Here is a 57671-nt window from a genome sequence, read left to right as displayed (position 1 = left end):
CGTCCGCCGCACCGAACGGTAGCCTTTCAGCGTGCGGTAGGCGCTCGTTCTCATCATAATTGTCCCGTGGCAAAACGGGGTCCCTTTTGCCATGATGCCCGGCTCAGGAACAGATGGCAGAATGCGTTTGCCTCTTACACCATATTCATCAAACACAAGCATGCCTGTGCCAACCACCTGATAGTGGCGGTGCTTTTCTAAAAACGCGACCTGCTTTTCCAGACGGCGCGGAAATGAAAGGTCGTCTCCGTCCTGGCGTGCGATATACTCTCCTTCCGCATGCGAAAGACAATGATTTAATGATGCGGCAAGCCGCTTGTTTGTTTTGTTTTGAATCAGCTTGATGCGGTCGCTGTAATGAGCCGCATACTGCTTCGCGATGCGGAGCGTGCCGTCTGTGGACGCATCATCGCACATAATCAGCTCCCAATTTTTATAGGACTGGCTGAGAATGGATTCAATGCTTTCCGCCAAAGTGCGTTCACAATTATATATGCCCATAATGACAGAAACTTTTGGTCCTGAGTTCATATGCTTTTCTCCTTTGTATCCATATCCATGTAGACGGAATAAATATCTGCCATTTCTTCTACCGTTCGCGCCTCAGAAAAGCGCAAGGCTGTTTTTCGGCCTTTCTGTCCCAGCTTTCTGCGGAGTTCCGGCTTATGATACAACTGTTCAATCCGGCCGGCAAACTCGGCACTGTCACCAGTTTTGGCTAGAAAACCGTTTTCTCCGTCTCTGATGATTTCCCGATGCCCGCGGTTATCCGTGGCAATTGCCGGTTTTTCCGCCGCCATCCCCTCAAGCACATTCATGCCGAGACCCTCTCTGATGCTGGATGCGACAGACACATCCGCAAGCTGAATCAACTCATGTATGTCTCGGCAAAAGCCGTAAAAGCGGACATTCCGGGAAACGCCAAGCTTTTCAGCTAATGTTCGATACGTTTGTTCCATCGCTCCTTCTCCGGCAAAAACAAGGCGGAGCGACGGAATTTTGTCTTTCAGCAAGGCTGCGGCCTCGATTAACAGCTTCTGATTTTTGTTCAGATTGAGCTCAGCGGGATAAACCAAGATAAAATCATCCTCGCGAAATCCGTGTTTTTCTCTGAGTCTTTGCTGCTCTTTCAGGCTGACAGGCCGGAAGCGCTCGGTATTGACGCCGATGCCGTGAATTTTCCGCGTCAGGCCGCCGCGCCTTTGAAGTCCCTTCGCCCGTGTGTAATCCTCCTCATTGATTGTAATCAGACAATCTGTATAGGCCGAAAGCCATTTTTCAACCGGATAGTAAAGAAGCCAATTTTTTATCGGCGCTCCTTTGCAGAAGTGAAATCCGTGCGCGGTGTACAGCACCTTTGTTCCTTGCCGTCGCGCCTTTCGCGCCGCTAGTCTGGCCAGCACGCCGCCGACCGGCGTATGGCAATGGACGATGTCGTATTGATGGGTATCGATCACTTCCTTCAACTGTCTGTAAACGGACAGATTGCGAGGATGAAAAGGCGATCTGCGAATGGGTATGGAGAATTTCTCATCCACATACGGGAGCTTGGTTTGTCCGCTCGCGGCGACATGAACCTCCCAGCCCATTCGTTTAAACCATTTAAAGTAAGGGAGGTGAAAGGCTTTAAAATGATAATCGACAGTCGCGCAAAACAATATCTTTTTCGTCATCTTTACTCCCCCTAATGAACACTGGCAGCCGTCATTTTGTCTGTATCGATCGCCGCAAACAGCCTCGCTCTCAGATCGGCTTCCGGCAGCTCATGAAAGTCCTCGATAAAGCGCATCAGCACCGGCCAATCGCCGTCCACCGCTTTACCGATATGTATTTTCGGAAAGATTTGTTCAGTGTGCACTTCATTTTTGTTGAGCAATTCCTCATACATTTTTTCACCGGGACGAATGCCTGTGAATTCGATTGGAACTTGCTCAGTCGTGTAGCCGGACAAATGAATGAGGTTTTTGGCAAGGTCCACAATCTTTACGGGCTCTCCCATATCGAGAACGAAAATTTGGCGCCCTTTCGCCAGTGCCCCGGCTTGGATGACAAGTCTTGATGCCTCGGGAATCGTCATGAAATAGCGGGTCATTGCCGGATGTGTGACCGTCACCGGTCCGCCTTTTTCAATCTGTTTTTTGAAAATCGGAATGACGCTGCCGCGGCTCCCGAGTACATTGCCGAAACGGACAGCAACAAATTTGGTTCTGCTGACTTTTCCGAGATTCATAATAACCATCTCAGCGAATCGTTTTGTCGCCCCCATGATGTTGGCCGGGTTCACCGCTTTGTCCGATGAAATCAGCACAAACGTTTCTGTCCCCGCCATATCGGCTGCTTCCGCGACATTTTTTGTTCCAATGATGTTGTTTTTGACAGCCTCTTCAGGGTTGTGTTCCATTAACGGCACATGCTTATGGGCGGCTGCATGGTAGACAACGTGCGGTTCGTACTTTTTCATCAAGGTAAACATTTTATCGCGGTCCTGCACATCCGCGATTTCCGTACGGAATACGATATGTTTGCCGAAACGTCCGTTCAGCTCTGTATAAATTGAATGAATGCTGTTTTCCCCATGGCCGAGCAGGATAATTTCCTCAGGCTGAAACGCGCTGATCTGCCGGCAGATTTCCGAGCCGATTGACCCGCCCGCTCCCGTAACGAGAACTGTTTTTCCTTTGATGCGGTTCGAAATTTCACTTGTGTCGAGAGTGATCGGTTTTCTGCCGAGCAAATCCTCGGCTTTTACATCTCTGATTTGCCCGGCAGTTCGTGTGCCTAATAGCATTTCATCAAAATGAGGCATAATTTTAATGTTTACTCCCGTTCGCACACATTCTTTATATAACATCTGAAGCTCATGGGTGCGGAGTGAAGGAATGGCAATAATAATATAGTTAATTTTGAGCTTTTGCACCGCAGGCATGATCTTTTCTTTACCGCCGATCACGGGCAGCCCCATAATTTCTAATTTATGCTTTGTTTGGTCGTCATCAATAAAAGCGACTGGCAGGATGTCAGGATCATCTTTTGAAAGCAGCTGCCTGACCATCAGTGTTCCGCCTGAACCCGCCCCGATAATCAATGCGCGGGACGAGGCGCTGCGTTTTTTTCTAATACTTTCTTTTACCACTCTGGATAAAACACGGGTTCCTCCGATGGACAAAAGCTGAAGCACCCAGCACGCGGTTAACAGACGGAAAAACATCGTATGATACACAGCATACTGAATGACGCCGGTCACAGCGGCTGATAGCGTAATGCCCTTAAGCAGGACGAGCAGCTCGCCGAGTCCTGTGTATGTCCACACCTGTTTATACTGATGAAACAGGAAAGCACATACATGATAACTGAGGAGCAAGCTGACAGCGGTAAGCAATAATGCTCCGGAGTCATAAAACTGATAGGAATCTTCTAAAAATTGATATCCTGCAATAACTGAATGTAAAACAAGATAAGTATCCAATGCAATAATCATGGACAGTCTTCTCCGGTAACTCAACCTTTTCCCCCCTAATTCTTTTATCGGTTTAGCTGCGGCGGTTTTCGTCTTCGAAACATTGTCAGCAGCTAAACCGACAACACATCCTATGTATATATCAGATAAGTGGGCATTTAACCCGTCCTCACACCCCGCCAGCGACGACCAGCATCTAAGGCAGCAAATCAGCTGCCCACAGCAGAGCCGAGTGCCTCCATTGATATAGGTCAGGAGACATCACCTTTACAATCTATTAGTAGGAATAGTGTTCTGATTTTTTCATTTTCTTTTTGTTTAAAAGAGCGCCTAACAGCTTCGCATTGGATTGTTCCAGTGCATCCTTCGCTTTCAGGACGGTATCGTTTTTTGTTTTTCCGCTTAAAACGATGAGCACGCTGCCGTCTGTCTGATTTGCTAAAATCTGAGCATCCGCGACTGCCAAAAGCGGAGGAGAATCAAAGATGACAAGGCTGAATTGTTCATAAATGTCAGCGATTAAATCTCCCATCGTTTTTGAAGACAGCAGTTCAGCCGGATTCGGCGGTGTCGGCCCGCTTGTCAGCACATATAAGTTATCGATTGGTGTCTTTTGCACCGTCTCACTGAGTGAAGCATTACCGACCAGGACATTTGTCAGCCCGGTTATATTTTCAACTTGGAATGTCTGATGGATGGTCGGTTTTCTTAAATCGGCATCCACCAGCAGCACCTTCTTTTCCTCCTGCTGTGCAAAGACAGCCGCAAGATTCGCAGCACTAAACGATTTACCTTCACCAGGCACAGAGGAGGTGACGAGGATAGACCGCAAGTTGGTCTGGACAGATGAGAACTCAATGTTTGTCCGAATGGTGCGATATTGTTCTGCAACAATTGATTTATTGTGTAAAACGGATATTTGGTCCAATCCCCGCCTTGCTTTCTTTTTTCTAAAAACCACTCGCTTCACTCCCCAAAATGTGTTATCCCTCGGTTCCGCCTTTTTTGGACATCTGGAACGGAGCCTAAGCATGATAATCCGGTTCTCTCGCTGAGCTGCCGTGCGCTTTTGCACGTATCATCGAGAAAATGCAGAAAAAATGCCAGTGTTATGCCGCCCATGACTGCAGCGCCAAAAGCCATGATCATATTTCGCATCCTGGCCGGCTTGATCATCGGGCTTTCAGAAGCCTTCGCCTCTGATAAAATATGCACGCCTTGCACATTCATTCGTTTATCTATTTCTTTTTCAAACTTGCTTACTAATGTGTTCGCAATCTCAGCCGCTTTTGCCGGATCGTGATCCTGGACGGCAACGGTAATAATTTCTGATTCATTTTCACTGCTTGTCATCACTTTTCCTTTCAGCGAGGAAGCTGATTCAGAAAGGTGCAATTCTCCCTTGACCTCTTCCATCAAGGCAGTGCTTTTCATAATCGATTGGAACGTGCTGCTGTATTGAAGATTTCGCTGGATGTCACTGAGATGCGAGTTTTCTTCACCGTCTGATTGATGAATCAGCACTTGTGTCGATGCCTGATAGGTCGGTGAAATAACCTTATATAGCACATAACCCGTAATCAGAGTGACGCTGATTGTAATGAGCAAAATCAGCACGAATCTGTGTCTGACAATCGCATATAATTCTTTAAAACTCATATTCTCATTCATGTATTCATAGCCATTAGCCTTCCCGCGTCTGGCTTCCCGCGCCCCTTTCTGTTAATGATTGGATTATAAAAGAAAAGAGTATTATTTAAAAATTTCAAAATAAGCCAATAAGTTCTCTTTAGAGAACAAAATCGTGATTTTCCTCTAATTTACTGCACTTCCCTTACTATTTTAAATTTTATAAAGAACAATTAATTCCTTATAATGAACAAAATAACGACAGGAATAGAGGAGAATTTCACATTATGATTGGAAGAATTATCCGTTTATACCGTAAAAGAAAAGGCTATTCTATTAATCAGCTGGCTATTGAATCAGGTGTATCTAAATCCTATTTAAGCAAGATTGAAAGAGGCGTTCATACGAATCCGTCCGTTCAATTTTTAAAGAAAATTTCCGCTACCTTGGAGGTTGAATTAACAGAATTATTCGACGCAGAAACAATGATGTATGAAAAAATCAGCGGCGGTGAAGAGGAATGGCGTGTGCATCTTGTGCAAGCTGTCCAAGCCGGAATGGAAAAGGAGGAACTGTTCACTTTTACGAACAAACTGAGGAAAGAACCGTCTGAAACGGCCTCCTACCGCAACCGTAAACTGACAGAATCCAATATAGAAGAATGGAAGGCGCTGATGGCGGAAGCAAGAGAAATCGGCTTGACCGTTCAGGAAGTCAAATCCTTTTTCAAAACGATGGGCAGATGAATATCGGCTAAGGGCTGACGTTCGCATCTTCAGGACAAATCTGTTTATAATGGGGGAAAAAGGGAGAGAACACGATGACTCATCAAACAGTAACGACTCAATACGGCAAAGTAAAAGGCACAACAGAAAATGGCGTACATATATGGAAAGGCATCCCCTATGCAGAGCCGCCTGTCGGACAATTGCGTTACAAAGCACCGGAGCCGCCTAAAGCGTGGGAGAACGAACTGGACGCAACAGCGTACGGCCCGATTTGCCCTCAGCCGTCTGATTTGCTGTCACTTTCGTATACTGAGCTGCCCCGCCAGTCCGAGGATTGCCTGTATCTCAATGTGTTCGCGCCTGACACTCCAAGTCAAAACCTGCCTGTTATGGTGTGGATTCACGGCGGCGCTTTTTATCTTGGGTCAGGCAGTGAGCCATTGTATGACGGATCAAAACTTGCCGCGCAAGGAGAGGTCATTGTCGTTACACTGAACTACCGGCTGGGACCGTTTGGATTTTTACATCTGTCTTCATTTGATGAGGCGTATTCCGACAACCTTGGGCTTTTGGACCAGGCCGCCGCACTGAAATGGGTGCGGGACAATATCTCAGCGTTTGGCGGTGATCCGGATAACGTAACGGTATTTGGAGAATCCGCAGGCAGCATGAGCATTGCGGCGCTGCTCGCTATGCCTGCGGCAAAAGGCCTGTTCCAGAAAGCGATCATGGAAAGCGGCGCTTCCCGAACGATGACAAAAGAAAAAGCGGCTAGCACCGCTGCCGCCTTTTTACAGGTCCTTGGGATTGACGAAAGCCGATTAGACAGATTGCACACTATACCTGCGGAAGATTTGCTTAAAGCGGCCGATCAGCTTCGGAAAGAAGAAAATGAAAATATCTTTCAGTTATTCTTCCAGCCCGCCCTTGATCCGAAAACGCTGCCTGTGGAACCGGAAAAAGCGATCGCAGAAGGTGCTGCTGACGGCATTCCGCTGATCATCGGTACAAACCGAGATGAAGGATATTTATTTTTCACCCCGGACTCAGAGGTTCTTCCACAGGAAACACTTGATGCCGCGCTCGAGTATTTATTAGGGCAGCCGCTGGCCGAGAAAGTTGCCGATCTTTATCCACGTTCGCTGGAAAGCCAAATTCATATGATGACTGATTTATTGTTTTGGCGTCCGTCGGTTGCCTATGCATCCGCCCAGTCCCATTACGCGCCTGTCTGGATGTACCGCTTTGATTGGCACTCGGATCATCCGCCGTTTCATAAAGCGGTTCACGCCTTAGAGATTCCTTTTGTTTTCGGAAATCTGGACGGGTTAGAACGAATGGCAAAAGCGGAGATTACCGAAGATGTAAAACAGCTGTCTCACACTATACAATCAGCATGGATCACGTTCGCAAAAACGGGAAACCCAAGCACTAAAGATGTAAAATGGCCATCGTATGATGAAGAAACAAGAAAGACGCTGATTTTAGATTCAGAGATTGCCATCGAAAGCGATCCTGACGCTGAAAAAAGGCAAAAACTATTCCCTTCACAAGGAGAATAAACATGGGGAAAACAGGATATATTGGCGCTGTCATTGTGGTGGCCGCTTGTATCATCATTTTGTCAGCAGTGATTTTTTTACGGGACACAGCCTATTATCAGCCCATGCGCTGGACTGGAATCATACTGTTTTTCGCGGGGATTGTGATGGTTCCCTCATATTCAGCAAAAAGAAAACCCGGGAAAGAGAAGTAATTCTCTTGATCCCGGGTTTTTCTGTTTCTTATAATTTTCCTGCGCGAATATCGTCTGTCATTCCTTCATAAGGAGCTTTCGAAATCACTTCTTCATTATCGGCTCCCTCGTTTTTCAGAAATGTAATCTCTGCAAACTCAGGTACAACATATTTCGGATACGTTTCATATTTCTCGCGGGATTCTTTCATCAGATCAATGTGGTCATTTTGATAGCAGACCGTAATTTCAGGATGTTCATGCACCCATTTCGGGAAGAAAATAATGCCGTGCATGCGTTTTTCATTCGGCATAAAGTTTAATGAAACATCTGTGCCTGTAGGTTCTGTCCAAGACACTTTATATACGCCTTCTGTCAGTTTGACAATATTGACTTCCTGATCCCGTACCCAGCGTCCGGCAACCATTCCGCTATGAATTCTATAATCGATTGTATGGTCGTTTTTAATATAAATCTCGTATTCCCATCCATTTTCATAAGTATAAATCATGTGGCTTCCGATAAAGTTTTCCATCTTTCACACTCTCCTTAGTCTTTTACTGTACTGCATAAATGTCTAGTCGAACGTAATCAGGGGTTCTTTCTGCGGAACCGATAAACAAGTGGTCATGCAGCCGTTGATAGGCTTCACTGCCTGTTTCAAATGTCGGCACCATACGGAAATAAACATGCGCCGGATCAATCATTTCCCCGGCCGCGTCCTGTTTTCAAAACAGATCGCTGACTTGCCGTATTCCATTGTTTTCAATGTAAATCAGTTCATGATCGGCTGTTTCGATCCATATCTGGCAGATCAATCTGTACTGCCGTCAGCGTGAATGATTTGTGAACCGGCACCGCCCGGCAAAATACGCTCCTTTATTTCTCCAGTTATTGTTCCCGAACGAATCGGAATGAAACATCTCAATCCCAGGCCTGTCCCACAAATAGGAATAGGCGGATCAACCTTGGTTTCCAAAGAGGCGAATCATTTAAAAACCGGATTCATCACAAGCGCTGCCTCGCCTTAAAAATCATGTAACTATTTACATGTTTACTTTAACACTATTACATATAGCTGTCAAACCAATAGGAATATAAAAAACAAGGACTGTTTGATACAGTCCTTGTTAGCTTTGATAGGCAAGATATGTGCTAACGGTGCTTTTTGCAAGACAGTCTGAGGAATCGATAATCGGAATCTCACTTTGAATATTGTCTAACACCGCATTTAAATCCGTGCAGGCTGAAATAATGCTGTCTGCATGCTGACTGATTTCTTCATATAGCGTTTGCCACAATGCTTGTGGATCCTGCATATGATTTGGCTTTTTGATTGCGGTGATGAGCTGATTTACAGCCTGCTGCCAATGATCCTTGTGAACAAATTTCTGCCCGTTCGCCTTCAAACCTTTTTGATAGATACCTGATTGCATGGTAGAATCTGTTCCTAAAACCGCAACTTTTTTTGCAGTATGCGGCATTTCTTTTATCGTTTCCTCAATGATATGTAACAAAGGAACCGACAATTCCCGCTGAATCTCTTCATAGTACACATGCGCCGTATTACAAGGGAGAGCAATGAAATCAACACCTGTCTTTTCGAGCTTTACCGCTCCATCAATAATCGCTCTTTTCATCTCATCATGGTCAATGGGACGATCTGCATAGAAGGGTGTCGGGCATGAATAGATCATCATGTGCGGGTAGTCAATATCGTTTTCAGCGCCATACAGCTTCTGACAGTAATCAATGACCTTATCAACAAACGGTGATGTCGATTTCGGCCCCATTCCGGCTAATATTCCTATCATTACGTTCAATCCTTTCTAATCCGTGCGGATCGCTTCTTCTGTGCCATCTTCATAGATGATAAAGCTTTTCGCAGCACCATCACCTAAAACAAATTCTATTTCAACAGACAATGATCGCAAAAAGAAACGGGTTTCTGAGGAAGGAAATAATTCCAGTCTCAGCTGCCCAGTGATCTCCAAATAAAGCCGGTCATTTTCTGCTGTCACCCGTGCAGCCGTCCCATCCTGAAGGACATAGCTGCCAACATAGCGGCTGTATATCGCAGGATCAATTTTTTTCTTCTTTTTATCAGTAGGACGTTCTGGAATCTCATACGGCTGATCAAATAAAATATTCTCCGCTGCCTGCAGAATTGCCTGTTCGTATCCAGCATCCTCTTCCTTATTGCTCAAATAGATCAGCGTTTTGCGATGGTCAATATATCGGATCATCGTCGTCGAATAGCCGGGCCATCCTCCGCTGTGGCTCACAATCCGCCCTTTTTCAGGACTATTTTGCAGCACCCAGCCAAAGCCGTAATCGAACGTTTCACCATTGTTCAAGCGCACTGGTGAAAACGCGGCTTTTTTAGAAGCATTACTGATGAGATCGTCCTGATATAAAGCCTGATCAAATCGAAACAAATCACTTGCGACAGCGTTCACCGTCCCATCTCCCTGTATGCCATCGAGGTACACAACATAGTTCGTTTCCTCGAGATCGTCAGGAAGGACATACGTTTCGGAATGTACATCATACACATATCCATATGCATAATGGTCCATCCGCTCAGGCCGAAGCCTCCTATTATACACTCTCGTTTCCTTCATGCCGACAGGTGAAAAAATACTTACTTTCATAAAATCCGCATAGCTCATGCCAGATGCTTTTTCAATGATAACCGCCAGCAGCACATATCCCGTATTGCTGTACAGCCAGCCGTCATTCGGCTCAAAATAACCGGGCAGCCCCTCATTCATCAGCATATTGACAATATCCTGATTCACCGCAATCTTGTGTCGGTCCCAATTGGTTAAAAACCATCCCATATAATCAGGCAGCCCCGACGTATGGTTCAATAAATGCCGAATCGTGACACGCTTATAAGGAAAACCCGGCAGCCAGCGTTCCACATCGTCTTCATACCCAAGAATCCCTTTCTCCTCCAGCAAGATGATTCCCAAAGCTGTAAAAGGCTTTGACAGAGATGCTAACTCAAACAAAGAGTTGGTCTGCAAGGGGCGTTTTTCCGTCAGTTCCGCATAACCGAAAGAGTGATGGTATAAGATATCGCCATCCTCCGCAGCCAGAACCGTCCCGTTAAACTGATGTTTTTGGCCTAATGCCTTAAATAACGTCTTCAGGTGCCTTCCTTTATCCTGTTTCATTCATCCACCTCCCATATCTTTGTACGTTACTAAGCTATGAATGTTTCAAATATTTCAAAAAGATTCACCTTGCTATTTTCTGAATTATTATTAAAAAGGCAACTTTATACCCATGCAAGAGAAACTATAAAAAATACAGAGAACGAAAAGAAACAGATCATTATTTTAGTTCTTTAGACCTGTACTCTTTAAATCCTTTTATGATTTTCTATCAAACAAAAGAGGAAAATAGACCAGTTGCAATCGATACGAGAGTCTAATAGAATGATGTCGAAAAGTAAATCACGCAGGTTTGTTACTGATAAAGCAGGCAAGACCTAAAATGTGTAAAGGGCAGAGTGTATTCTTTGACGCCATCCCTTACATATTTTAGGTCTTTTTTATTGTGTAACTGACTTGCCATCTTTAAACAGGAGGGCTGGAAGAAGCGGATCACTTTTACAGTACATAAAAAAGGAGAATGAACGATGAACTTCAAAAAGTTTGCAAAACAAGCAACCGTATTAACCTTTACTACTGCACTGTTGGCAGGAGGCGCGACTCAAGCGTTTGCGAAAGAAACAACTCAAAAACCGTATAAGAAAACTTACGGCATTTCCCATATTACACGCCAAGACATGCTTCAAATCCCTGAACAGCAAAAAAATGAAAAATATCAGGTGCCTGAATTTGATTCATCCACAATTAAAAATATCCCTTCTGCAGGAGGCTTGGACGTTTGGGACAGCTGGCCACTGCAAAACGCTGACGGCACAGTCGCAAACTATCATGGCTACCACATCGTTTTCGCATTAGCCGGAAATCCTAAAGATGCAGATGATACATCCATTTACATGTTCTATCAAAAAGCTGGCGAAACTTCTATTGACAGCTGGAAAAACGCTGGCCGCGTCTTCAAAGACAGCGACAAATTCGATACAAATGATTCAATCCTGAAAGACCAAACACAAGAATGGTCTGGTTCAGCGACATTCACATCTGACGGTCACATCCGTTTGTTCTACACGAACTTTTCTGGTAAACATTACGGCAAACAAACACTGACAACTGCACAGGTTAACGTATCAGCATCTGACAGCTCTCTGGACATCAACGGTGTAGAGGATTTCAAATCAATCTTTGACGGTGACGGCAAAACGTATCAAAATATACAGCAGTTCATCGATGAAGGCAACTACAGCTCCGGTGATAACCATACGCTGAGAGACCCGCACTACGTAGAGGATAAAGGCCATAAATACTTAGTATTTGAAGCGAACACTGGTACTGACAACGGCTACCAAGGCGAAGAGTCTTTATTTAACAAATCATACTATGGCAAAAGCACATCTTTCTTCCGTGAAGAAAGCAAAAAGCTTCTGCAAAGCGATAAAAAACGCGATGCTGAATTAGCTAACGGCGCACTCGGCATGATCGAGCTAAACGATGACTACACACTGAAAAAAGTCAAGAAGCCGCTGATTGCTTCTAACACAGTCACAGATGAAATCGAACGCGCGAACGTCTTTAAAATGAATGGCAAATGGTATCTATTCACTGACTCCCGCGGATCAAAAATGACAATCGACGGCATTACATCTAATGACATTTACATGCTTGGTTATGTATCTAATTCCTTAACTGGCCCATACAAGCCGCTGAACAAAACAGGCCTTGTGTTAAAAATGGATCTTGACCCTAACGATGTGACATTTACTTACTCACACTTCGCTGTTCCTCAAGCTAAAGGAAACAATGTCGTGATTACAAGCTACATGACAAACAGAGGCTTCTTTGAAGACAAAAAAGCAACGTTTGCGCCAAGCTTCCTGATGAACATCAAAGGCGATAAAACATCTGTTGTGAAAGACAGCATCCTTGAACAAGGACAATTAACAGTTGACAAATAAAAACGTAAAAGAAAATGCCGATATCCTATTGGCATTTTCTTTTATTTCTTATCAAGATCATAAAGGTGAATCCCATATGAACTATATAAAAACAGGCAAATGGCTAAGCGTATTCCTGACCTTTTTAGGAATATTGCTGTTTATCGGCTTATTGCCAAAAGAAGAACCTGTCAAAAAAACAAAATCAACACAGAAGCCGGACTACCGGGCGGCCTACCATTTCACAACTCCTAACAAATGGAAAAACGACCCTCAAAAACCGATCTTTTTGGATGGACAGTATCATTATTTCTATCTGTATAACCGGGATTATCCAAATGGGAATGGCACAGAATGGCGTCATGCCGTATCAGAGGATTTGGTGCATTGGACTGATGAAGGCGTGGCAATCCCGAAATATACAAACCCAGCCGGTGACATTTGGACCGGTTCTGTCGTGATCGATAAAGAAAACACAGCCGGATTCGGGAAAAACGCGCTTGTCGCGATTGTGACACAGCCTTCTGCCAAAGACAAAAAGCAGGAGCAGCATTTGTGGTACAGCACAGACAAAGGAAAATCATTCAAGCCTTTCAGTGATAACCCCATCATGCCTAATCCGGGTACAGATGATTTCAGAGACCCGAAAGTCATATGGGATGACCAGGACAACAAATGGGTAATGGTCATGGCTGAAGGATCAAAAATCGGCTTTTATGAATCCGATAATCTAAAGGACTGGCGTTACACAAACGGATTCTTCCCAGAGCAGGCAGGCATTGTGGAATGTCCCGACCTCTACATGATGCGGGCTAGTGATGGAACGAATAAATGGGTTCTCGGCGCGAGCGCAAACGGCAAACCTTGGGGCAAACCAAATACGTACGCCTACTGGACCGGAAGCTTCGATGGAAAAGAATTTACAGCTGATCAAACTGAAGCCCAATGGCTTGACTACGGCTTTGACTGGTACGGCGGCGTGACGTTCGAAGACGGCAAAAGCACAGATCCATTAGAAAAACGGTATGCACTTGCTTGGATGAACAATTGGGATTACGCCAACAACACACCGACAATGAAGGACGGCTTTAACGGCACAGATTCTGTCATACGCGAACTCCGGCTGCAGGAGCAGGACGGCACATACAGCCTCATCTCACAGCCGATCGAAGCTTTAGAGCAGCTGACCGTTTCGACTGACAAAATAGAGGATCAGGATGTGAACGGATCAAAAACACTGTCGATCACAGGTGATACGTACCAGCTTGATATGGATCTTTCTTGGTCAGAGCTGAAGAACGCAGGTGTCAGACTGAGAGAGTCAGAAGACCAAAAACGCCATATTGATGTCGGCATTTTCGCCGAGGGCGGCTATGCATATGTCAACAGAGCGGCCGCAAATCAGCCTGACAAAAGCAATACCTATGTCGAAAGCAAAGCACCTTATGATGTAAGTAAAAATCAGGCGCATTTAAAAATTCTCGTCGATAAAACAACGATAGAAGTTTTTGTCGGCGACGGGAAAACCGTTTTTTCAAATGAAGTGTTCCCAAAACCTGAAGATAAAGGCATCACCCTTTATTCTGACGGCGGCACAGCCTCATTCAAAAATATAACGATGACACATTTGGATTCGATTCATGAATAAAAACAGGTGCAGCCCGGGCTGCACCTGTTTTTTTATTAGAGCGGTATTCTCTGTTGCAGATTGGGCATTGTAAGGAATATAAGGCTGGTTTCTAAGGAGGAAGCGGATGTCTAAACAAGGAAATTTTCAAAAATCAATGTCACTGTTGGATCTGATTTTGATTGGGATGGGAGCCATCTTTGGATCAGCATGGCTGTTCGCCGTCAGTAATGTTGCTTCAAAAGCAGGACCCTCCGGCGCTTTTTCCTGGATCATCGGCGGAGCCATCATTCTGCTAATCGGACTCGTGTACGCGGAGCTAGGAGCCGCTCTGCCTCGCACCGGAGGCATCATTCGATACCCCGTGTATTCGCATGGCCACCTTGTCGGCTATTTAATTTCATTTGTCACCATTGTCGCTTACACAAGCCTGATTTCAATTGAAGTGACCGCTGTGCGCCAGTATGTCGCCTATTGGTTTCCCGGCCTGACCATTAAAGGATCTGATTCGCCGACCATTGCAGGCTGGATCTTGCAGTTTGCCTTGCTCTGCTTGTTTTTCCTGCTGAATTATTGGAGCGTCAAAACCTTCGCTAAGGCGAATTTCATCATATCCATTTTTAAATATATTGTACCGATTACCATCATTATCGTGCTGATCTTTCACTTTCAGCCTGAAAATTTATCTGTTGAAGGATTTGCACCGTTTGGTTTTACAGGCATTCAGGCCGCCATTTCGACAGGCGGCGTCATGTTTGCCTATCTCGGCCTGCACCCGATTGTGGCTGTTGCAGGTGAAGTGCAAAACCCAAAACGCAATATCCCGATCGCTTTAATCATTTGCATTATCGTTTCAACCATTATTTATACGATTCTGCAGATCACCTTTATCGGGGCGATCCCGACAGAAGCGCTAAAACACGGCTGGCCGGCTATCGGGCGGGAATTTTCATTGCCGTTTAAAGATATTGCGGTCATGCTCGGCTTAGGCTGGCTTGCAACGCTTGTCATTTTAGACGCCATTCTGTCTCCCGGAGGAAACGGGAATATTTTCATGAACACGACGTCTCGGCTCGTTTACGCCTGGGCGCGGAACGGCACATTATTCGGCATATTTTCAAAGGTCAATAAAGAAACAGGAACGCCCCGTGCTTCACTCTGGCTTTCGTTTGCCATGTCGATTTTCTGGACGCTTCCCTTCCCTTCGTGGAACGCGCTTGTCAATGTCTGTTCTGTCGCACTTATCCTTTCATATGCGATTGCCCCGATTTGCTCAGCAGCGCTGAGGGTTAATGCGAGGGACTTAAACAGGCCGTTTTATTTAAAAGGAATGAGCATCATCGGACCGCTTTCCTTTATTTTTACGGCGTTTATCGTGTACTGGTCCGGATGGAAAACCGTGTCCTGGCTGCTCGGGTCACAACTTATCATGTTTTTGATCTATCTCTGCTTCAGCAAATACGCGCCTAAAGAGGATGTCAGCCTTGCTCAGCAGCTGAAATCAGCGTGGTGGCTTGTCGGGTTTTATATCATGATGCTGATCTTTTCCTATATCGGCTCTTTCGGACATGGTTTAGGCATCATCAGCAATCCCGTCGATCTCATTTTAATCGCCATCGGCTCCCTTGCGATTTTCTACTGGGCGAAGTATACCGGGCTCCCGAAAGCCGCCATTGATTATGATAAATAAAGAAGCAGGAGTTTTTCCTGCTTCTATTTTCTTTACAAACGCATATGCCCGCGATAAAATGAATGATAGTCAGTCATTATAGGAGGTGCTCCTCATGCGAAAACAAACATCGGGCAAATATGAAAAAATTCTGCAGGCTGCCATTGAGGTTATTTCTGAAAAAGGTCTCGACAAGGCCTCTATTTCGGATATTGTCAAAAAAGCCGGCACTGCCCAAGGAACGTTCTATTTGTATTTCTCATCTAAAAACGCCCTTATTCCGGCAATTGCAGAAAACCTTCTCACCCACACGCTGGATCAAATCAAAGGAAGAATGCAAGGAGACGAGGATTTTTGGGCTGTTTTAGATATCTTAATTGATGAGACATTTCTCATTACAGAACGCCATAAGGATATTATTGTCCTCTGTTACTCCGGGCTTGCGATTGACCATTCCATGGAAAAATGGGAGACGATCTATCAGCCTTATTATTCCTGGCTCGAAAAAATCATCAATAAGGCGATTGAAAACCATGAGGTAACCGAAGGAATCAATGCAAAGTGGACGGCCAGAACAATCATTAACTTGGTCGAGAATACAGCCGAACGATTCTATATCGGATTTGAACAAGATGAAAATATAGATGTATCTAAAAAAGAAATCTTTACTTTTTTAAGACGAAGCTTAGGCAGAGCTTAAAAAATGACTGGGTCGCACCGCTCATTTTTAACGCCTTAAAAATGACTGACGTTCATTCATAAAATTGAGAGGTGTTTCATATGAATTGGGTGCTTGTTTTGATTGCCGGGCTTTTAGAAGTGGTTTGGGCGTCTTCCCTTAAACATGCTGATTCGCTTTTGGATTGGGCTATCATTTTTATCTTGATCGCGATCAGCTTTCTCCTGTTGATCCGTTCTTATCAAAAAATCCCGATGGCTGCGGCGTACACTGTGTTTGTCGGAATCGGAACCGTCGGAACCTATATGACCGGAATTGTTTTGGGCGAATCCTTCTCGGCCGCCCAAATGTTCTTTTTAGCTTTATTGCTGGCCGGTATTTTAGGAATGAAGCTATTTACAAAAGAAAGCAAGTCACAGCCAAGAGGTGAAAAATAATGGCATGGTTTTTATTAGTAATTGCCGGCATAGAAGAAATTATAGCTGCTGTTGCCATGAAATATATAGACGGCACAAGAAAAAAATGGCCGATCATTGTGATGACAATTGGATTCGGCTTATCCTTTTACTGCCTTTCCCAAGCGATGCTGATCCTGCCTGCCGGAGTCGCTTATGCCGTCTGGACCGGAATTGGCAGCATTGGCGTTTCAGCGGTCGGGTTCATCTGGTTTAAGGAGCGGTTTCAGCTGCCGCAGGTGATCTCTCTCTTCCTTATCCTCGCTGGCGTCATCGGTCTGCGCCTGACGTCTTCATCATAAAATAAAGGCACATACAATTTGTATATGCCTTTGCCATTAAGCGTCTTGATGTTTTTGAAGGTGAAGCGGCGGCGGAATAAGCCAGCCTTTGTTTTTTAGCAGCCTTAAGTATTTCGCTCCGGTTGCGGCTTTCGACATATGGAATTGCCCAAACATCATGGCAATATCTTCACGAATCGATTGCCCCATCATTTTGCTGCATGTCACAAGACCTGCGGCATTTTCTGCTGCCGCTGATGCCGCCACATCCGGGTCAAGAAACCGTGCGCCGGGCGGAATATCGTTAAGATCGGCTGCCGGCGGTTCAGGAGAAGCCGGCGGAAGCGCCACTCCATTTTCCTTCAGCACCGTGCTGACCTGTTTGATTTCATCTTGACATTTCTCAATAGACTCACGAAGCAGCTTCTTTAGGTCATCATCACCGACATGATTCATTAACATCTGGTAATTGCCGACCATTTTATTGCCCGCCATCACATAGCTCCACAAGCTGAATACCTCACCGTAATGCATCGGTTCTTCCTGCGGATTTCCGCTTAAAATACCCATATTCATCCTCCTCGCAAATTCAATATCGCACATTTCATAACGTGCCCAAGAGGAGGAACATTTATGTTTCAGCGGAAAAGATTTATGAAATGAAACAAAACAAAAAAGACAAGAGTGACAAGTTGCCAACCCTTGTCTTTCCTGTTGTTTGATTGGACGCCCTGAAGGGATTCGCACCCCGACAGACAAGATACCGGAAATCATTCAAGTGCTTTTTAGTATGAGTCATTGATTCTGTCTTTAATAAACTTTAACGAGATGGCGGGATGCTTTGCGGAAAACGAAATACATTTTCGGGGTCATATTTCGCCTTTATTTCTCGAAGCCGCGCAAAGTTTGCGCCATAATATTCTTTTCCGAAGTTTTCAATGTTTTGATCTGGAACATTAACATATGAACCTGCTACATATGGTTGCATCAGCTGGCGCACTCTTTCAACTGATGCAAGGCTTGAATCTTCTTGTGATTTATTTTTCCAACTAGCCGTCCATTCCGTATAAAACAATGGATGGCGCCAAAAAAAGGCAGTTTCGTCTTTAGGGACTCTGCTTATAGCACCACCCCAATTGATAAAAAAGAAATTGGCTTCTGTTCCAGTAGCATCTTCCAAAAATTTTCTCATGATTGAAATGGGTTCGTCAGACCAAAAATCATGTCCCCAAGCCGAGGAGAATTTAACACTCTGATCATTTCTGCCAGGGAGGGGTTCGTCAGGGTCTAAGAAATCTATAGCATCTGGATAGTATAATGTTTTGATATCTGCTTCTGTTGGAGTTCCCGCATGTAATAAAGGTTTTAATAATCGAATCAATTCAGTTTTCGAACCGAGGAAAATTCCTTCTGCATGGCACAAACCATTTATTTTGCTGTAAATTTCAAGGTAGCATCCTAATCGTTCATCTACAAACGGAGCCCATTTCTGCCAAGCTTTAAAGACCGTTTCTAATTGTTCCCACGGCCAGATAATATTGAAGACGGTTGCAGTTTTAGGGGCACGATGAACTTTGAATGTATATTGGGTATTATATCCAAAGTTACCCCCTCCTCCGCCTCTAGAAGCCCATAGCAAATCCTCATTGCGAGATTGATCTGCGTGAATAATCCTTCCTTTTGCATCTACCGTTTTCAGCGCGAGAAGGTTATCACTTATAAGCCCAATCGATCGTGAGAGTACTCCAAATCCGCCGCCCATCGTAATTCCCCCGATTCCAACTGTTGGGCTGTCTCCAAACGGAGCCATAAAACCGTCTCGAGCTAATCCCTTTACAAGCGGGCCAACGGGAATACCAGTTTGAACGGTTGCAATCGCGTTTTCTTCATCTAAGAAAACTTTATTCATGTCACTCACATCAATAACAATTCCGCCGCTTACTACTGAAAGGTTCTTATCTAAAGCATGGCGACCGCTTCTGACACGTAAGGGCACTTTATTCTCACGAGCCCATTTAATGGCATTACTTACATCGTATGAATTTTGCGCAAAAACAAAGACAAGAGGATAGACATCCACATAAGGGTTCCAATTCTTAATAGCCTCTGTATAGCCGGGGTCTCCTTTGAAGATTACACGCCCTGTCAACTGTGTTGATCCCATATATTATTTCACTCCCAAAGAAATTCGATTCAGATACTAACATATGCAGGAGCTGGATAATCGCATAGACAAATGATCTACGAACTATAAATATCATACGCTATGGCCTTTTTCGTCGGTAAGGTCTGCTGAGAAACCAGTTGATTTTTCAAACAATTTTGAGCAAACTTCCTGTCCAATCCTCCAACAAACGTTTTTTCTTATCGTTTTTAGGAGCAGTGTCCAGTTTTTTTCGGAGTGAATATTCGTTTAGGCCAAAAGAAAAGAGAGATGAAGAAGTGTTTCGTACAAGAGGTATACATCCATACAACAGACCCTAGATCATCATATACTGAATGTATGTAGAAAGGAGACATCAGCTTTGGCAAAATATCGGATTATGACCTTTGACGGCGGCGGTACCTTAGGTGCTTTAAGTTTACAACTGTTAAACAGATTGGCTAGGCAAAACCCGAAGTTAATTAGTCGAACCCATGTATTTTCGGGAAATTCAATCGGTTCATTTACTGCCCTTGCATTAGCAAGCGGAAGATCTCCGAGGGAAACACTTCAGTATTTTGAGGATGAAATCCTGCCCGCATTCAGCATTTCCCGGCCAGGCGGACCTGTTTTCAACCAACAATTACCCTATTCCGGTTTTATTAAAGCGGTACGAAATTTTTTCCCAGAAGATCTTCAGCTTATAGATTTAAGAAAACGAATTGTTGTCCCATCATTCAAATTATACTCTCAAAAACTGGACCGTTGGACTCCTGTCTTATTTCACAATTTCCCCGGCTCTCCCTATTTAAATGAAAAAGTGAGTGATGTCATACTGCGGAGCAGCGGTGCTCCCGCGACGCAACGGGCTTACCAAAACTACGTGGATGGGTATGTAGTAGCAACGAATCCTAGTACAGCCAGTATCGCGTTTGCAGTCGGTAAAGCCAAAGTGCCGTTGGATCAAATTGCGGCATTATCCATTGGAACAGGTGAAGCCCCGACTCGGTTAAGAAGAGATACGAGGGGATGGGGAATGGTAAGTGCAGATAACATACGTCCCGAAAACCTGAAGAACCTTCCTCCAAATTGGGGAGTCCTTTTGGACAGGTCGCCTAATGAACCTTTACTGCCATTTCTTCAGATGATTGCTGGCGGAAATGGTTACTATGAATCCATGGTCAGTGCGAATCTTCTGGGAGATCGTTTTTTCCGGTTAGATCCGCGGATTCCGAACTTCTCCAAAACGGATCCTACGGTCGTTCCCGCTGTCATTGAAATTGCGAACAAAACCAACTTACAGCCTGCGATTCAATTTATAGAGAAGAACTGGGGGAGCAAATAATTTTTTATTTTAAATCAATTCTCGCTTATCCAATTTTGTCCGAGAGAAGATTCTCAAAATAAATACAGGCAATGGGTAAAATAGAACCGGATTTTTTAAAAGGTTTGTTAATCACAAGCTAATAAGATGAATGAAAAAATCAATTCATGCTTCTTCTTTTGAAAGTGAGGGTTCAAACTAAAGAATGTAATTGACATGTTACTCTAAGGTATGCAATTCCCTTTTTCACACAAAAAAGACAAGAGCGGCGAAATGCCAGTCCCTTGTCTTTCCTGTTGTTCTATTGGACGCGCTCGGAGGGATTCGAACCCCCGACAGACGTGGTACCGGAAACCACCGCTCTATCCAACTGAGCTACGAGCGCAGAATGACTGCGTTATGAGAACGTCAGCACAACTAATTATACGATAATGCCATGCAAATAACAACCCTCTATTTCAAGAGCTGTTTTTTTAAACAGACACATCATCGGATTTGGCAATCTGACATATGATGGTTTGAACCCCTGTGTTTTTGGGGAAAATGGGAAAAAGAGACGACTTTGCATATTAAGCCAGCTTTTTGTTTGACCTTTATTGACCAAAAATGTATCATGTAACTACATACTTACCTAAAAGGTGAAGGAGGAGCATTATGAATTTAATACCTACAGTCATTGAACAAACGAACCGCGGGGAAAGAGCGTATGACATTTATTCTCGTCTATTAAAGGATCGTATCATCATGCTTGGATCTGCGATTGATGACAACGTTGCGAACTCCATCGTGTCACAGCTTTTATTCTTAGCAGCAGAAGACCCTGAAAAAGAAATTTCTCTTTACATCAACAGCCCGGGCGGTTCTATCACTGCCGGTATGGCGATCTATGATACCATGCAGTTTATTAAGCCGAAGGTATCTACCATTTGTATCGGTATGGCTGCTTCAATGGGCGCGTTCCTGCTTGCAGCCGGCGAAAAAGGCAAACGCTACGCGCTTCCAAACAGTGAAGTCATGATTCACCAGCCTCTTGGCGGTGCGCAAGGTCAGGCGACAGAAATTGAAATTGCTGCGAAACGCATTCTCTTGCTTCGCGACAAATTAAACAAAGTCCTTGCTGAACGTACTGGCCAGCCGCTTGAAGTGATCGAACGCGACACAGACCGTGATAACTTCAAGTCTGCTGAAGAAGCGCTTGAATACGGCCTGATTGACAAAATTTTGACTCACACAGAAGATAAATAGTCATAAAACAAAACCTGCAAGGGCTGCGGCTCTTGCAGGTTTTTTCATTTGAAGGAATTCACACTTTTTTCCTGTACCGCTCCCATTCCTCTTTCAACAGCTCAAGCGTCAAAACACACGTGTGCCTCACAATCAGATCAGCACCAAACATTGACTGTTCATGACCGACTCCAATCGCAAACATCCCGGCAGATTTAATGGCGGAAATGCCTGCTTCAGCGTCTTCTATTGCCGCGCAATCAGCCGGGGAAACACCGAGCAGCGCTGCAGCTGTTAAAAAGATTTCAGGATCAGGTTTCCCGTTCGCGAGAGCTGCCGGGTCAACGATGGCATGAAAATCATCAATAATGGCCAAACGTTTTAAAATCTCGGGAGCGTTGCGGCTTGAGGATGCTAACCCGATTTTTATATGTTCGTTTTTTAATTCACTAAGAAGCCTGCTGATTCCCGGCAAAAGATCTTCCGGCGTCAATTTGCCGATCAGCGTTTGATAATAGTGATTTTTTTGATGCATAAGTTCTTGTTTCTCTGCGTTTGTATACCTTGTTTCCGCACCTCCGGAGATAAGCAGGCTTTCAAGTGATTCTTCTCTGCTGATCCCTTTTAGCCTTTCATTCATGCGTCTGTCAAAGGGAATATCAATTTGCTGTGCAATGTGCTTCCAAGCGAGAAAATGATATTCAGCAGTGTCTGTTATCACTCCGTCTAAATCAAAAATGACTGCTTTCATATGCTGATACCCATCACAGCTTCATAAGGTTCGAGGGACATGCTCGTCAAGTCCGCCGGCTCCTGCGGATAGTTCGAAATCAGGACTTTCCAACGCGCATGGATCAGTTCCGGCGGCGCTTCAAACTGGGCCTTGTCTTCTGACAAATTCACAACGACGAGAAGTTTTTCTCCTTGATATTCACGGAGATAAGAAAAAATTTGCCGATCATTTTCCAGAAGCAGCTGATAATCTCCGTCTATCATAATCTTGTATTGCTTTCGTAATTGAATGAGCTTCTGATAGTAATAGAAAATCGAACCTTGATCTTCCAAGGACTCTTTCACATTGATATCATGATAACGGGAATTTACCGCTATCCAAGGGGCTCCGGCTGTGAAACCCGCATGTTTTCCGCCATCCCATTGCATCGGTGTTCTCGCATGATCCCGTCCTTTTTTTGCCGCGGCTTTTAGAAATTCTTTTTCTGACATCGTTTTGTTTTCAACGACTAGTTCGCGATATGCATTTTTTATTTCAAGATCGTCATACATCTGCAGCGTCATATCACTGTTGACCATGCCGATTTCTTCTCCCTGGTAAATAAACGGTGTTCCTTTCATACCGTGGAGTACCGTTGCAAATGCTTTTGCACATTCCTTACGCAGCTTCCCGTCATTGCCCCAGCGGGAAATTACCCTCGGCTGGTCATGGTTTTCAAAATACAGGGTATTCCAGCCGACATTCATTAATCCGGTCTGCCACCTTGTCATTGTCTGTTTTAAAGCAATGACATCAAACGGCTTGATCTGCCATTTCCCATTTGGCGAGCTGTGTTCTGTATCAATATCCATATGTTCAAATGTGAAGATCATATTCAGCTCTTGCCTGCTTGCATCTGTGTACTTTTTCGCCTCTTCGATGTCAGAGCCGTTTGCCTCTCCGACCGTCATGCAGTCGTAATGAGAAAGCACTTCCCTGTTCATTTCTTGAATAAATTCATGAAGGCGCGGGCCATTAGAATGATAACGGCCGACGATATAGTTTTTGCTGTTATCTGTTTCATAGTCCGGAAAATCAGTGTGCTTGGAAATGGAGCCGATCACATCCATCCGCCAGCCGTCAACGCCTTTATCCATCCAAAATCTCATCACATCATAAACTTCCCTGCGCACCGTTTCATTTTCCCAATTTAAATCAGGCTGTTTTTTCGAAAAATAGTGCAAATAATACTGTCCTGTCGCTTCATCGTACGCCCACGCCGAGCCTGAAAAAATCGATCCCCAATTATTCGGCTCCGAGCCGTCCGATTTCGGATCTTTCCAAAAATAATAATCCCGGTAAGGATTGTCCTTTGACTTGCGGCTTTCTGCAAACCAGGCATGCTCATCTGACGTGTGGTTCACGACCAAATCCATGACGATTTTCATGCCGCGCCGATGCACTTCATCGATTAACTGAAACATATCTTCATTTGTCCCAAATTTTTCGTACATATTTCTGTAGTCGCTGATGTCATAGCCGTTGTCATCCTGCGGGGAATCAAACACCGGGGAGAGCCAGATCACATCAGCACCGAGATGTTTGATGTAATCCAGCTTTTGTATCACACCTTGTAAATCCCCGAATCCGTCTCCGTTGGCATCGTAAAAACTGCGCGGGTAAATTTGATAAACGACAGCTTCTTTCCACCATTCACTCATCAGGCGTTCTCCTTTCCCATCGTCCATTTAAGACAACCGGTTCCTCATACACTTTCATGCGAAGCGGCTCACCTTTTACAAGCTCAAAGACGGCGCTCATGTTGTCAACCGCAACATTGATTAATCGGTTTCGATAATTGATGTTGAACGAATATCCATCCCATTCTTTCGGCATAAACGGAGCGAATGACAGTGTCTCATTCGTGATCCGCATGCCTGCAAAGCCCTGAACGATCGCAAGCCAGCTTCCCGTCATTGATGTGATGTGCAAACCTTCTTCTGTGTCATGATTGTAATTGTCAAGATCAAGCCTAGCTGTACGCTTACATAATTCAAGCGCTTTCTTTTCCATCTTGAGCTCGGCTGCGAGAACTGCATGGACAGAAGGCGACAGACTTGATTCATGAACAGTCATGGGTTCATAAAACTCAAAGTTTCGGCGTTTTTCTTCCATTGTAAAACGGTCATGAAAAAGATAAATGCCTTGAAGGACATCTGCCTGCTTAATAAAATTGGAGCGGAGTATCTTATCCCACGACCAATTCTGATAAAGAGGCCGCTCAGCTGGATCTAACTCGTCCGCAGATTGCAGCTCTTTGTCCAAGAATGTATCATGCTGAATGAAAACTTGCAGTTCTTCACTATACGGATAGTACATGTGCTGAATGATTTCTCTCCAGGCCTTCAGTTCTTCTGCCTGAACATCAAGCAGGCGGCGTTTTTCGGCTGAAATCTTTTCGAGATTTTCTAATGTATACTCCAACGTCCAAGCTGCCATGACATTTGTATACCAATTGTTGTTGACATTGTTTTCGTATTCATTCGGCCCTGTGACGCCGTGGATCATATATTTGTTTTTTCGTTTTGAGAAGTGAACGCGATCCGCCCAAAACCTGCTGACTTCAACAAGTACATCTATCCCGTATTCTTTCATATAATCATGATCGCCTGTATATTGGACGTAATGCCAGATCGCATAGCAAATGGCGCCATTGCGGTGAATTTCTTCAAAGGTGATCTCCCATTCGTTGTGGCATTCATCCCCTGTGAACGTCACCATCGGATAAAGGGCCCCCTTCATCCCGAGCTTGGCGGCATTCCGTTTAGCAGCCTCCAAATGATGATAGCGATACAAAAGCAGATTTTTCGTCACCTCCGGCTCGGCTGTCGCCACATACATCGGCACGGCGTACGCCTCAGTATCCCAATAAGCGGCACCTCCGTATTTTTCGCCAGTAAATCCTTTCGGCCCGATATTCAAACGTGCATCGCTCCCGTAATACGTCGAGAATAACTGAAAGATATTGTAGCGGATGCCTTGCTGAAGTTCCTCATCCCCTTTAATCTCTATGTCCGCTTTTACCCATCTTTCCTTCCATTGCTCAATGTGCCTCTGTTTTTCGTCTTCATATCCGTTCTCAAGAACACCCGCCAAAAGCTCCTTGCCTTTCGATAAAAGCTCTGTCTCCTGAACATCACGGGAAGTCGTGACAATAATAAACTTCTTCAGAGAGGCCTTCGTTTGGTAGCTGTATCGATTCTCGACATACATCCCAGCTGTTTGAGAGCTTTCACTGACGAAGTCCTCTGTCACGTTTGCCATTGCGGCTGAAACAGTAAAACGCGGTGTTCCAAACAGATTTCTGATCGTTTTTGTGACTAAATGGCCGCGGTGAGAGGCAGCCCCTTTCGCTTCTTCCTGCCAAAACTGTTCTTCATAGTTAGAATCTTCATTTGCGACATTTCCGTCCAGATAAGGAATAAGCGTAATGACAGCATCTTCTGTCAGGCACTCCGCTTCATAATGAATCGCACAAAGCTCTTTTACGGCAAGGCTAAGAAATCGCTCCGACCTGATTCTGACTATTTTATCCTGAATGCGGGCAACAGCGCTTCGCCGCAGAATCCCCTCTTTCATATTGAGCTCTAACTCAAATGATTCAATTTGGTTTTGATAGAGATCCACTTTTTCACCGTCTACATATAAGCCAATGCCAATAAAGTTCAACGCATTAATCACTTTTCCGAAATATTCCGGGTACCCGTTTTTCCACCAGCCTACCCGCGTTTTGTCAGGAAACCACACGCCGGCAATATATGTGCCTTGGTGGCTGTCGCCTGAATAGCTTTCTTCAAAATTCCCTCTGATTCCCATATAGCCATTAGCAAGAGACGTCAGGCTTTCCTGCAGCCGTGTATGTTCCTTTTGAAATGTATGTGTTTTGATTTTCCATTGATCAATCTCAAATAACCGCTGATTTATCATCATGTCCTCCCGAATGTAAGTTTCCATTATGCCGGCGGGTTTGGGCCAAATATCTAAACGCAAAAGCAATCATCAAAGTGACGCCGCACGAATGGATCAGCAATACAGTAATTAAGTCAAAATGAACCATTCCGACAGCAGCTGCCGTAAATGCCGGCAATGTTGAGGCGCACATCGCCATAGATGCCGCTTCCTTGAAGGATGCAATAGAGATCATATTTGATATTGTTGTGATCCAGATGCCTCCCGCAAGAACAGCCGTCAAAAAAAGCTGGATCAAAAAAATCACCGCATATGCCAGCACCATGATCATTGGCTTATACTGCGCCAGCCACAACGTATCAATCAAAGCCACCACATCATGGCCGTTTGGTTCCTTAAGCTCAGTGTCCAAATTCGCATAGCCAACAGAAAACCCCGTTCCGTTTTGATCAGTGATCACCAGTTGATCAGATTGAAATATGATGGCATTATCATATCCAGCTACTTTCAAGCGCCCATTTTCACCGCTTGTCTGAAAGTCATGCTTCCTATCAACCGCCAGCAAATGCTGCCCAACTTCAATCCGTTCAGAGCTCTTCCCGCCCGTCAGTTTTCCGTTTCTGATTTGAACACCTTGTAATTGTTCAGCAAATTGATCATGAACCTGTTGAATCGCTGACGGCATAAATGATGCCACGCTGTAGCGATCCATTTTCATAAACGAAACCGTCAAAGGGGCCATCAAGCAGGCCGTTAAAAACATAAACAGAAAAGAGAGCTGCAGCCAGCTGAAGGTATGCCCGTAACGGCAAATCCCGGATGGAGACGCAGCCGCTTTCAGAAAGCGAATGATAAAGCTTTCATTTTGCAGATTCTTCATCGAATTACCCCTTTGTTCCGCCGGAAGTCAGTCCGGACACAAAGTTCTTTTGGAGAAAAAAGAACAAGACGCATATCGGCAATGCGGCCAGTATAGCTCCCGCCGCAAACAGGGCGACCTTTTGCTGCTGCGGGTTTGAAATGAAGGACTGTAATCCTACAGCGATGGTCAGCCTTTCCGGTGAACGCAGCAAAAACTTCGCCAGCAAATAGTCGCCAAACGGCGCCATAAATGCCCAAAGCGCTTGCACCGCGAGCATCGGCTTAACAAGCGGCAGCACAATTGAAGCGAAAATCCTCAGATGCCCCGCTCCATCAATTCGCGCGGCTTCATCAATTTCTCTCGGCACAGTGTCAAAATAACCTTTCATCAGCCACGTGTTCATCGGAATTCCTCCGCCGATATAGATGGCCGTCAAAAACCAGTATTGATCAAGTGCGCCTATCAGCATCGCCAGGACGTAAAATGCGGTCAGCGCTGCCATCGTCGGCACCATTTGAATGATTAAAAAGAATACGAGGCTCTTTTTTCTGCCCGCAAACCGATAACGACTGTACGTATACCCGGCAAGCGTCACGATCGTCACCTGCAGCACCATGACCGATAGCGCGATCACAAGCGTATTGCTGTACCAATGAAGATAAAGCGTCTCATCGAATAACCGCTTAAAATGTTCCAACGTCCAAGAACCTGAAAAATCGAGCTGAAAAGCCGCCGCATTTCCGACACGAAAAGCGGATGACGCCGTAATCAGCAACGGATAAATAATGACAATACTTAACAGCCCCAAAAACAAATAGGTACAGATGCGATTAAGCATTCTGGCAGTTTTTGCGTTCACCTACATCACCTCCTCATTGCCAAAAGCATTCGACTTTTTAAAAGCAATCAGGGACATTCCAATGACAATAAAAGAAATTAACAGTGTAACAGCCGCCGCAACGGCGTATTGCGGTGATGTGCCTGTTGTCAGTTTATAAATCCAAGAAATTAAGATATCGGTCGATCCGGCCCCTGCTCCCGCGCTGCCAGGTCCTCCCTCATTAAATAAGTAGATAATCGAGAAATTATTGAAATTAAACGTATACTGGGTAATCATTACGGGTGCTGTCGCAAATAAAATCATCGGAAATGTAATGTGTTGAAAGCGCTGAATAAATGTGGCCCCGTCAATCTTTGCCGCTTCATACAGTTCACCTGGAATCGCCTGAAGCACTCCCGTCACCATGACATAAATATAGGGAAAGCCAAGCCAGGTCTGAATCATAATAAGGGCTGTCTTTGTCCAGAATGGGTCAGTCTTCCACGCGATCGCAGGCAGCTCTACAAACGGCAGGTGGTTTAATAATGGAATCACCTGCGCATTCACCGCTCCAATGCTGTCGTTAAACATGTTGGAAAAACTCATGATTGTAATAAAAGCCGGAACAGCCCATGGAAATAAGAAAATCATTCGGAACAGCCGCTTGCCCTTTATAAAATCCTGATTGACGAAAAGCGCCGTTACAATACCCAAAATGATTTGCAGCGTTGTTGCACAGATTGTCCAGATGACCGTCCAGCCGAGGACATTCACAAATGTTTCACGATAGGAGCCGAGGAAAAAAATATTCAAGAAATTTTTAAAACCGACCCAGTCAATGAGGCTGTTAGGCGGAATGTGATAAAAATCATAGTTCGTACATGCAACAAACAGAGTCACCAAAACCGGAAAAATAATCACAAACACCATCATGAGATATGCCGGCAGTGTAAATAAATATGGAAACCCTTTGTCACCCGCATGACGGATCATATCCTTGGCCGTTGTATTGACCTCCAGACCCGCCGCTTTCATAGCGGCGGTCTTACGCGAATCATGAATATTAAAGATATAGAACATGAGGAAAATCACTGTCACAATCAATTGCAGCGTGCCTTCAATCAGCATAAACAGTGAGTGATCCTCACCGGGAACACTTCCCAATGTCATCAAGCCGGTGAGCGCCCGAATGCCAAAAACGCTTAATTCAGCAACAAACAATCCTGTAATGGCAAGAAACAAAATCCCCTTTGAAAACTGCTGATTTGCAATCTGCCCAAGCCCTGGAATGATCGATAAAAACCCAGCCTTTCGTTTTTGCTTTGCAAGTGTGTGGTGTGTATTCATTTTTTCGCCCTCTATTCTTCCGGACGCTGTCCCGCCGTTTTATTTCACATACTTTTCTTTGATATTTTCCTTTATGACGTTTACAGCATCATTCGCTGATGTTTGCGCCGCTTTTTTTCCTGAAGCTGCGTCAAAAATCAAGCTTTCCGCTCCCGTCCATACCTCAGCCATTTCCGGAATATTCGGAGTCGGTGTCGCTGTTTCATATTGTTTAATCACAGCTGATGTCAGTTCGTTTTTTTGCCCATCCGCCTTCTTCCTTGCAGCCGTGTTGGCCGGTACTTCGTTTGTATCCTCATAAAAAGCGTAAGCATTGGCATCATTTGTTGCATACTCAAGCCATTTTTCAGCCAGTTCGGGTTCTTTTGTATACTTTGATGCAATCCAGCCCTTACCGCCGGCAAAAGGCGCATATTCTTCTCCGTTTGGCAATGTCGGAATGGGAGCTACGCCATAGTTCAATTCAGCCTCTTTATAGTTGGCAGCTGACCACGGCCCGCCGATGATTGCACCCGCTTTGCCATCTAGAAACATCTGCTGAATAAAATCGTCTGCGCTAGAATTGTCTTGCATGCCTTTGGGCCAATAGGTTTTAAACCATTTCTCAGCATATTCCACCGCTTCTACCGCGCCTTTATTGTTCAGGCCGATGTCTCCGGGATCTGTGCCGTTTTTTCCAAAAACATAACCGCCGTAACCGGCCAACAAACCGTATGACATATAAAAGTCAGTCCATTTCGCTAAAAATCCGGTTGATTTTCCTTTCTCAGAAGCAAACGCAAACCGGGAATCCTCCGTCAGCTTTTCAAGGTCTTTAAAAGTTTTTGGCGCTGTTTGTAAAAGATCTTTATTGTAATACAAAACAAGCGTCTCAATGACCAGCGGCATTCCATACACCTTGCCGTCAACCGTCACCTGCTGCATCTCTTTATCTCCAAAACTTTTTGTATGAGACGGCTTGATGTCCAGCAAATGTCCTTGCTGACCCAATCCGCCGATCCGGTCGTAGGCGGCAAGCATAACATCAGGTGCATTGCCCGCCGGACCATCAAGAGGAAGCGCTTCTAACTGTTCGAACATTTGCTTTTCAACAATTTTTATTGTGACATCATTCTCTTTTTCGAACTTTGCTTTTATGCTTTCAATGTAATCTTTATACGTTTCTTCGACAGACACAGTCAGCACCTTTTTGCCGTCAGCGCCTGCCGTATCTTTTGAATTCGAACAGGCGGCAAGGCCGAATGTCAGGACTGATGCCGCCAATAAGGCGAATCCCTTTTTAACAAGTATCATCTCTTTTCCCCTTTCTATTTATGAATCTAAAACAATTGTATTGTTCTCCAGAAAGCGGTTACAATAACTTTTACATTGTTACCGATAACAGAATTTAAACAGGGGAGGCGGCACCTAAAATAAAAAATTCTCCAGGCTGAACAGCAATCACATCGTGATGATGAAGCGGCTGCTCTGTCCACACGTCGCAGATTTTCTTATTCCTTTCAATATGCAAATCTCGCAAACTGACATGGCGAGTTCCGTCCCCTTGATTAAAGAAATAAATCAGTGTTTTTTCATCAAGAGTCCGCGAAAAGCTAATGAAGTCGTTTTGGTCATCCAGCAGATTCCACTCAAGACTTCCCTCAGCCAATAAAGTGTTTTCTTGTTTGCGTAAAGCAATGAGCCGTTTCATAAATCGCAGCATGTCTTGGTTTTGCTTCTCTTTTTCCCAAACCATACATTTCCGGCATAAAGGATCATTTCCACCGTCCAGCCCGATTTCCGTTCCGTAATAGATGCATGGTGAGCCTGTCTGGGCAAACATAAAGGCCAGCAAAGCGCGTGCTTTTTTCTCATCATTCCGGCATCTGGTCAAAAGGCGTTTTGTATCATGACTGTCCAGTAAATTAAACATCACCTCATTGGCCTGCTTCATCCCATTCATCAAATGCGCATTGACACGGTGGACCATACGTGAGGCTGGAATCGTCCGGTCAGCAAAATATTCAATCATAGGCTCTGTAAAAGGGTAATTCATCACCGCATGAAATTCATCTCCTCTAAGCCAAGGTTCGGCAGAATGCCAGATCTCACCTAAAATATAAACATCAGGCTTTTCTGCTGAGACGGCTTGCCTGAATGTCTTCCAAAACACGTGATCCACTTCATTGGCGACATCCAAACGCCAGCCGTCAATGTCAAATTCCCGAATCCAGTACAAAGCAATATCAAGCAAATATCTCTGTACTTCGGGATTCGCCGTATTTAGCTTTGGCATTTCAGGTGTAAACGCAAACCTGTCATAATTATCTTCTGAGACAGGAAAAGAGTGAATATGGAACCAGTCTTTATAGCGGGATTGAGCACCGTTTTTCACGACATCCTGCCACTGCGGAGAAGCGCTGCCTATATGATTAAAAACAGCGTCAAGCATAATCCTCATCCCCCGCTCATGAAGCTGGCTGACCAATGTGCGAAAAAGCTCGGGATCTCCAAAATGCGGATCAATGGAATAGTAATCCAGCGTGTCGTATTTATGGTTAGAAGGCGCGGAAAAGATCGGCGTCAAGTAAATTCCATTCACCCCTAAATCCTCTAAATAATCAAGCTTATCCACAATCCCTTGCAAATCCCCTCCAAAAAAATCATTGACGTCCGGGTCCTTGCTCCCCCATGGCAATGCATTCTCCGGTGATAAGTCTTCTCTTCCATTTGCAAAACGCTCCGGGAAAATTTGATACCAAACCGTTGACTTGACCCACTCAGGCGCTTGAAATGTATCAACCTCGTGAACAAATGGAAGTTTAAAATAATAATGGATCGTCTCCAGTGTTTTTTTGTTATATGGACATACACCTGAACTTCCGAAAAAGACGTCTTCATGATCGTCAGTGACAACAAACGCATATTGCAAACGCCTGTATGTCGGCACCACTTCAGCAAACCAATAATCATGCATGTCCGTAGCGGCAATTTTCCTCATCGGCTGATCGTTTGCCGACCATCTGCCAGCCTTGTATTCATATGGGTCACCCCAAATAAGTGAAATCTGATCTGCATCGCCTTTTTTCGTCCGAATCTTGATATGCACGGTCCGCCCATCGTAAGAATAAGCGTCAGCACTGAACGGCTGATGATGAATCGCTGCATATTCCATCATATCTCCCCCTTTGGCTTCCGTTTTATAAGGCCGGCTCTTAGTTTGAAAGTATCATGATGAAATAGCAGGAACAATCCTTTTTGCCTTGTTACCGATAACAGAATAGGCCCTTACAGCGTTGATTCACGTACAATTAACTCTGGTTCAAAAAATAGATTTCCTTGAGCGGCACCGTTTTCATTCATTTTTTTCAATAACATTCTCGCACAGGCCTCCCCCATTTCAACAACAGGCTGTCTGACCGTAGTCAGCCGGGGCGAGGAGATGCGATCAAGAAACACACCGTCATTCCCGGTCACCGCAACGTCTTCCGGAATTCGTTTTCCAAGCGATTGCGCTGCACGAATAACGCCGAGTGCGATTCGATCGGATGCGCAGACAAATGCGGCCTGATTTTCCAGAGACTCCAGCACTTCTCTTGCAAGGCACTCACTTTTTTTAGAGCTGTTGTCAATCCGGAAGATATCCGTTTTTCTGAACCTTTCACTCATCGCCCGAATATACCCCTGTTCTCTGGAACGTTCGAAAGGCTCATCTAAATCAATGCCAATAAAGAAAACTTCCCGCTCCCCCAGACTCATCACATGGCGGGTTGCCATAAAAGTGCCTTTCTCGTTATTCACATCGATAAAGTCATAACCCATTTCATTTTGGCCAAATACGACCAGCGGCTTTTCAAAAGCTTTGATCACACCCTCAAAATCGCTCTTTCTTAAGCCGGTGGCAATAATGCCGTCGCATTGGCCGATATTGAGAGAGTTTCTTGTTACAAGCTGGAGCGCATAATGATTGCGATCGAGTTCCCGGCTGATTCCGGTCAGCAGGTTCATATAATATGGTTCAGTCGTATCCATTTCCTCAAGAATCAACAGTTTGACAACCTGTGTTCTGTTTTGCACAAGCGCTCTTGCCGCATAATTAGGGATGTAATTCAGCTCTTTCATCGCAGAATGAACAAGCTTTTTTAATTCATCCGTCACCGTCTCAGGGTGATTGATCACTCGTGATACCGTCATTTTCGAAACATTTGCCTTTTTCGCCACATCTGACAATGTTGCCATTTCATTCCCTCCTTACCTGTGCTTATTATCCAAACTAGTGAAAAAGTCCTTTATTACAACTGAATATCCGCCAGCTAAAAAGAAAATAAAAAAGAGATTTCCATCAGGAAACCTCACATTGCTTAAAAGACTCGATTTTCAATTCTCCGCCTTGTGATAACGGCTCACCGCTAACTCCCTTCGATGAGAAAGGCTTTTTTAAATTTCCGTCCACTTTTTCTCTAAAATCGGATAGGAATAGTTTTGCATTTGCTCAATTAACTCATCCGGACGCGAAGAGCTGTGGATCAGCTTTAGGTGCGATTCGTTAGAAAATCCTTCCTGGATGCTGTATTTGACCATTTTCATCATCGGTTCAAAATATCCGTTCACATTGTACAGTCCGATCGGCTTTTGATGGATGCCGATCTGCGCCCAGCAAAGCACTTCAAATAATTCTTCATATGTACCGAAGCCGCCCGGCATGGCGATAAAGCCGTCCGCCAGCTCGCTCATTTTGGCTTTTCGTTCATGCATCCCGTTTACTTCAATCAGCTCAGTCAAATTTTGATGGACAACCTCTCCGCTGAACAAACCGCTCGGCATGACTCCGATTGCAGTTCCGCCGTTTTCCATGATCGCGTCAGCAATCGTACCCATCAAGCCTACGCGGGAGCCCCCGTAGACAAGGCCGATTCCCTCCTCAGCCATGCAGGCGCCAAGCTCTGCCGCTTTTCGTTTATACGCTTCATTTCCCCCCGGGTTTGACCCCGCAAATACACAAATGGTTTTCATCTTGTCATCTCCGCATCTATATATCGTGTTGAATACTCAAAAAACTCACTATATATTGTCCCACCTTCATGTGATAATATCAATATGAAATACATAAAGAATGCGAGTGATGAAGATGCAGCTGGCTGATGCAGAAAAATGGATGAAAGAGTTTTACGAAAAAAGAGGCTGGACCGAATACGGGCCGTTTATTCGAGTCGGCTTTTTAATGGAGGAAGCCGGAGAGCTGGCCCGAGCCGTCAGAGCATATGAAATCGGCAGGGACCGGCCGGATGAGAAAGAAACGACACGAGCCGAGCAAAAACAAGAATTGATTGAAGAAATGGGAGATGTCATCGGAAATATCGCCATTCTTGCTGATATGTACGGTGTCTCTTTAGAAGACGTGATGAAAGCCCACCAAGAAAAACTAACAAAACGATTTGAGCATGCATAAAAAAGCGGCCGGAATGGCCGCTTTTTTTACCCTGTGATCTCATCATGGTGATCAAAGAAATGCTGCTTTCCTATTTTGTGAAAAAGACCTGTTTTATGCAGCAGCTCCTTCGGCTGTGATTGCAATCCCACAATCATCAGCTTTCCGTTGTGGCGTTTAATCCTGTTCATAATGTTCCCCAGCACGGCTTCAGCCGACGTATCCATGTAGTGCACCTTATTCATCAGCAGAATAAGAGTCTTCGGCTTTTTCTGTACATGCTCCAGCAGTGAAGATTCAAGCGAATCAATTGACCCGAAAAACAGCGGCCCTTCTATGGCATACATGCTGACAGACGGGTCTTTTCTCTTCGCCAGAACAGGATGCGATTCCTGATTGTGGATGCGGGTCGCTTCGCTCATTCTTCTGATAAAAAACACAAACGCGAGCAGCAATCCGGTTGCCACACCAATGATTAAGTCAAACAGAACCGTAAGGATAAAGGTTGCCGCCAAAATAATGGAATCAGCGTTTTTCAGCCTCAGCATGTTCGCGACTTCCTTGCGTTCACTCATGTTCCATGCGACAACCATGAGAATCGGCGCCATGCTGGCAAGCGGCACGTGAGACGCATAAGGCGCGAATACGAGCAGGACAAGAAGAACGACTACACCGTGAACAACACCGGACACGGGGGAAACCGCCCCGTTTTTAATATTGGTTGCGGTTCTGGCGATCGCTCCTGTTGCCGGGATTCCGCCGAACAGCGGCGCAGCCATATTCGCAATCCCTTGGCCGACAAGCTCTTTGTTGCTGTCATGCTTTGAGCCCTTCATGTTATCAGCGACCATCGCGGACAGAATAGATTCAAGGCCGCCAAGAAGCGCGATGACAAGCGCTGGCGGAAACAGCATAACCATTTTATCCAATGTAAACTCCGGGAACTGAAATTCCGGCAAATGGCGGGGAATGTCTCCATATGTTGATCCAATTGTCGCCATGCGGTCAGGGAAAAAGACAACCGCGACCAGCGTGGAAATAAGAAGCGCCAATAAAGCACCCGGTACTTTAGGCATCACTTTGGCGGATACAAGCAAAATGACGAGCCCGATGACTGCTGTCAAAATGGCATACATGTTAAAGGTATCGAGCTTCTGTGCAATTTCAAACATGTTGTGATGAAAATTCTCATGTTTTTCAACATTTTTCAAACCGAAAAAATTAGCGATTTGCTCAGTAAAGATCAATACGGCAATTCCAGCTGTAAAACCGACGATAACGGGTTTCGGCACAAACTTCATAATTTTTCCGAGCTTAAACACCCCGAACAGCACCAGCATGATTCCTGCCATAAACCCAGCGATCAGCAGGTTCTCCAAGCCGTACTGCATGATAATGCCGAATAGAATGGGGACAAAAGCGCCAGTCGGACCGCCGATTTGATATTTGGATCCTCCAAACAAAGAAATACAAATCCCTGCCACTACAACAGTGTACAGCCCGTATTCAGGCTCGACTCCCGAGGCAATGGCAAACGCCATCCCTAAAGGAATTGCCACGACACCTACTACAATACCTGCGATCAAGTCTTTCTGAAATTTCTGTAAATTATATCCCTTGAATCTCCCTGAGAATCGCATATTTTGCTATAACCTCCCTTATGGATGTGTGTTTATAAGCTCAGTTTCATAACCGTTAATGATCACATCAAGTTTTCCTGTTTCAGGATGAATGACAAGCCCGTGCACCGGCACCTTCTTTGGCAGAAGCGGATGGTTCTTGATCAGATTCACACTGTGGGAAACGCTTTCTTCTACGCTGTGAAAACCAGTCAGCCATGATTTCAAATCAAGTCCGGCGCTCGACAGCAAATTCAGGCAGCTTTCATCCACGCCTCGTTCCTTTGCTTTCTCAAGAATCGAAGACGCATTTAATCCGGACATCCCGCATTCATGGTGGCCGACAATGCACACCGCTTCAGCCTGCAATTCATAAATCGCCACCAGTATGCTTCGCATCACACTTCCAAATGGGTGAGAAACGATGGCTCCCGCATTTTTTACAATTTTAGCATCGCCGTTTTTAAGCCCCATTGCTTGCGGAAGAAGTTCTGTGAGCCTCGTATCCATACAGGTGACAATAACGAGCTTTTTTGAAGGAAATTTTGTCGTTTTGTACGGTTCATACTTCTTCTCTCTGACAAACCGCTGATTGTGTTCCAAAATTGATGTTAAAGAAACCATTTGATTCATCTCCCATCCATATGATTTTGCAAGCCTTCTTTCCCAGCTTACAGTAAGGAATTATAGCATAGGAATACACCGTGAAAAGGCTTTCAAAAAAAGACACTATAAATGGACGGTAAAATCAAAACATACACATTTATATCTTTCAAAGATAATAAATTTATATTTATTGAATCCCATAATCTGGTCCCTCTCGCATACTGATGAGTTGTCTGACAAAAAATATAGGTGAATTCAGATAATTAAAAAACTTATTTAAGCGGATGAAGCTGTTTATTCAATTTCAATAACAATTTTAAGTTCAAAAGAACCAGAAATTAAAAAGAACGCAGCTATATTTTAACAACTATTTATTTCCGATATAATAAAATAGACAACAGCCATAAAGGGGGAGCCTTGTTGAAACCATTTGTATTGATCACAAAACCGATTCCTGAAGAGATTGAAGCGTTCATCGGTGAACATTGCCGTTATGAAATATGGAAGGAGGATACACTTCCGAATGACGTGCTTTTCAAAAAACTAAAAGATGCAGAAGGTCTTTTAACGTCAGGAACGTCCGGACCGTCAATCAATCGTGAATTGCTTGAACACGCGCCTAAGCTCAAAGTGGTCAGCAACCAATCCGTAGGCTACGATAACTTCGATATAGAAGCAATGAAAGAAAGAGGAGTCGTCGGGACTCATACACCTTATACACTGGATGACACAGTCGCGGATCTTGCCTTTTCACTGATTCTATCTTCCGCCAGACGTGTTGCCGAGCTGGACCGTTTCGTCAGAGCGGGAAAATGGGGAACGGTTGAAGAAGAAGCGCTTTTCGGCATTGATGTACATCATCAAACGTTAGGCATTATCGGCATGGGACGAATCGGCGAACAAGCAGCGAAACGCGCCAAATTCGGCTTCGATATGGAAGTGCTTTACCATAACCGCCATCGCAAACAAGAAATGGAAGACAGCATCGGCGTTAAGTACGCTGAGCTTGATACATTGCTCAAGCAATCTGATTTTATTCTGCTTATTACACCGCTGACTGATGAAACGTATCACATGATAGGAGAGCGCGAATTTAAAATGATGAAGGATTCAGCAATTTTCGTCAATATTTCCCGGGGAAAGACCGTTGATGAAAAAGCACTGATTCGCGCTCTTCAAGAAGGCTGGATTTGGGGAGCCGGCTTAGATGTATTCGAAAAAGAACCAGTCACACAAGATAACCCTCTTCTACAGCTGGATAACGTTACGCTGCTTCCGCATATCGGTTCAGCAACAGCAAAGGTGCGCTTCAACATGTGCAAACAGGCCGCCGAAAATATGATCGCAGCGATCCAAGGACAAACACCGAAAAATCTCACCAGAGAATTTCAGTAATAGAAAACATCCGGTCTGACGCAGACCGGATGTTAAGATGAAATATGCCGCAGAACAGCACGCTTATAGATGCGGCGGGTGACAAGATAATAAACCGCCTGAAATACAAAATAAATGCAGATGACCAGCACGGCCTCCAGAAATAAATTTGAATTCAGCATATTGCTTAACGCTGCATACGCAAAACCCGCGTGAATAGCACCCGCGATAAATGGGATGAAGAATAAAAATCCGATTTGCTTTCCAAGAATGGAGTGAATCTCTTTGTCCGTAATCCCTATCCTCTTTAATGCTAACACCTGTACTCTCGTATCTTCTATTTCCGTAAACATCCGTAAATACAGCATGCTTCCTTGAACAATAAAAAACAGCACACTGACAAACATTCCAATAAACAGTGTTAATGCCACGGCCTGCTTTATCACTTGATAGCCTGGCGCCCGCGTTTGCAAATCAGACTGATGTTCTTTTGGCACCATGCCTTCAAGCTTTTTCGAAACGTCCACTGTTTCCTTCCAATGCTCAAGCTCATAGCCTATGACTCTCGTCTGCTCCTTCAGCGGCACTTCCTGAGTGAGGCTGTCAAAGCTTTTTTCGCTGACGACCAATAAGCGGCTGATTTCTCCAACCGGCATCAGGATGCCTTGGTTTCGCTGTTTCTTCATGACATAGGAAAGCGATTTCCCTGATTTCATATGAAACGCTGCTTTTTCTCCTGCTCCGAATGTGTCTTTGATCATCATCTGAAACGCAACATTAATAAACGCTTCCTGATGCTGTAAATGAATAACCGGATACCCTTTTTCCTTTGCGATTTGGTTATACGTATTCTCTGAAATCAGCAAGGCCCCGGCCTTCGCTTTTCTGTTCCCGAACGGCAGGTCTGTTTCAAATGTGACAGGAATCCCTGTGGCATTCACCTTGTACTTAATCTCAGCATCGGCTTGTTTCAGTGTGCTTTCCGCAGTCTTAGGCTCCATCACCTGAAAACGGGAAGCGTCTTTTTCCACCCAGGAAACAGATTGGGGAATGCTTTGCTCCTCCTGCCTTTGCAAATCGGAATAAAACATATAAATGACACCTGTAGCTGTGAGTATAACCGCTGTAATAATAGAGGTTAAAAACAGCATGCGGGCGTGATCCTTCAGCCGGAAGATCATGTTGGAACGCACAATGATGTTTGTGCCCTTATAGAAACTGTGTTTTTTTCGGTACAGCATACGGAAAAATGCCACACTGCTTTGGGTAAAAAAGAAATACGTGCCAATCAACACCAAAATCAGAATCGGAAAAACCCGAAACACCATGTCAATCGCATTTGCACTCGCAGCGAGATAATAACCGCCGCCGAGACACAGCACCGACAGCACAGCAAGCCATTTCGAATAGGCCGGCAAGCTTTTCGGTTTTTGGGCGGATTTTATCAGCTCAATAATTTCCAGCTTGCGAATCCGCCCCAGAGATAAAATGAGCAGCGTCTGAAACAGAATGAGAAAGCCCGCAGCCGTCAGCACAAATGATTTCGGCACAATGACAAACGAAATCGGCACCTTCACGCTGAGCATCCATGTCATGACCATAAAAAACAGCTTTGAAAATAACAGCCCTGCCCCAATGCCGGCCGCAATTGCCGCTAAAGAAATGAGAGACTGTTCATAATAAATCATCTTGCGCAGCTGCTGCTTTGATGTACCGAACAGCGTCAGCAGCCCAAACTCTTTCTTTCTCGCCTGCAAAAACGCCGAATTGGAATATGAGATAAAAAATATACAAAACACAATAATCACGATAAGAGCCGCACTCAAGCATGTTTTGACAAGACTTCCGCCATATACATTGTCTTCATTGACATCAGGGTGAAAAATAAAAGATGTGAACACAAAAAACACTGAAACAGCAAACACACAGCTTAAAAAGTAGGCAACATACCGTTGCAGATTCCCGAGAATGTTTTTACGGGCGATGGTTCTCAAATTCATGAAAATCGCCTCCCAACACACTCAAGGTATCCAATATACTTTGATAAAACACCTGCTGGTTTGTCCCTCTGCGAATCTCTGAAAAGAAACGGCCGTCTTTAATAAACACAATCCGTTTACAGAAGCTTGCCGCTGTGGCATCATGCGTGACCAATAAAATCGTCGCTTCCTTTTCTTCATTCAGCTGGGCCAGCGTGTTCATCACTTGCTTTGCCGATTTTGAATCAAGGTTTCCTGTCGGTTCATCGGCAAGAATGAGCGCCGGATTGTGAATAATGGCCCTGGCACAGGCTGCCCGCTGCTGCTGTCCGCCCGACACCTCGTAGGTACGGTGGTCAAGAATATGCTTGATTTGCAGCGTATCCGCAAGTTCATCCAGACGGGCTTCCATTTCTCTCAGCTTTACCTTGTCCAATGCGAGCGGCAGCAGGATATTTTCCCGAATCGTCAAGGTATCCAGCAGATTAAAATCCTGAAAGACGAAGCCAAGTTCTCTTCTGCGAAACAGGGCCAGGTCTTGATCCTTTAACGTTTTCGGCTGAATGCCGTTGATCATCATCTCACCCTCAGTCGGCTTATCAATGGTCGCCAGCAAATTCAGAAGCGTGGTTTTTCCGCTCCCCGACGGTCCCATAATCCCGACAAATTCTCCTTTCGCCACACTGAGATCAAAGCCGCTGAGCGCTTGGTATGATATCGTTCCTTTATTTGAATAGTACGTTTTTGACAGGTTCGTTGTCTGTAACACGTTCATGTTCTGCTCCTCCTTTTTCTTTATTATAAAAAGGAAGTCAGCAGCCTCCCATCGAACTTTCTTGCAAATCCGCTCTCTAACCTTACAATGCTGTCACATTCACCAAGGTGTCACTTGAAAACACGATCGTCATCACAGTGCCCGCCCCTTCTTTTGATTCCGCATACAGCTGATGGCCTAGCCGGCTGCACACCTGCTTTGCCAAATAAAGGCCCATTCCCGTTGCCTCTGTCATGCTTCGTCCGTTGTCTCCGGTGAAAAACGCGTCAAAAATCCGCGGCAGATCTTGCGGCGGTATACCGATGCCTTCATCAGCAACAGACAGGCGCGTCTCATGTCCCTCTGTTTCAATCCGGATTGTAATATGTTCGCCCACACCTTGCTTTGAATATTTCAAGGCGTTGAAAAGAAGCTGCTCCACAACAAAGGAAAGCCATTTTTGATCACTGGCAATCTGAACGGCATTTGGCGGCGCATGTAATTTCGGAAAAAGGCGCCGTTTGATAAACTGCCGTTTTTCCTGATTGATCAGTGATCGGACCAGCTCGGCCAAATCCAAGGTTTGCGGTTTCACATCGAACGCAAATTCCTCCAGTCTGGCTGTTTGCAGCATCATATCAAGGCCATGGCGAAATCTCTCATTTTCATCCTCCAGTTCCTCTAAAAAGGTCGGAAAAGAAGAAGCGGTTCCGTTTTTTCCTTCTTGAATCATTAAGGAAATGACAGAAACCGGTGTTTTCATATGATGGACCCATTGATTGGTGAAGGTATAATGCTGTTTTTGCTGATTGATATATTGTGAGAGCCTGCCTTCGTATTGCTGCCCGAGTGCGTTAACCATTTTCGTCCAAAGCGCCTGTTCTCGCGTTCTTGGCTTTCGGGCCTTCAAAGACTGTCCGATGTCATTTGCAGCAGACGCTTGTTCCGCAAGCTTTTTGACATATGTCAGGAAGGAAAATTGCCGGATATAATCAGCAGCTAAGCCGGCAGCTAAAAAAGCACCCGGCAAAATCCATATGTAAATCATATTTTCCGCGGAAGGTGTTGCGCCGCTTTCTATGATGCTTAAATAAGCAATCAGCATGCTGGTCCCTATCCCTAATAATGAAAATAAAATAATGGCGAAACGGTCAATGAGATAAGTCTTTAACACTCCGGTTCATCCTTCCGATTGACTTGAAATTGATAGCCTTGTCCTCTTATCGTAGAAATGCAATCCTTCAGACCGGCATTCTCCAGTTTTCTCCGCAGCCGGTTTACATTGACCGTTAACGTATTGTCATCAACAAAATCAACATCATCCCATAAAGCCTCCAGTAGTTCATCACGGGAGACGATTTTTTTGTGCTCCCTCACGAAAATCGATAGGAGCTGAAATTCTTTTTGTGAAAACAAGATGCGTGTGCTGTTCCACTCGGCCTCATTCTGATCAGGATAAATCGTCAGCCCGCCAAGCTCTACTATTCTTGATTCCTGCGGCAAAGAGGGCGAGTATTCACCATATGTGCGGCGCAGGACACTTTTGATCTTGGCCATCACCACCTCTAAATGGAACGGCTTGGTGATATAATCATCACCGCCATTTTCAATCGCCATCACCTGATTCAGCTCATCAGTCCGCGCTGATATAAAAATAATCGGCGCATTGGAAATGGTGCGGATTTGCCTGCACCAATAAAACCCGTCAAAAAAAGGCAGGTTGATATCAAGCAGCACAAGATCCGGCTTCATTTCCGCAAATTCCAATTTTATATCATTCAGCTGTTCAGCTATTTTCACTTCATATCCGTATTTGTGAAGATGACCGCCAAGCATAGAAGCAATCCGCTCATCATCTTCCACAAGCAAAATCCGATACACGTTTATCCCCCTTACTGTACTTCAAGATCATTTTTCTAGAAGATTCCAAAATTATTATAGCATGTAGAAGAATCGTAAATCGGTCTTTTTCTCTATTCATTATGGTAGAATGAAAAAGGAAAAATTTTCATTGCAGAGAGGTGTCATTATGAAGAAAATCATGCTCTTTGTGACCATTGCGTCAATTCTTTCGGCATGTCAGGCCAACTATACCGGGGAATACATAGAAATTGGGGATTCACTGACTGAATACGGAAAAAAATGCTTTAAAGAGAATCAAATTCCATACCACTACGAAAAGGGAAAACTGTCTGTCCCGGAAGATGCATTTGATGCTGTCATCAATACATGTTCATAAGAAAAAGCTTGCAGACAGCCTGCAAGCTTTTCATGTTACAAAAAATGAGTATTTAATTTCTCTTCAAATTCTGAAGGAGCAATGTCACTTTTTTGACCTTCTCCGCCGTTTTCATGAATCGTGAAATGGCGGTCTGACATGACCATCCGTCCATTTGGCGTCAGCTTTGAGGCGAGCGGTGATTTGTTAAAAGGAGATTTTTCATGAGAGTGAATCATGTCCTTCATATCATCTAAATCACTCGGATCGCTCTCTTTAAGGGTAAAGGCGTAACCGATTTGCCAGCCTTCCCCCTTGTCCATCAGCAGAACATGGCTGCCCATTTCTGTTTCTTTTTCTATGATTCGGAATGCCCCGACGGGTGACTGTACTGTTTCTCCGGAAAACGGTATCGGCTGGAGCGCCAGGTTGATGCCGAATCCGGTATCAACGAGGTAATCGCCTTTTTCCGCAGACAGCCATACAGCAGCATGCGTCCCTTCTAGTGCCCATCCCTCTTGATTGCCCGCATAAACCGTTCCTCGAATGAGCTTCACGTGAAACCCAGCCTCACGCAAGACAAAATAAAGGAAACCATTTAAATCGTAGCATAAGCCGCCGTGCTGATCTTTGACCAGACGTTGCCATAGCTCTTCTTTTGTTATCTTATAATTCTCTTTTGCAAGCACGGCGCGGTTTTCAAATGGAAAACGGTATGCCATTGCTTTGAGAAAAAGGGGAAGATCATTGAAGCTGACATGGTCTTTCTCCCAGCCGATTTTCTGAAAGCATTCTTTTAGAAAATCACTCATCTTTATCACCTAAACTTCTTCTTGAACGTAAGCAACCAGTTTTTCCAGCGCCTCTTGTTCGTCTTCTCCCTGGGCAATCAAGGTAACCTCAGTGCCTGTGCTTACCGCAAGGCTCATCAGCCCCATGATGCTTTTTGCGTTTACTTTTTTCCCATCCTTCTCAAGAAACACATCTGACGTAAACCGGTTTGCCTCTTGTACAAACAAAGCAGCAGGACGCGCCTGCAGTCCTGTCTTTAATCGAACTTCCACTTTCTGTTGAACCATAAGATCTCCCCTTTTCTTTACGGTTATTTTAAAGTGACGGTTTGCCCTGTCCGCAGCTGTTCTGCGATTTCGTCAAGTTTTCTGAGCCTGTGATTGATCCCTGATTTGCTGATTTTCCCGCTTGCTACCATTTCCCCCAGCTCTTTCAGCGTCACTTCCTGATAATCAATTCGCAGCTGCGCGATTTCCCGAAGTTTTTCAGGAAGCGCGTCCAAGCCGATTCTTTCATCGATGTATTTAATATTCTCGACCTGTCTGAGTGAAGCGCCGATCGTTTTGTTTAAGTTGGCTGTTTCACAATTGACGAGGCGGTTGACTGAATTTCTCATATCCCTGACGATTCTGACATCCTCAAATCGCAAAAGCGAATTGTGGGCGCCGATCACGTTCAGAAACTCAGTAATCTTTTCTGCCTCTTTCAAATAGGTGATATAGCCTTTTTTCCGCTCGAGCGTTTTGCTGTTTAGCTGAAACCCATTTAACAGGTCGCATAATGAATCATTATGCTCCTTATAAAGAGAGAAGATTTCTAAATGATACGAGGAGGTTTCCGGATTATTGACCGAACCTCCCGCCAAAAATGCCCCTCTCATATAGGAACGCTTGCAGCATCTCTTTTTGACCAGCTCTTCCGAAATTCTTCGTTCAAACACAAAATTTTCCCCGAGTATTTTTAAATCCTCCAAGATCGCTTTTGCATTTTCTGAAAAACGCACAATATAGACGTTATTCTTTTTCAGCCGCATTTTCTTTCTGACCAGCAGCTCGACAGACACATCATATTGTTTTTTCAGCAATGTATAAATGCGGCGGGCAATCGCCGCGTTTTCAGTTTGAACATCAAGTACGAGATGGCGGTTTGAAAATGATAAAGCTCCATTCATCCGGATAAGCGCAGACAGCTCGGCCTTAATGCAGCAGTCTTTCACTTCCAGATTCGTTAATTCTTTTTTGGTTTCCGATGCAAATGACATATAGCCACCTCATTTCAAGGCTTCATTCTTTCAGTAAATCAACAAGAAGAGAGGCCACTTTATGTGTATCGTGACGAATTACGTCATTTTTATACGTTACAATTTGATCTCTGATGACTTCAAGCCCCATCGCTTTCAGTTCTTGGATATCAAAATCAACAGGACGCGCTGATTCCATTTCGTACTTACGTTTTATTTCGTCAGGAATGTCTTCACTGTTCACTAATATCGTATCAATAAAACCGCAGCCCATATGCTGATTGAGAGCTTTCACATGATCAGCAGCAGTGTAATGGAGCGTTTCTCCGGGCTGAGTCATCACATTGCAAATGTATACTTTTTTCGCCGGCGCCTTCACCACTTCTTCCCCGATTTTTGGGACGAGCAAATTGGGAAGAATGCTTGTATAGAGGCTTCCGGGACCGATAATAATCAAATCCGCTTCCCTGATCACGTCTATCGTTTCCGGCAGCGGATCAATCTGTTCAGGCGTAAGAAAAACACGCTTAATGCGCTGTCCATACGCCGGGATCGTGGACTCTCCTGAGACCACGCGGCCGTCTTCCATCTCAGCATGCAATACGACGCTGGTATTGGCAGCAGGCAAAACCTTTCCTCTTACATTCAGCACCTTGCTCATTTCTGTGACAGCGTGAAAAAAATCACCGGTTATATTTGTCATCGCTGCCAAAATCAAATTCCCGAGAGAATGTCCTGTTAAGTCATTCCCCTTATTGAAGCGGTGCTGAAAGAGATCTTCAACAAGCGGCTCCACATCTGATAAAGCGGCAAGCACATTTCTAATGTCTCCGGGAGGCGGAATTTTCAGTTCATTCCGCAGACGGCCAGAGCTTCCCCCATCATCAGCAACTGTTACTATTGCCGTGATGTCAACTGGTTTATGCTTTAAACCCCGAAGCAATACAGATAGTCCCGTACCGCCGCCAAAGATCGCGATTTTCGGTTTTTGTTCCATCTTATTTCCGGCTTCTCTTTTCAATGTCCCGGTGAGTAACATGAGTATAGTAATCCTTTTTGAAATAAGCAGCTAAATTCTCGGCAAGTGTCACAGAGCGGTGCTGACCCCCTGTGCAGCCGATTGCAATGACGACCTGGCTTTTTCCTTCTCTTTTGTAAGATGGAAGCATAAAGCTCAGCAGATCGATTAATTTTTCATTGAACTTTTGCGTTTCATTCCACTTCATCACGTAAGAGGAAACCTCCTCATCCTTTCCAGTCAGCGGCCGCATGCTCTCAATATAGTAAGGATTCGGCAAAAATCTGACATCAAAGACGAGGTCTGCGTCAATCGGGATACCGTATTTAAAGCCAAATGACATGACATTTACGGTAAATGTTTCTCCTTGGTTTGACGCAAAGTGCTTTACGATTTTTTCGCGTAAATCACGCGGCTTCATGTCTGATGTATCATAAATGATTTGGGAGCGCCCTTTTAATTCCTCAAGCAGCTCACGTTCAAGCGCGATGCCTTCAAGCGGCAGACCAGTCACTGCCAGCGGATGCGAACGTCTCGTTTCTTTATATCTCGTGACGAGAATGGAATCCTTCGCGTCCAAGAATAAAATTCGCGGTGTGATCCACGGATTTTCCGCCATTTCATCCAGCGCTTCAATCAGCCGATCGAAAAACTCACGGCCGCGCAAATCCATCACGAGCGCAACCTTGCTCATTTTCGAATTTGATTCCTTCATCAGCTCTAAAAATTTCGGAAGCAATGAAGGCGGTAGATTATCGACACAGAAATAACCAAGATCTTCAAAGCTTTGAATGGCGACAGTTTTCCCCGCTCCCGACATTCCTGTTATAATGACAAGCTGAATATCATGTGATTCACTCACACTCATCTTTCTCCCCCCTGACTTGTCTTTCTATTTGATATGCTGCGGATCCAATCGATAACTGAGCAGCTCAAAATCCGGTGTATACGTAAACGTGCCGTGCAGCAGTCCTTGTCCCTTCATCATAAAATCAAGGATATGGCCGTCTCCCGGAGCCATAGGCAGGTTTTGAATGTCATTGACATCGTGCCATTGCAGTTTGCCCTCCTCTGATTCTGACACATTTTGCCCTGTATAAGAATCAGCGACAAACGTAAACATCATCCACTCAGAGACAATATGGTCACCGTCTTTAATAATAAAGGTAAAAACGCCTTTTAACTGAGGATTTATGATATAGATACCAGTCTCTTCTCTGTACTCTCTGATAACGGAGTCTCTGACTGATTCTCCGCTCTCCATCTTGCCTCCCGGCGCGACCCACCAGCCGCGTCTCGGCTTTTGAAGCAGAAGAACTTTGTCATCCGTCTGAAGAACACAATTTGTCACTCTTTGCAAGTACGTTCACCTAACCTTCTCGTCCTGTCATCGTCTCTTTATTATACCGTTTCAAGATGCCTCCCACAACGAAGAGACATTGACAATCTTTTCTTCTATTTTACAGCATATTCGTCTATCAGTTCAGATGATTTGCTGTATCTTCTATTTTTTGGACAAAAAAAGGACACGGATAACTGGAGAATCCGTGCCAAAAAAGTGTATTCATTATAAAAAGGGGGTCAATTACTTTATTAATCATACCCTATACGCATTACACAACTGTTACAGCGGAATTAAAACCCAGTAACGTAATGTGAAGCTCGTATGACAGTCCTTTTTATTTTAAGGTTTTCAGCGTTTCTTGGAGTTCTTCGACATAATGCTGTACGCTTTGTGCCGCAATACTTCCGTCTCCTGTAGCCGTTACAATTTGGCGCAGTGATTTTTCACGAATATCTCCGGCAGCGAAAATACCTTCAACCTTCGTTTCCATGCGGTCGTTTGTTTCGATATAGCCTTCTTCATTCGTAATGCCCAGGTTTTCAAACGGTTTAGACAGCGGAAGCATGCCAACGTAAATGAATACGCCGTCTGTTTTGAATTCACTTTCTTCACCGGTTACCGTATCGACAAGTGTTACGTTACCGACTTTTCCGTTTTCCTCATGAATTTCCTTCACGGTTTTGTTCCACAGGAAGTCAACTTTTTCATTATCGAACGCTCTCGCTTGGAGAATGCTTTGCGCACGGAGTTTATCACGTCTGTGAACGATCGTTACTTTTGATGCGAAACGTGTCAGATACACACCTTCTTCAACTGCGGAGTCTCCGCCGCCGACAACGACAAGCTCTTTTCCTTTAAAGAAAGCGCCGTCACATACTGCACAATAAGATACACCGCGGCCGCCCAATTCTTTTTCGCCAGGTACGCCGATTTTTTTATACTCAGCACCCGCGGCAATAATCACAGCACGCGTTTTATATTCTTTTGAACCGGCTTTGACCACTTTGTACTCTTTGCCGTCAACGACTTCTTTAATATCGCCATAAGCGTATTCAGCACCGAATTTTTTCGCGTGTTCGAACATTTTATTGGACAGCTCAGGTCCGAGAATGCTTTCGAATCCAGGATAGTTTTCTACATCTTCCGTATTGGCCATTTGTCCGCCAGGAATTCCTCTTTCAATCATTAATGTCGATAAATTCGCTCTTGATGTGTATACAGCGGCCGTCATCCCAGCAGGACCCGCGCCGATTATAATCACGTCATAAATTTTTTCTTCTGACACACTATTCACTCCTTAAACCGTCTTTTCAAGTTTGGGATCTTCCTTATTATATATTAAGAATCCCCATCTAACGTATTCCTTACCCATATCCTATAAAATCTGACTGTGATACGCTATTTTTTTGCTCATTTTTTTCTTATTAACGATTAAATGTATGTTAAAAGGGTATAGATGTTAATAAAGAAAGAGCCTTCTATTCAGAGAAGGCCCTTGTCTTATTTATTATTGAACAACACGTCTTACAACGCCTTTAAATGCTTTTTTCCAATATACGTTGTTCATTGAGTCAACAGATACACCGTGAGATGTATTGTCGTTTAGGAAAGTACCGTTTCCTAGGTAAATTCCAACGTGACCGTTTATTTTATATGTGTCAAAGAAGACTAAGTCTCCGCGTTTCATATCTGATGGGCTGACAGCTTGTCCTCTGCCAACTAACGTATCAGTTGTTGTTCCGCCGACAGGTCCAAGGTTCACACCTGCAGAAGCGTATGCCCAGCGTACGAATGATGAGCAGTCAAAAATACGATTGTCGATATCAGACTGACTGCGTCCGCCGCCAAATTTGTACGGAGATTGTCCTACAATGCTTGAGCCAACGCTGATCGCGCCTTCAATTCCGCCTGAGTTGCTAATGACAGTGCCGCCTGAATTGCTGTTTGAACTGCTGTGCTTCTTAGAAGATGAGCCGTTAGACGAACCGCTAGAAGAGTTATCTGAAGAATCATCATCAGATGAGCTGGCTTTTGCTGTTTCAGTTGTAGCCGTTTGGCTGTCGTCTGTTTGCGTTTCATCAGATGCTTTTTGAGCTTCTTCCTGCTTTTTGATTAAAGCAGCCGCAGCTTCTTGTTCTTTTTTGATGCGTGCTTGCTCAGCTTCCGTATCTGCTTTTTGATTTGCAAGTTCAGATGCTTCTGATTTCAATTCAGAAATCGCCGCAGCTGTTTTCTTCTGGCTGTCTTTTGCTTTGTCGAAAAGCTTATCTTTTTCATCTAGCTGTTTATCAAGGTCTTTTTGCATTGTTTCTAATTTAGCCAATGCAGCTTGAACTTCTTTCAGCTTGTCATTTAAATCCGCTTCAGAATCTTCTAACTTCGCTTTATCCTGCTCTTGCTGTTTGATTAAGTCTTTGTCTGCATCCACAATAGAGGAAACCGCAGTCGCGCGAGAGATAAAATCACCAAAGCTTGTTGATCCTAAAAGAACATCTATGTATCCTTGAGATCCGCCGCTTTCCTGTAAAGAACGAACGCGTTTTTTCAGGATTTCGTTACGCTTTTCAATGCGGGCTTCTGTTTCTTTAATCTCTTTTTTCAGTTTTTTGATTTCTTCTTTTGTTTTATCGTTTTCTTCTTTTTTATCTTCGATCTTGTTGCTTGTATCAAGCGCCTTAGCGTTAATGTCTTTCAATTCTTTTTCAATCTTTGATTGATTTTCCTGAAGATCAGTTAATTCTTTTTCCTTCGCTTCAATGCTGGAAGCAACTTCAGATTGCTTGCTTTCGATTTTTTGTTTCTTTTCATCTAATGTTTCCGCCGATGCAGTTTTACTTGTAAATGGGATCAAAAAACTGCTTGTCCCGATGACGGAAGCCAAACCAAGTGTAATTAAACTCTTTCTCACTTTTTATATCCTCCCTTTTACTGTGAACCTGTTCTCATTTGGAATCGTATTTTGAACATCAAGTTTCGTTCCTCATACTCTACGAGGAATGATGGTTGTTTATGGTTAATTATTCTGTGCATCTCTTATTCTGGTTGTATAGCGTTTATTTCACATCATATGTAAAAAACACTAATTCCTTATGTACGAGAATCATTATACCATCAAGTTTCGACAAATTAGCGATAAATTTTATTACATTTGTGTTTCAAACAGATGTCAAGCCGCACACCATTTGTCATTTTTCTTAAACGAGCAAAAAAGCTGTCGATATTATTTTATCAATATAATCTACTAAATAAAAAAAGAGTCGATTCTGCAAATCGACTCTTCAAAATATTCTATTCTAGAATATCATCAATATATTTCATATATTTCGTCAAAGTGGCCGGAGAAATGCCGAATCGGGCCGCTGTGTCTTTTTTCGTGTCATGTTTGCCGTGAGCTTCTTTCCAAATATAGCAAATCGCCGCTGCCCAGCCCCTCTCATTTTTCAATGGAGCAGCTGCGCGGATTTGCTGGATGACATGAAACACCCAGCAGCTCATGACTTCTGTTTTCATCTCTTCTTTTTCAGCCCGCTCCAATAATTTGACGGTTTGATAGGCGAAAAGCGCATCCTCTGATACGTCAGGAGCCGCGGAATCTCCATTCAAAAGCAGCTTCACAAAATGATTTTCGAAAGGAGCAGTAATTCTCTTGGAGCGTATCACCGCTTCAAGATGCTCCGTTTCTCCCTTTGTGCTGCTGATATAATAAGCTGCAAGACGCTGTTCCACAGATGAGGGAAGTGCTTCCCTTCGCTCAATCCAGGGCGCTGGGCGGTCTTCTCCGGGATATTGCGACTCGACCTTTCTCCAGATCGTCTCGGCAAAATCGGTATGTCCCGTAAAATAAGCTGAGCACGAGAGCCAGTAAAAGAATGTGTCGTCGCCTTCAAAGCCGGTTTTATATAATGATTTGAGCCATTTATATCCGATCTCGTAACGGCCGACAAGTGCTAAAGTAGCACCCAGTTTATAGCGCTGCTCCAATAGCATCGGATAAACATTCGAAAGCTGATCGCTCAATTCCGCCACTTTTTCATCTTCTCTTTCATAATAGTAGAAAACGAGAAGATTGCATAAGGCGTGAAGGTTGCCTTCATTATGACTGAGCACTTGATAAGCGGTTTGCTTCGCTTTTACAATGTTGCCTGAATAGAAATAGGCAAGCGCCAGATTATTGTAGGCTGACCAAAGCTCCGGATATTCTGCTGTGATCTCCTCAAAGGCCGCAACCGCTTCAGCAAGCTGGCCGCTCTCCAGCAGCGACTTTGCCCGATCCTGCTTCATCAGCAATTCATCTTGATCGTATAAAGAATCTTCAGTCCCGCCGTCTCCTAAATCGAGCAATTCAAGCAGATTGTCGTTTTCATCAGCGAATTCACCGTCCGGATCCGCATCTAAATAAGCGGCCGCTTCTTTATACGCTTCTTGAAAAAGTCCCAGATGGGCGAAGTTATTCGCTTTAAAGTAATGGCACTCCGGCATTTCGGTCTCCAGATTTGCCATAATATAATCAAGAAGATCGTTCGACTCTTGATATTGGCCCATTTCCGAATAAATGACCGCAAGCTGCGAAAGCATCTCTGAATCCTCCGGCTCCAAATGAACCGCGCGCTGAATCAGTTTGCTTGCCCGTTTCAGATTGCGCTCTTTATACGCTTTCAAGCCTTTATGAAAAAAATATTGTCCATCTTGAAGCAGTTGGACAATTTGTGCGTGATTTTTATGTTCAGAAGTGTGTTTTCCCACAACTACCCTCCGTTTTATACAATGTACCGTCAGTAGTATACCATAAATCTTCAGCCCCTCAATAGTTCAAAAGGAAGGATTGGGAAAAATCTCTTCGCTTTTTTACTGGCTGATTCGACCAAAATTTACCCGGCTTTGTTTTCTAAATCAGCGTTCATCTTCAGCTGCTGTTCAGCAAAATCTCTATATAAATCATGGGAAGCCATTAATTCATGATGTGTGCCCCGTCCGGTAATTTCTCCTTTTTCAACAAATAAAAGCTGGTCTGCGTCTACGACGGTGGATAAGCGGTGAGCAATAACAATCGTTGTGCGGCCCTCCATCAGCACCTCAAGCGCCTGCTGAACTGATTTTTCAGATTGACTGTCAAGGCTTGAAGTGGCTTCGTCAAGCATAAGGATACTCGGATCACGAAGAAGCGCTCTCGCAATCGCGATTCTCTGCCTTTGTCCGCCTGACAGCATAATGCCGCGTTCCCCCACCTCTGTATCAAGCTGGTTCGGCAGCTCCTTGATAAAATTGAGCGCGTATGCCATCTCTGCGGCTTTTTCTACTTCGGCATCCGTTACATCTCGTTCTAATCCGTAGCAAATATTTTCTCGGATTGTCCCTGACATTAACGGACTTTCCTGTGACACATACCCGATGTGCTCACGCCATGATTCAAGCGAGTAAGTATCAACCGGCTCGTCCCCCAGCAGAATGGTCCCTGCAGTCGGAGAATAAAAACGTTCAAGCAATTTGAACAGCGTCGTTTTCCCGCCGCCGCTCGGACCGACAATGGCTGTTACTTTCCCTGCTTCAATGACGGCGCTGATCTCTTTCAAGATCAACTGACCAGGCTTATATCCAAATGACACACGATCAAGCTGTATAGGCTGATGTGCGTTTTCGATTTGTTTACCTGTGACTGTGTCCTCCTCTTCCTCTGCTAAAATCTCAATCATTCGTTCTGTTGCGCCGATTGATTTTTGCAGCTGTGTGAAGAACGTTGTAATTTGGCCCATCGGCATAATAATTTGAAACAAATATAAAATAAATGCGACGAGGGCTCCTGCGGTGAGCTCGCCTGAGGACACCTGCATACCGCCATATCCGATGACTGCCACAAGCGCTGCCATTAATACAAGTGAAATAAGCGGACCGACAAGCGACTGAACCTTGGCTTCGCGAACTCCCAGTTTAAATAATGAAGAAATCCCCATCTTCCCGCGCCCATATTCGACATCCTCCGCATTTGAAGCCTTAACGAGCCTGATTTCTGGGAGAATTTGATTCAGCAGGCCTGTAAAACGAGCTGTTTCATCCTGCGTTTCCCGGGAAATGGCGAACATCTTCCGGCCAATCGGCATTAAGATAAGAGCGGCCAGCGGAACGACTACTACCACAAGCAACGTCAGCTTCCAGTTCATAATAAATAAGATGGTCAGTGATCCAATGACAGAAATGATGCCTGTAATAAATCCGCTGATATGGGTTGTGATCAGCTCTTTGACCACCATCGTATCATTCGTAACGCGGCTGATCGTTTCTCCGGAAGCATTGGTATCAAAATAAGAGACAGGAAGTTTAATTAATTTCTTCCATAATAAATCTCTCAGCCCAGAGATGATTTTTTGCCCGTTATAGTTAAGCGCATATGTGGCATAAGCGTTTAAACCGGCCTGCACGAAAAAAACCAGCGCAATGAGACCGATTTGCATGCTTGATAGATTAGACATAGAAAATCCATCAACAAGCTGCTTCGTTAATAATGGAATCAGCAGGCTGACCAGTGTGGTCACAATACTGAGAACCAGCGCAAAGGCAAGCTTGCCATAAGAAGGGTTTGTCTGCTTTACTAATGCAAAAAAGGGTTTCCATTTACTTTTCGATTTTTGTTGCTGGGTTGGCATATATTTTTCCTCCTGTTTCAGCGTTCAGGTTAAATAGCATAGCAAAAGGATGATTTTACTCTTACTTAATCATATCAATGGAGAGAGACTTTTTCAGTATGTTTTTGCCGTAAGGAAAATAAAAATCTCCCACTCATTGTTTGAATAGGAGATTTTTGATATTACACATCTTTAACAGGCTTCTTTTTTCTGTAAGTCAATGTCACATCCTGCCGTCGCAGGTCTTCAATAATCATTTTGTATCGGTCAACTTTTGCGATATGCTCTTCTTTTATGGTTTGAAGGGCGGCTTTTCGTTTTTCACTTGTTGAATCAAGCTCTTCTTTTATTTTTTTTACAATCAACCCTTTTTGTCCTTTGATTTCTTCTTTTAACGAAGACTCAAATTTCTTTGTCAGACTGAGAATGTCGTTGATTGGTTTATTGAGGCTGCCCGCTTTCTCCTTCATTTCGTCTTGGGTAAGAAACATATAGGTCGTCGATACAATTTCTGTTTCACTTTCTGAAAATAAGGAAGTCACTCTTCACATTCCTCCTAAGGCTGAAAATCAAATAACTGAGATATCATTTTTTCTTTTTCAAACAGCTTTTCGATACTCTCGCGGATGTTTTTGATAAAATCTCTTTTTTCTGTTGTCTGTTTTTTTAATTCAGCAACAATTCCATCATTATCAGGGAGGGCACCTGTGTGGAACGATTCATGAACTGAGATTTTCTCCAATTTATCGAATGTGTGGCTGAAACCGGCTGCAAGCCGGAATTGAAGATCGAAGGCATAATGCGAAGGATTTTCTTCCATATGATGAATAGCCGTGGTGATCGCCTGTTTTTTGTCAATGAAGTCTTCATCTATTTCCCGACTGTAAACCTTCTGATACGAAGAAATCGCATCTTCCATATCTTCAACGATCTTCATACCATTTTGATAGATTCTGACAGCGGAAGAAATATTCACTTGAATCGTTTCTCCCGAGCCGCTCTTCCCTGTAAAGAAAATATCAGAGCCTTTATAGCTGAAGCCCTTTTCCTTTGATAATGCGTTCAGCATTTGAACGATGCTGTGGCCGTCAACGATGAGTTTTAAGGCGTCTTTTGTTTCTTTGTCGAGTGTATCTATAGAGGACAAAATTGATTTTACATAATCTACTATTTCACCAACATCTTTTAGAGCTTGTGTAAACTGACCATGCTTTAGATGATCAATGAAATGTTCATACCGTGATTCTATTCCTCGCATACTCGCATTCATATTCGTTAATTCTTTTTTGATCACTTTCTTTTGCGATTCATCTATATACCCATTTTCAGCTAATTGATCTACGACCGGTCCGCTGTTTCCCAATAGGGTATGAAGAAAACCTAAAAACGACGGCAGTTCCTCCTTGATTCGGCCATACATTTGCTTAACATCATCAAAATTCTCAAAGAGGACACTCACCTTCTTTAAAGCACCGTCTGTGTTTTTCACTTCTTCAATCAGGTCTATATCTATCCCGCTGGCTGCCTTTATAAAACCGTTCAAGCCGTCTTTTTTATAGTCATCCTTATATTTTTGGAGGAATGTTTGAATCAATCTCACATCTTCATCAGGGATCCCATCCATAATATTTCTGATGCCTTTTACGCTTGTGTTTGTATCAGTCATATTCACATCACCGAATGTAATAAAATCCGCCTTGCCGCTTGCTCCGTAGAGCGGGTCATCTTTGGAGATACGCTGGGTGATGTTTGCTGTTACGCCTTTGTCTTCATAATATTTTTGGATTTCTTTTTTTAGCTTTTCTGGTGGGATAGAATCAATGTCTTCTATATCTCTAAATTTAAATTTACGCGTTATTATATCTCTCAAATTCGAATCAGTTGCCAATAGGTGATCAACGCTTATTTGAGCACCGTTAACTCCATAAACTTCGTCAAATTCCCCATCAATTAATTGAACCATCACCTGATTATTATTAGCCAGTGAGTGACCCATAGCAAAGGTCTTTAAATCATTAGAATCCTTCGTTTCTTTTTTTGCATTTCTTATAAACTCTTTTGTCGCTTGATACTGGCTGTCATCTATCCCTAAAAAGAGACCAAAGAAATTGTATGACCAGTCCTCATTATCAGCACTACCTTCTGAAATAATATGGAGCTGTTTAATGTGTTGTTTTTCATCCTTAATATAAATAGCTGTACCATCATATCCAGAATCTTTTATTGAAGTATCTATTTTTGAATTTTTTTTAATAAGCTCATAAGATGTATATATTTCCACATTTTCCGGAAGATCTCGATGTGTTTCTTCTTTGTATATTCGGCGTACCTCGGCTTCAAAATCTGATTTAGCTTTCTTTGTTTCACTTTCTTTATCCGAAGCAAATCTTTCTTTATAATCGTACTCTAAGTTAATTAAACGCAGTTTTACATTTTCATTTTCAAATATATTCTTATTTTCCATTTCCTCTATTTCTCCTTTTTAACTTTTAAAAAGGTAATAGAGTCTATTATTTTTTGAACTTTTTTTCTTGCTTCATCTTTCTTTAATGGACAAGCCTCTTCATCACTATAGCAGGCAAATCGAAACGAATACTCTATCCCCAGATAATCCTCTTTTGTAGATTTGACATAACCAAAAAATCTATAAGAAAAATTATTCTTTCCCTCTACATCATCAAAAACACTTTTCTTTTGAGCAGAATATACAATTTTATCAGATAGCTCTCTTTCTTCGAATTTGCCTTTATAACTATTTCTACCGCTTACAATGTCCAGCATTGTATCCTTGTCATTCGCAAAACTTTTTTCTCGATGATAATCCAATTGCCCATCATATTGAATGTTAGTTTTTTTATTAAAACTATCAAACATTATTGTTTCCTCATTTTTTCCAAAACTCGAAAATTTAGATACGTACTTCGCTTCCTCCGGAAACAACATCCTAAATCCTTTCAGCTTAGACTCCAGCACATAATACCCCGGCTCCTC

Annotated in this window: 53 protein-coding genes, 1 tRNA gene and 1 pseudogene (1 of these 55 running past the window's edge); 14 read left to right on the top strand and 41 right to left on the bottom strand. The window is 44.0% G+C overall.

What is annotated here, in order from left to right; translation table 11 throughout:
• From epsE to V756_RS0103500, 5 genes are all read right to left on the bottom strand, one after another.
• On the bottom strand, nucleotides 1-531 hold the 5' portion of the coding sequence (gene epsE, locus V756_RS0103520) for a glycosyltransferase EpsE (RefSeq protein ID WP_024713446.1). The gene continues 306 nt to the left of window position 1, outside the view; 531 of the gene's 837 nt are visible here — the first part of the coding sequence; its start codon is at nucleotides 529-531; the stop codon falls past the left edge of the window.
• Entirely contained in the window at nucleotides 528-1673 is a 1146-nt protein-coding gene (locus tag V756_RS0103515) for a glycosyltransferase family 4 protein (protein WP_024713445.1), read from the bottom strand. Before V756_RS0103515 ends, epsE begins: the two co-directional genes overlap by 4 nt.
• Nucleotides 1674-1684: 11 nt before the next feature.
• Nucleotides 1685-3502, bottom strand: a complete 1818-nt coding sequence (locus V756_RS0103510) for a polysaccharide biosynthesis protein (RefSeq protein WP_172458990.1) — start codon at nucleotides 3500-3502, stop codon at nucleotides 1685-1687.
• A 232-nt stretch (nucleotides 3503-3734) separates the two neighbouring features.
• Nucleotides 3735-4418, bottom strand: coding sequence for a protein tyrosine kinase EpsB (epsB, locus tag V756_RS0103505; protein ID WP_024713443.1), 684 nt, complete (start codon nucleotides 4416-4418; stop codon nucleotides 3735-3737).
• 5 nt (nucleotides 4419-4423) lie between these two features.
• Nucleotides 4424-5128 (bottom strand): YveK family protein, encoded by a 705-nt coding sequence (locus V756_RS0103500; protein WP_024713442.1) that lies wholly within the window; start codon nucleotides 5126-5128, stop codon nucleotides 4424-4426.
• 245 nt (nucleotides 5129-5373) lie between these two features.
• On the opposite strand from V756_RS0103500, the gene slrR reads away from it, so the two are divergent.
• The 3 genes from slrR to V756_RS0103485 all read left to right on the top strand — a co-directional run bounded on the left by slrR (nucleotide 5374) and on the right by V756_RS0103485 (nucleotide 7570).
• Complete coding sequence (gene slrR / locus V756_RS0103495) at nucleotides 5374-5832, top strand: HTH-type transcriptional regulator SlrR (RefSeq protein WP_024713441.1); 459 nt, start codon at nucleotides 5374-5376, stop codon at nucleotides 5830-5832.
• Nucleotides 5833-5906: 74 nt separating this feature from the next.
• A complete protein-coding gene (pnbA, locus tag V756_RS0103490; protein WP_024713440.1) occupies nucleotides 5907-7376 on the top strand; it encodes a para-nitrobenzyl esterase in 1470 nt (489 codons plus the stop codon).
• Nucleotides 7377-7378: 2 nt separating this feature from the next.
• Nucleotides 7379-7570 (top strand): hypothetical protein, encoded by a 192-nt coding sequence (locus V756_RS0103485; protein WP_024713439.1) that lies wholly within the window; start codon nucleotides 7379-7381, stop codon nucleotides 7568-7570.
• Between the two features lie 28 nt (nucleotides 7571-7598).
• Here the strand turns inward: V756_RS0103485 and padC are convergent, their stop codons facing one another.
• The 4 genes and pseudogenes from padC to V756_RS0103465 form a co-directional block, all read right to left on the bottom strand.
• Nucleotides 7599-8084: a phenolic acid decarboxylase gene (padC, locus tag V756_RS0103480; protein ID WP_003235304.1), complete on the bottom strand. Its 486-nt coding sequence runs from the start codon at nucleotides 8082-8084 to the stop codon at nucleotides 7599-7601.
• A gap of 22 nt (nucleotides 8085-8106) precedes the next feature.
• Nucleotides 8107-8528 (bottom strand): annotated as a pseudogene (locus V756_RS1000000124275) (DUF3237 domain-containing protein).
• Between the two features lie 151 nt (nucleotides 8529-8679).
• A complete protein-coding gene (locus tag V756_RS0103470; RefSeq protein WP_024713438.1) occupies nucleotides 8680-9363 on the bottom strand; it encodes an aspartate/glutamate racemase family protein in 684 nt (227 codons plus the stop codon).
• A gap of 15 nt (nucleotides 9364-9378) precedes the next feature.
• Complete coding sequence (locus V756_RS0103465) at nucleotides 9379-10731, bottom strand: serine hydrolase (RefSeq protein WP_024713437.1); 1353 nt, start codon at nucleotides 10729-10731, stop codon at nucleotides 9379-9381.
• A gap of 467 nt (nucleotides 10732-11198) precedes the next feature.
• On the opposite strand from V756_RS0103465, the gene sacB reads away from it, so the two are divergent.
• From sacB to V756_RS0103435, 6 genes are all read left to right on the top strand, one after another.
• Nucleotides 11199-12620 (top strand): levansucrase, encoded by a 1422-nt coding sequence (gene sacB / locus V756_RS0103460; protein ID WP_024713436.1) that lies wholly within the window; start codon nucleotides 11199-11201, stop codon nucleotides 12618-12620.
• A gap of 76 nt (nucleotides 12621-12696) precedes the next feature.
• On the top strand, nucleotides 12697-14247 hold the full coding sequence (locus V756_RS0103455) for a glycoside hydrolase family 32 protein (protein ID WP_024713435.1): 1551 nt from the start codon (nucleotides 12697-12699) through the stop codon (nucleotides 14245-14247).
• Nucleotides 14248-14353: 106 nt separating this feature from the next.
• On the top strand, nucleotides 14354-15916 hold the full coding sequence (aspP, locus tag V756_RS0103450; protein WP_024713434.1) for an aspartate/proton symporter AspP: 1563 nt from the start codon (nucleotides 14354-14356) through the stop codon (nucleotides 15914-15916).
• A gap of 94 nt (nucleotides 15917-16010) precedes the next feature.
• Nucleotides 16011-16595 (top strand): TetR/AcrR family transcriptional regulator, encoded by a 585-nt coding sequence (locus V756_RS0103445; protein WP_024713433.1) that lies wholly within the window; start codon nucleotides 16011-16013, stop codon nucleotides 16593-16595.
• Between the two features lie 80 nt (nucleotides 16596-16675).
• A complete protein-coding gene (locus tag V756_RS0103440; RefSeq protein ID WP_024713432.1) occupies nucleotides 16676-17011 on the top strand; it encodes a DMT family transporter in 336 nt (111 codons plus the stop codon).
• Nucleotides 17011-17331 carry a DMT family transporter gene (locus tag V756_RS0103435; RefSeq protein ID WP_024713431.1) on the top strand — a complete coding sequence of 107 codons (321 nt, stop codon included), beginning with the start codon at nucleotides 17011-17013 and terminating at the stop codon, nucleotides 17329-17331. Before V756_RS0103440 ends, V756_RS0103435 begins: the two co-directional genes overlap by 1 nt.
• Before the next feature lie 36 nt (nucleotides 17332-17367).
• Here V756_RS0103435 and V756_RS0103430 read toward each other — a convergent pair whose 3' ends face one another.
• Both V756_RS0103430 and V756_RS0103425 read right to left on the bottom strand, forming a co-directional pair.
• On the bottom strand, nucleotides 17368-17880 hold the full coding sequence (locus V756_RS0103430; RefSeq protein ID WP_024713430.1) for a DUF3231 family protein: 513 nt from the start codon (nucleotides 17878-17880) through the stop codon (nucleotides 17368-17370).
• Nucleotides 17881-18130: 250 nt separating this feature from the next.
• The gene (locus V756_RS0103425; RefSeq protein ID WP_024713429.1) at nucleotides 18131-19474 is read right to left on the bottom strand and encodes an FAD-binding oxidoreductase; all 1344 of its coding nucleotides are present in this window, start codon (nucleotides 19472-19474) and stop codon (nucleotides 18131-18133) included.
• Nucleotides 19475-19835: 361 nt separating this feature from the next.
• Between V756_RS0103425 and cotR the strand changes: the two genes are divergently transcribed.
• The gene (gene cotR, locus V756_RS0103420; protein WP_024713428.1) at nucleotides 19836-20798 is read left to right on the top strand and encodes a sporulation hydrolase CotR; all 963 of its coding nucleotides are present in this window, start codon (nucleotides 19836-19838) and stop codon (nucleotides 20796-20798) included.
• 288 nt (nucleotides 20799-21086) lie between these two features.
• Here the strand turns inward: cotR and V756_RS0103415 are convergent.
• Nucleotides 21087-21162, bottom strand: a tRNA-Arg gene (locus tag V756_RS0103415).
• Nucleotides 21163-21431: 269 nt separating this feature from the next.
• On the opposite strand from V756_RS0103415, the gene clpP reads away from it, so the two are divergent.
• A complete protein-coding gene (clpP, locus tag V756_RS0103410; protein WP_014665471.1) occupies nucleotides 21432-22022 on the top strand; it encodes an ATP-dependent Clp endopeptidase proteolytic subunit ClpP in 591 nt (196 codons plus the stop codon).
• A 58-nt stretch (nucleotides 22023-22080) separates the two neighbouring features.
• Here clpP and pgmB read toward each other — a convergent pair whose 3' ends face one another.
• The 10 genes from pgmB to V756_RS0103360 all read right to left on the bottom strand — a co-directional run bounded on the left by pgmB (nucleotide 22081) and on the right by V756_RS0103360 (nucleotide 34703).
• Entirely contained in the window at nucleotides 22081-22752 is a 672-nt protein-coding gene (pgmB, locus tag V756_RS0103405) for a beta-phosphoglucomutase (RefSeq protein ID WP_024713427.1), read from the bottom strand.
• Nucleotides 22749-24434 carry a glycoside hydrolase family 13 protein gene (locus V756_RS0103400; RefSeq protein WP_024713426.1) on the bottom strand — a complete coding sequence of 562 codons (1686 nt, stop codon included), beginning with the start codon at nucleotides 24432-24434 and terminating at the stop codon, nucleotides 22749-22751. The genes pgmB and V756_RS0103400 overlap by 4 nt, the downstream gene beginning before the upstream one ends.
• Nucleotides 24427-26700 carry a glycoside hydrolase family 65 protein gene (locus tag V756_RS0103395; RefSeq protein WP_024713425.1) on the bottom strand — a complete coding sequence of 758 codons (2274 nt, stop codon included), beginning with the start codon at nucleotides 26698-26700 and terminating at the stop codon, nucleotides 24427-24429. Before V756_RS0103395 ends, V756_RS0103400 begins: the two co-directional genes overlap by 8 nt.
• The gene (locus V756_RS0103390) at nucleotides 26678-27562 is read right to left on the bottom strand and encodes a DUF1189 domain-containing protein (RefSeq protein WP_024713424.1); all 885 of its coding nucleotides are present in this window, start codon (nucleotides 27560-27562) and stop codon (nucleotides 26678-26680) included. The genes V756_RS0103395 and V756_RS0103390 overlap by 23 nt, the downstream gene beginning before the upstream one ends.
• A 4-nt stretch (nucleotides 27563-27566) precedes the next feature.
• Nucleotides 27567-28403, bottom strand: a complete 837-nt coding sequence (gene mdxG, locus V756_RS0103385) for a maltodextrin ABC transporter permease MdxG (protein ID WP_024713423.1) — start codon at nucleotides 28401-28403, stop codon at nucleotides 27567-27569.
• Nucleotides 28404-29711, bottom strand: coding sequence for a maltodextrin ABC transporter permease MdxF (mdxF, locus tag V756_RS0103380; RefSeq protein ID WP_024713422.1), 1308 nt, complete (start codon nucleotides 29709-29711; stop codon nucleotides 28404-28406).
• A gap of 39 nt (nucleotides 29712-29750) precedes the next feature.
• Nucleotides 29751-31004, bottom strand: a complete 1254-nt coding sequence (locus V756_RS0103375; protein ID WP_024713421.1) for a maltodextrin ABC transporter substrate-binding protein — start codon at nucleotides 31002-31004, stop codon at nucleotides 29751-29753.
• 94 nt (nucleotides 31005-31098) lie between these two features.
• Nucleotides 31099-32868: a glycoside hydrolase family 13 protein gene (locus V756_RS0103370; protein WP_032681693.1), complete on the bottom strand. Its 1770-nt coding sequence runs from the start codon at nucleotides 32866-32868 to the stop codon at nucleotides 31099-31101.
• Between the two features lie 110 nt (nucleotides 32869-32978).
• Entirely contained in the window at nucleotides 32979-33929 is a 951-nt protein-coding gene (locus V756_RS0103365) for a LacI family DNA-binding transcriptional regulator (protein ID WP_024713419.1), read from the bottom strand.
• Between the two features lie 198 nt (nucleotides 33930-34127).
• The gene (locus V756_RS0103360) at nucleotides 34128-34703 is read right to left on the bottom strand and encodes an LOG family protein (protein WP_024713418.1); all 576 of its coding nucleotides are present in this window, start codon (nucleotides 34701-34703) and stop codon (nucleotides 34128-34130) included.
• Nucleotides 34704-34818: 115 nt separating this feature from the next.
• On the opposite strand from V756_RS0103360, the gene V756_RS0103355 reads away from it, so the two are divergent.
• A complete protein-coding gene (locus tag V756_RS0103355; RefSeq protein ID WP_024713417.1) occupies nucleotides 34819-35139 on the top strand; it encodes a MazG nucleotide pyrophosphohydrolase domain-containing protein in 321 nt (106 codons plus the stop codon).
• A 26-nt stretch (nucleotides 35140-35165) separates the two neighbouring features.
• On the opposite strand, the gene V756_RS0103350 is transcribed toward V756_RS0103355, so the two are convergent.
• Nucleotides 35166-36758, bottom strand: a complete 1593-nt coding sequence (locus tag V756_RS0103350) for a SulP family inorganic anion transporter (RefSeq protein ID WP_024713416.1) — start codon at nucleotides 36756-36758, stop codon at nucleotides 35166-35168.
• An 18-nt stretch (nucleotides 36759-36776) separates the two neighbouring features.
• Nucleotides 36777-37370: a beta-class carbonic anhydrase gene (locus V756_RS0103345; protein WP_081719758.1), complete on the bottom strand. Its 594-nt coding sequence runs from the start codon at nucleotides 37368-37370 to the stop codon at nucleotides 36777-36779.
• 390 nt (nucleotides 37371-37760) lie between these two features.
• Here V756_RS0103345 and V756_RS0103340 point away from each other — a divergent pair, with 390 nt between their 5' ends.
• Nucleotides 37761-38738 carry a 2-hydroxyacid dehydrogenase gene (locus V756_RS0103340; protein ID WP_081719757.1) on the top strand — a complete coding sequence of 326 codons (978 nt, stop codon included), beginning with the start codon at nucleotides 37761-37763 and terminating at the stop codon, nucleotides 38736-38738.
• Nucleotides 38739-38770: 32 nt separating this feature from the next.
• Here the strand turns inward: V756_RS0103340 and V756_RS0103335 are convergent, their stop codons facing one another.
• From V756_RS0103335 to psdR, 4 genes are all read right to left on the bottom strand, one after another.
• Nucleotides 38771-40717, bottom strand: a complete 1947-nt coding sequence (locus tag V756_RS0103335; RefSeq protein WP_024713413.1) for an ABC transporter permease — start codon at nucleotides 40715-40717, stop codon at nucleotides 38771-38773.
• Nucleotides 40692-41471, bottom strand: a complete 780-nt coding sequence (psdA, locus tag V756_RS0103330) for a lantibiotic ABC transporter ATP-binding protein PsdA (RefSeq protein ID WP_024713412.1) — start codon at nucleotides 41469-41471, stop codon at nucleotides 40692-40694. Before psdA ends, V756_RS0103335 begins: the two co-directional genes overlap by 26 nt.
• 82 nt (nucleotides 41472-41553) lie before the next feature.
• Complete coding sequence (locus tag V756_RS0103325; protein WP_024713411.1) at nucleotides 41554-42624, bottom strand: HAMP domain-containing histidine kinase; 1071 nt, start codon at nucleotides 42622-42624, stop codon at nucleotides 41554-41556.
• Complete coding sequence (gene psdR, locus V756_RS0103320; RefSeq protein ID WP_024713410.1) at nucleotides 42618-43331, bottom strand: two-component system response regulator PsdR; 714 nt, start codon at nucleotides 43329-43331, stop codon at nucleotides 42618-42620. The genes V756_RS0103325 and psdR overlap by 7 nt, the downstream gene beginning before the upstream one ends.
• 148 nt (nucleotides 43332-43479) lie before the next feature.
• Here psdR and V756_RS0103315 point away from each other — a divergent pair, with 148 nt between their 5' ends.
• Nucleotides 43480-43689: a hypothetical protein gene (locus V756_RS0103315; RefSeq protein ID WP_024713409.1), complete on the top strand. Its 210-nt coding sequence runs from the start codon at nucleotides 43480-43482 to the stop codon at nucleotides 43687-43689.
• A gap of 35 nt (nucleotides 43690-43724) precedes the next feature.
• Here V756_RS0103315 and V756_RS0103310 read toward each other — a convergent pair whose 3' ends face one another.
• From V756_RS0103310 to V756_RS0103250, 13 genes are all read right to left on the bottom strand, one after another.
• Nucleotides 43725-44489 carry an arylamine N-acetyltransferase family protein gene (locus tag V756_RS0103310; RefSeq protein ID WP_081719756.1) on the bottom strand — a complete coding sequence of 255 codons (765 nt, stop codon included), beginning with the start codon at nucleotides 44487-44489 and terminating at the stop codon, nucleotides 43725-43727.
• A complete protein-coding gene (locus tag V756_RS0103305) occupies nucleotides 44490-44747 on the bottom strand; it encodes an HPr family phosphocarrier protein (RefSeq protein WP_024713407.1) in 258 nt (85 codons plus the stop codon).
• Nucleotides 44748-44770: 23 nt separating this feature from the next.
• Nucleotides 44771-45721, bottom strand: a complete 951-nt coding sequence (gene whiA / locus V756_RS0103300; RefSeq protein ID WP_024713406.1) for a DNA-binding protein WhiA — start codon at nucleotides 45719-45721, stop codon at nucleotides 44771-44773.
• A gap of 22 nt (nucleotides 45722-45743) precedes the next feature.
• On the bottom strand, nucleotides 45744-46697 hold the full coding sequence (mgfK, locus tag V756_RS0103295; protein ID WP_024713405.1) for a gluconeogenesis morphogenetic factor: 954 nt from the start codon (nucleotides 46695-46697) through the stop codon (nucleotides 45744-45746).
• Between the two features lies 1 nt (nucleotide 46698).
• Complete coding sequence (rapZ, locus tag V756_RS0103290) at nucleotides 46699-47586, bottom strand: RNase adapter RapZ (RefSeq protein ID WP_024713404.1); 888 nt, start codon at nucleotides 47584-47586, stop codon at nucleotides 46699-46701.
• Nucleotides 47587-47610: 24 nt separating this feature from the next.
• The gene (locus tag V756_RS0103285) at nucleotides 47611-48078 is read right to left on the bottom strand and encodes an 8-oxo-dGTP diphosphatase (protein ID WP_003235373.1); all 468 of its coding nucleotides are present in this window, start codon (nucleotides 48076-48078) and stop codon (nucleotides 47611-47613) included.
• Nucleotides 48079-48397: 319 nt separating this feature from the next.
• On the bottom strand, nucleotides 48398-49348 hold the full coding sequence (gene trxB, locus V756_RS0103280; RefSeq protein ID WP_024713403.1) for a thioredoxin-disulfide reductase: 951 nt from the start codon (nucleotides 49346-49348) through the stop codon (nucleotides 48398-48400).
• A gap of 222 nt (nucleotides 49349-49570) precedes the next feature.
• Nucleotides 49571-50971 (bottom strand): peptidoglycan DL-endopeptidase CwlO, encoded by a 1401-nt coding sequence (gene cwlO / locus V756_RS0103275; protein WP_024713402.1) that lies wholly within the window; start codon nucleotides 50969-50971, stop codon nucleotides 49571-49573.
• A gap of 380 nt (nucleotides 50972-51351) precedes the next feature.
• A complete protein-coding gene (locus tag V756_RS0103270) occupies nucleotides 51352-52806 on the bottom strand; it encodes a tetratricopeptide repeat protein (protein ID WP_024713401.1) in 1455 nt (484 codons plus the stop codon).
• 125 nt (nucleotides 52807-52931) lie between these two features.
• Complete coding sequence (bmrA, locus tag V756_RS0103265) at nucleotides 52932-54701, bottom strand: multidrug resistance ABC transporter ATP-binding protein/permease BmrA (protein WP_024713400.1); 1770 nt, start codon at nucleotides 54699-54701, stop codon at nucleotides 52932-52934.
• A gap of 161 nt (nucleotides 54702-54862) precedes the next feature.
• Nucleotides 54863-55222 carry a hypothetical protein gene (locus V756_RS0103260; protein ID WP_024713399.1) on the bottom strand — a complete coding sequence of 120 codons (360 nt, stop codon included), beginning with the start codon at nucleotides 55220-55222 and terminating at the stop codon, nucleotides 54863-54865.
• A 14-nt stretch (nucleotides 55223-55236) separates the two neighbouring features.
• A complete protein-coding gene (locus tag V756_RS0103255) occupies nucleotides 55237-57144 on the bottom strand; it encodes a DUF6792 domain-containing protein (protein ID WP_024713398.1) in 1908 nt (635 codons plus the stop codon).
• A gap of 5 nt (nucleotides 57145-57149) precedes the next feature.
• Nucleotides 57150-57671 (bottom strand): YvcA-related protein (locus V756_RS0103250; RefSeq protein WP_024713397.1); only part of this gene is annotated, 522 nt, incomplete at its 5' end.

The sequence above is a fragment of the Bacillus tequilensis KCTC 13622 genome (assembly GCF_000507145.1).
GTDB classification, from domain to species: domain Bacteria; phylum Bacillota; class Bacilli; order Bacillales; family Bacillaceae; genus Bacillus; species Bacillus tequilensis.
The sequence above is the reverse complement of the archived record's forward strand: the minus strand, read 5'-3'. Positions and strand labels throughout refer to the sequence as shown.

What these genes read in the sequence shown, in the direction of transcription:
- rapZ (WP_024713404.1), bottom strand. Translation starts at nt 47,586, where the DNA reads ATGAGTGTGAGTGAATCACATGATATTCAGCTTGTCATTATAACAGGA.
- V756_RS0103465 (WP_024713437.1), bottom strand. Translation starts at nt 10,731, where the DNA reads ATGAAACAGGATAAAGGAAGGCACCTGAAGACGTTATTTAAGGCATTA.
- V756_RS0103305 (WP_024713407.1), bottom strand. Translation starts at nt 44,747, where the DNA reads ATGGTTCAACAGAAAGTGGAAGTTCGATTAAAGACAGGACTGCAGGCG.
- pnbA (WP_024713440.1), top strand. Translation starts at nt 5,907, where the DNA reads ATGACTCATCAAACAGTAACGACTCAATACGGCAAAGTAAAAGGCACA.
- padC (WP_003235304.1), bottom strand. Translation starts at nt 8,084, where the DNA reads ATGGAAAACTTTATCGGAAGCCACATGATTTATACTTATGAAAATGGA.
- V756_RS0103485 (WP_024713439.1), top strand. Translation starts at nt 7,379, where the DNA reads ATGGGGAAAACAGGATATATTGGCGCTGTCATTGTGGTGGCCGCTTGT.
- V756_RS0103440 (WP_024713432.1), top strand. Translation starts at nt 16,676, where the DNA reads ATGAATTGGGTGCTTGTTTTGATTGCCGGGCTTTTAGAAGTGGTTTGG.
- V756_RS0103390 (WP_024713424.1), bottom strand. Translation starts at nt 27,562, where the DNA reads ATGAAGAATCTGCAAAATGAAAGCTTTATCATTCGCTTTCTGAAAGCG.
- V756_RS0103365 (WP_024713419.1), bottom strand. Translation starts at nt 33,929, where the DNA reads ATGGCAACATTGTCAGATGTGGCGAAAAAGGCAAATGTTTCGAAAATG.
- V756_RS0103345 (WP_081719758.1), bottom strand. Translation starts at nt 37,370, where the DNA reads ATGAATCAAATGGTTTCTTTAACATCAATTTTGGAACACAATCAGCGG.
- slrR (WP_024713441.1), top strand. Translation starts at nt 5,374, where the DNA reads ATGATTGGAAGAATTATCCGTTTATACCGTAAAAGAAAAGGCTATTCT.
- V756_RS0103455 (WP_024713435.1), top strand. Translation starts at nt 12,697, where the DNA reads ATGAACTATATAAAAACAGGCAAATGGCTAAGCGTATTCCTGACCTTT.
- V756_RS0103425 (WP_024713429.1), bottom strand. Translation starts at nt 19,474, where the DNA reads ATGGGATCAACACAGTTGACAGGGCGTGTAATCTTCAAAGGAGACCCC.
- sacB (WP_024713436.1), top strand. Translation starts at nt 11,199, where the DNA reads ATGAACTTCAAAAAGTTTGCAAAACAAGCAACCGTATTAACCTTTACT.
- V756_RS0103470 (WP_024713438.1), bottom strand. Translation starts at nt 9,363, where the DNA reads ATGATAGGAATATTAGCCGGAATGGGGCCGAAATCGACATCACCGTTT.
- aspP (WP_024713434.1), top strand. Translation starts at nt 14,354, where the DNA reads ATGTCTAAACAAGGAAATTTTCAAAAATCAATGTCACTGTTGGATCTG.
- V756_RS0103435 (WP_024713431.1), top strand. Translation starts at nt 17,011, where the DNA reads ATGGCATGGTTTTTATTAGTAATTGCCGGCATAGAAGAAATTATAGCT.
- clpP (WP_014665471.1), top strand. Translation starts at nt 21,432, where the DNA reads ATGAATTTAATACCTACAGTCATTGAACAAACGAACCGCGGGGAAAGA.
- mdxF (WP_024713422.1), bottom strand. Translation starts at nt 29,711, where the DNA reads ATGAATACACACCACACACTTGCAAAGCAAAAACGAAAGGCTGGGTTT.
- V756_RS0103375 (WP_024713421.1), bottom strand. Translation starts at nt 31,004, where the DNA reads ATGATACTTGTTAAAAAGGGATTCGCCTTATTGGCGGCATCAGTCCTG.
- V756_RS0103355 (WP_024713417.1), top strand. Translation starts at nt 34,819, where the DNA reads ATGCAGCTGGCTGATGCAGAAAAATGGATGAAAGAGTTTTACGAAAAA.
- V756_RS0103400 (WP_024713426.1), bottom strand. Translation starts at nt 24,434, where the DNA reads ATGAGTGAATGGTGGAAAGAAGCTGTCGTTTATCAAATTTACCCGCGC.
- V756_RS0103360 (WP_024713418.1), bottom strand. Translation starts at nt 34,703, where the DNA reads ATGAAAACCATTTGTGTATTTGCGGGGTCAAACCCGGGGGGAAATGAA.
- pgmB (WP_024713427.1), bottom strand. Translation starts at nt 22,752, where the DNA reads ATGAAAGCAGTCATTTTTGATTTAGACGGAGTGATAACAGACACTGCT.
- V756_RS0103445 (WP_024713433.1), top strand. Translation starts at nt 16,011, where the DNA reads ATGCGAAAACAAACATCGGGCAAATATGAAAAAATTCTGCAGGCTGCC.
- V756_RS0103500 (WP_024713442.1), bottom strand. Translation starts at nt 5,128, where the DNA reads ATGAATGAGAATATGAGTTTTAAAGAATTATATGCGATTGTCAGACAC.
- mgfK (WP_024713405.1), bottom strand. Translation starts at nt 46,697, where the DNA reads ATGGAACAAAAACCGAAAATCGCGATCTTTGGCGGCGGTACGGGACTA.
- V756_RS0103350 (WP_024713416.1), bottom strand. Translation starts at nt 36,758, where the DNA reads ATGCGATTCTCAGGGAGATTCAAGGGATATAATTTACAGAAATTTCAG.
- V756_RS0103430 (WP_024713430.1), bottom strand. Translation starts at nt 17,880, where the DNA reads ATGGGTATTTTAAGCGGAAATCCGCAGGAAGAACCGATGCATTACGGT.
- V756_RS0103370 (WP_032681693.1), bottom strand. Translation starts at nt 32,868, where the DNA reads ATGATGGAATATGCAGCGATTCATCATCAGCCGTTCAGTGCTGACGCT.
- bmrA (WP_024713400.1), bottom strand. Translation starts at nt 54,701, where the DNA reads ATGCCAACCCAGCAACAAAAATCGAAAAGTAAATGGAAACCCTTTTTT.
- V756_RS0103335 (WP_024713413.1), bottom strand. Translation starts at nt 40,717, where the DNA reads ATGAATTTGAGAACCATCGCCCGTAAAAACATTCTCGGGAATCTGCAA.
- V756_RS0103255 (WP_024713398.1), bottom strand. Translation starts at nt 57,144, where the DNA reads ATGGAAAATAAGAATATATTTGAAAATGAAAATGTAAAACTGCGTTTA.
- V756_RS0103315 (WP_024713409.1), top strand. Translation starts at nt 43,480, where the DNA reads ATGAAGAAAATCATGCTCTTTGTGACCATTGCGTCAATTCTTTCGGCA.
- whiA (WP_024713406.1), bottom strand. Translation starts at nt 45,721, where the DNA reads ATGTCATTTGCATCGGAAACCAAAAAAGAATTAACGAATCTGGAAGTG.
- V756_RS0103395 (WP_024713425.1), bottom strand. Translation starts at nt 26,700, where the DNA reads ATGATAAATCAGCGGTTATTTGAGATTGATCAATGGAAAATCAAAACA.
- V756_RS0103515 (WP_024713445.1), bottom strand. Translation starts at nt 1,673, where the DNA reads ATGACGAAAAAGATATTGTTTTGCGCGACTGTCGATTATCATTTTAAA.
- psdA (WP_024713412.1), bottom strand. Translation starts at nt 41,471, where the DNA reads ATGAACGTGTTACAGACAACGAACCTGTCAAAAACGTACTATTCAAAT.